Origin of the sequence: Brevibacillus fortis (assembly GCF_046196545.1) — a bacterium.
Lineage (GTDB): Bacteria > Bacillota > Bacilli > Brevibacillales > Brevibacillaceae > Brevibacillus > Brevibacillus fortis_A.
Genome location: NZ_CP176370.1, coordinates 3,359,777 through 3,415,062, shown reverse-complemented (window position 1 = coordinate 3,415,062; position 55,286 = coordinate 3,359,777). Strand labels below are relative to the sequence as shown.

Annotated in this window: 61 protein-coding genes, 2 pseudogenes and 2 riboswitches (1 of these 65 cut by a window edge); of the genes and pseudogenes, 45 read left to right on the top strand and 18 right to left on the bottom strand. The window is 46.8% G+C overall.

Going from position 1 to position 55,286, the window contains the following annotated elements; translation table 11 throughout:
- From ACKKE8_RS16995 to ACKKE8_RS16985, 3 genes are all read right to left on the bottom strand, one after another.
- Nucleotides 1-65, bottom strand: partial view of a YkvA family protein gene (locus ACKKE8_RS16995; RefSeq protein WP_409174120.1) — the 5' portion only. It extends 328 nt beyond the left edge of the window; only the first 65 of its 393 coding nucleotides appear in the window; it begins with the start codon at nt 63-65; its stop codon lies beyond the left edge, outside the window.
- 101 nt (nt 66-166) lie between these two features.
- Complete coding sequence (locus tag ACKKE8_RS16990) at nt 167-1,150, bottom strand: zinc-dependent alcohol dehydrogenase family protein (protein ID WP_409174119.1); 984 nt, start codon at nt 1,148-1,150, stop codon at nt 167-169.
- A gap of 274 nt (nt 1,151-1,424) precedes the next feature.
- Nucleotides 1,425-1,631: a CDGSH iron-sulfur domain-containing protein gene (locus tag ACKKE8_RS16985; protein ID WP_409174118.1), complete on the bottom strand. Its 207-nt coding sequence runs from the start codon at nt 1,629-1,631 to the stop codon at nt 1,425-1,427.
- Nucleotides 1,632-1,764: 133 nt separating this feature from the next.
- Here ACKKE8_RS16985 and ACKKE8_RS16980 point away from each other — a divergent pair, with 133 nt between their 5' ends.
- Nucleotides 1,765-1,878 carry a hypothetical protein gene (locus ACKKE8_RS16980; protein ID WP_409174117.1) on the top strand — a complete coding sequence of 38 codons (114 nt, stop codon included), beginning with the start codon at nt 1,765-1,767 and terminating at the stop codon, nt 1,876-1,878.
- 89 nt (nt 1,879-1,967) lie between these two features.
- On the opposite strand, the gene ACKKE8_RS16975 is transcribed toward ACKKE8_RS16980, so the two are convergent.
- Nucleotides 1,968-2,342, bottom strand: a complete 375-nt coding sequence (locus ACKKE8_RS16975) for a DoxX family protein (RefSeq protein ID WP_409174116.1) — start codon at nt 2,340-2,342, stop codon at nt 1,968-1,970.
- A 264-nt stretch (nt 2,343-2,606) separates the two neighbouring features.
- Between ACKKE8_RS16975 and ACKKE8_RS16970 the strand changes: the two genes are divergently transcribed.
- The 4 genes from ACKKE8_RS16970 to ACKKE8_RS16955 all read left to right on the top strand — a co-directional run bounded on the left by ACKKE8_RS16970 (nt 2,607) and on the right by ACKKE8_RS16955 (nt 7,650).
- On the top strand, nt 2,607-3,293 hold the full coding sequence (locus ACKKE8_RS16970) for a response regulator transcription factor (RefSeq protein ID WP_409174115.1): 687 nt from the start codon (nt 2,607-2,609) through the stop codon (nt 3,291-3,293).
- A complete protein-coding gene (locus ACKKE8_RS16965) occupies nt 3,286-4,287 on the top strand; it encodes a sensor histidine kinase (RefSeq protein ID WP_409174114.1) in 1,002 nt (333 codons plus the stop codon). The genes ACKKE8_RS16970 and ACKKE8_RS16965 overlap by 8 nt, the downstream gene beginning before the upstream one ends.
- Before the next feature lie 85 nt (nt 4,288-4,372).
- On the top strand, nt 4,373-5,056 hold the full coding sequence (locus ACKKE8_RS16960; protein ID WP_106780512.1) for an ABC transporter ATP-binding protein: 684 nt from the start codon (nt 4,373-4,375) through the stop codon (nt 5,054-5,056).
- On the top strand, nt 5,053-7,650 hold the full coding sequence (locus ACKKE8_RS16955) for an ABC transporter permease (RefSeq protein ID WP_409174113.1): 2,598 nt from the start codon (nt 5,053-5,055) through the stop codon (nt 7,648-7,650). Before ACKKE8_RS16960 ends, ACKKE8_RS16955 begins: the two co-directional genes overlap by 4 nt.
- Nucleotides 7,651-7,768: 118 nt before the next feature.
- On the opposite strand, the gene ACKKE8_RS16950 is transcribed toward ACKKE8_RS16955, so the two are convergent.
- Entirely contained in the window at nt 7,769-8,296 is a 528-nt protein-coding gene (locus tag ACKKE8_RS16950) for an isochorismatase family protein (protein WP_409174112.1), read from the bottom strand.
- Between the two features lie 118 nt (nt 8,297-8,414).
- Here ACKKE8_RS16950 and ACKKE8_RS16945 point away from each other — a divergent pair, with 118 nt between their 5' ends.
- From ACKKE8_RS16945 to ACKKE8_RS16885, 13 genes are all read left to right on the top strand, one after another.
- Nucleotides 8,415-9,059, top strand: a complete 645-nt coding sequence (locus ACKKE8_RS16945; RefSeq protein ID WP_409174111.1) for a hypothetical protein — start codon at nt 8,415-8,417, stop codon at nt 9,057-9,059.
- 152 nt (nt 9,060-9,211) lie between these two features.
- Nucleotides 9,212-9,913: a YjjG family noncanonical pyrimidine nucleotidase gene (locus ACKKE8_RS16940; RefSeq protein WP_409174110.1), complete on the top strand. Its 702-nt coding sequence runs from the start codon at nt 9,212-9,214 to the stop codon at nt 9,911-9,913.
- Nucleotides 9,914-9,986: 73 nt separating this feature from the next.
- Nucleotides 9,987-11,816, top strand: a complete 1,830-nt coding sequence (locus ACKKE8_RS16935; protein WP_409174109.1) for a UbiD family decarboxylase — start codon at nt 9,987-9,989, stop codon at nt 11,814-11,816.
- 215 nt (nt 11,817-12,031) lie between these two features.
- Entirely contained in the window at nt 12,032-14,002 is a 1,971-nt protein-coding gene (locus ACKKE8_RS16930) for a BglG family transcription antiterminator (protein WP_409174108.1), read from the top strand.
- Nucleotides 13,962-15,107, top strand: a complete 1,146-nt coding sequence (locus tag ACKKE8_RS16925) for an amidohydrolase/deacetylase family metallohydrolase (protein ID WP_409174107.1) — start codon at nt 13,962-13,964, stop codon at nt 15,105-15,107. The genes ACKKE8_RS16930 and ACKKE8_RS16925 overlap by 41 nt, the downstream gene beginning before the upstream one ends.
- A complete protein-coding gene (locus ACKKE8_RS16920; protein ID WP_409174106.1) occupies nt 15,098-15,469 on the top strand; it encodes a hypothetical protein in 372 nt (123 codons plus the stop codon). The genes ACKKE8_RS16925 and ACKKE8_RS16920 overlap by 10 nt, the downstream gene beginning before the upstream one ends.
- A gap of 33 nt (nt 15,470-15,502) precedes the next feature.
- Nucleotides 15,503-15,865, top strand: coding sequence for a glycine-rich SFCGS family protein (locus ACKKE8_RS16915; protein WP_007727312.1), 363 nt, complete (start codon nt 15,503-15,505; stop codon nt 15,863-15,865).
- A 3-nt stretch (nt 15,866-15,868) separates the two neighbouring features.
- Entirely contained in the window at nt 15,869-16,207 is a 339-nt protein-coding gene (locus ACKKE8_RS16910; protein ID WP_409174105.1) for a DUF4312 family protein, read from the top strand.
- A 21-nt stretch (nt 16,208-16,228) separates the two neighbouring features.
- A complete protein-coding gene (locus tag ACKKE8_RS16905) occupies nt 16,229-17,017 on the top strand; it encodes a DUF4311 domain-containing protein (protein WP_017249035.1) in 789 nt (262 codons plus the stop codon).
- The gene (locus ACKKE8_RS16900; RefSeq protein ID WP_409174104.1) at nt 17,017-17,667 is read left to right on the top strand and encodes a DUF4310 family protein; all 651 of its coding nucleotides are present in this window, start codon (nt 17,017-17,019) and stop codon (nt 17,665-17,667) included. Before ACKKE8_RS16905 ends, ACKKE8_RS16900 begins: the two co-directional genes overlap by 1 nt.
- Nucleotides 17,668-17,707: 40 nt before the next feature.
- Entirely contained in the window at nt 17,708-18,823 is a 1,116-nt protein-coding gene (locus ACKKE8_RS16895; RefSeq protein WP_409174103.1) for a DgaE family pyridoxal phosphate-dependent ammonia lyase, read from the top strand.
- Nucleotides 18,824-18,828: 5 nt separating this feature from the next.
- Entirely contained in the window at nt 18,829-19,551 is a 723-nt protein-coding gene (locus ACKKE8_RS16890; protein WP_409174102.1) for a KDGP aldolase, read from the top strand.
- A gap of 33 nt (nt 19,552-19,584) precedes the next feature.
- Complete coding sequence (locus ACKKE8_RS16885) at nt 19,585-19,842, top strand: HPr family phosphocarrier protein (RefSeq protein ID WP_409174101.1); 258 nt, start codon at nt 19,585-19,587, stop codon at nt 19,840-19,842.
- 68 nt (nt 19,843-19,910) lie between these two features.
- On the opposite strand, the gene ACKKE8_RS16880 is transcribed toward ACKKE8_RS16885, so the two are convergent.
- A complete protein-coding gene (locus tag ACKKE8_RS16880) occupies nt 19,911-20,597 on the bottom strand; it encodes a DUF4386 domain-containing protein (protein WP_409174100.1) in 687 nt (228 codons plus the stop codon).
- A gap of 239 nt (nt 20,598-20,836) precedes the next feature.
- Nucleotides 20,837-21,181 (bottom strand): YkgJ family cysteine cluster protein, encoded by a 345-nt coding sequence (locus ACKKE8_RS16875; protein ID WP_409174099.1) that lies wholly within the window; start codon nt 21,179-21,181, stop codon nt 20,837-20,839.
- A 291-nt stretch (nt 21,182-21,472) separates the two neighbouring features.
- Here ACKKE8_RS16875 and ACKKE8_RS16870 point away from each other — a divergent pair, with 291 nt between their 5' ends.
- Entirely contained in the window at nt 21,473-22,162 is a 690-nt protein-coding gene (locus ACKKE8_RS16870; RefSeq protein WP_409174098.1) for a Crp/Fnr family transcriptional regulator, read from the top strand.
- 121 nt (nt 22,163-22,283) lie between these two features.
- Nucleotides 22,284-23,282: a Gfo/Idh/MocA family protein gene (locus tag ACKKE8_RS16865; RefSeq protein ID WP_409174097.1), complete on the top strand. Its 999-nt coding sequence runs from the start codon at nt 22,284-22,286 to the stop codon at nt 23,280-23,282.
- A gap of 81 nt (nt 23,283-23,363) precedes the next feature.
- Here ACKKE8_RS16865 and ACKKE8_RS16860 read toward each other — a convergent pair whose 3' ends face one another.
- Nucleotides 23,364-23,855, bottom strand: a complete 492-nt coding sequence (locus tag ACKKE8_RS16860) for a GNAT family N-acetyltransferase (RefSeq protein WP_409174096.1) — start codon at nt 23,853-23,855, stop codon at nt 23,364-23,366.
- A gap of 173 nt (nt 23,856-24,028) precedes the next feature.
- Nucleotides 24,029-24,703 (bottom strand): O-methyltransferase, encoded by a 675-nt coding sequence (locus ACKKE8_RS16855; RefSeq protein ID WP_409174095.1) that lies wholly within the window; start codon nt 24,701-24,703, stop codon nt 24,029-24,031.
- A 615-nt stretch (nt 24,704-25,318) separates the two neighbouring features.
- Between ACKKE8_RS16855 and ACKKE8_RS16850 the strand changes: the two genes are divergently transcribed.
- Nucleotides 25,319-25,771, top strand: a complete 453-nt coding sequence (locus ACKKE8_RS16850; protein ID WP_409174094.1) for a sporulation protein — start codon at nt 25,319-25,321, stop codon at nt 25,769-25,771.
- Between the two features lie 136 nt (nt 25,772-25,907).
- Here ACKKE8_RS16850 and ACKKE8_RS16845 read toward each other — a convergent pair whose 3' ends face one another.
- Nucleotides 25,908-26,150 carry a hypothetical protein gene (locus ACKKE8_RS16845; RefSeq protein ID WP_376899630.1) on the bottom strand — a complete coding sequence of 81 codons (243 nt, stop codon included), beginning with the start codon at nt 26,148-26,150 and terminating at the stop codon, nt 25,908-25,910.
- Between the two features lie 178 nt (nt 26,151-26,328).
- Between ACKKE8_RS16845 and ACKKE8_RS16840 the strand changes: the two genes are divergently transcribed.
- Complete coding sequence (locus tag ACKKE8_RS16840) at nt 26,329-27,303, top strand: bile acid:sodium symporter family protein (RefSeq protein ID WP_409174093.1); 975 nt, start codon at nt 26,329-26,331, stop codon at nt 27,301-27,303.
- A gap of 46 nt (nt 27,304-27,349) precedes the next feature.
- Here ACKKE8_RS16840 and ACKKE8_RS16835 read toward each other — a convergent pair.
- Nucleotides 27,350-28,189 (bottom strand): annotated as a pseudogene (locus tag ACKKE8_RS16835) (alpha/beta hydrolase); the annotation flags it as partial.
- A 200-nt stretch (nt 28,190-28,389) separates the two neighbouring features.
- On the opposite strand from ACKKE8_RS16835, the gene ACKKE8_RS16830 reads away from it, so the two are divergent.
- Both ACKKE8_RS16830 and ACKKE8_RS16825 read left to right on the top strand, forming a co-directional pair.
- Nucleotides 28,390-28,938 (top strand): TetR/AcrR family transcriptional regulator, encoded by a 549-nt coding sequence (locus tag ACKKE8_RS16830; RefSeq protein ID WP_409174092.1) that lies wholly within the window; start codon nt 28,390-28,392, stop codon nt 28,936-28,938.
- 88 nt (nt 28,939-29,026) lie between these two features.
- A complete protein-coding gene (locus tag ACKKE8_RS16825) occupies nt 29,027-29,278 on the top strand; it encodes a hypothetical protein (RefSeq protein ID WP_409174091.1) in 252 nt (83 codons plus the stop codon).
- 214 nt (nt 29,279-29,492) lie between these two features.
- Here ACKKE8_RS16825 and ACKKE8_RS16820 read toward each other — a convergent pair whose 3' ends face one another.
- The gene (locus tag ACKKE8_RS16820) at nt 29,493-29,726 is read right to left on the bottom strand and encodes a hypothetical protein (RefSeq protein WP_409174090.1); all 234 of its coding nucleotides are present in this window, start codon (nt 29,724-29,726) and stop codon (nt 29,493-29,495) included.
- Nucleotides 29,727-29,902: 176 nt separating this feature from the next.
- On the opposite strand from ACKKE8_RS16820, the gene ACKKE8_RS16815 reads away from it, so the two are divergent.
- Nucleotides 29,903-30,463: a GNAT family N-acetyltransferase gene (locus ACKKE8_RS16815; protein ID WP_409174089.1), complete on the top strand. Its 561-nt coding sequence runs from the start codon at nt 29,903-29,905 to the stop codon at nt 30,461-30,463.
- A 162-nt stretch (nt 30,464-30,625) separates the two neighbouring features.
- On the opposite strand, the gene ACKKE8_RS16810 is transcribed toward ACKKE8_RS16815, so the two are convergent.
- Both ACKKE8_RS16810 and ACKKE8_RS16805 read right to left on the bottom strand, forming a co-directional pair.
- On the bottom strand, nt 30,626-30,811 hold the full coding sequence (locus ACKKE8_RS16810) for a hypothetical protein (protein WP_409174088.1): 186 nt from the start codon (nt 30,809-30,811) through the stop codon (nt 30,626-30,628).
- Between the two features lie 73 nt (nt 30,812-30,884).
- Complete coding sequence (locus ACKKE8_RS16805) at nt 30,885-31,892, bottom strand: glycerophosphodiester phosphodiesterase family protein (RefSeq protein ID WP_409174087.1); 1,008 nt, start codon at nt 31,890-31,892, stop codon at nt 30,885-30,887.
- Between the two features lie 165 nt (nt 31,893-32,057).
- On the opposite strand from ACKKE8_RS16805, the gene ACKKE8_RS16800 reads away from it, so the two are divergent.
- Complete coding sequence (locus tag ACKKE8_RS16800; protein ID WP_409174086.1) at nt 32,058-32,303, top strand: hypothetical protein; 246 nt, start codon at nt 32,058-32,060, stop codon at nt 32,301-32,303.
- An 18-nt stretch (nt 32,304-32,321) separates the two neighbouring features.
- Nucleotides 32,322-32,672 (top strand): DUF952 domain-containing protein, encoded by a 351-nt coding sequence (locus tag ACKKE8_RS16795; protein ID WP_409174085.1) that lies wholly within the window; start codon nt 32,322-32,324, stop codon nt 32,670-32,672.
- A 4-nt stretch (nt 32,673-32,676) separates the two neighbouring features.
- On the opposite strand, the gene ACKKE8_RS16790 is transcribed toward ACKKE8_RS16795, so the two are convergent.
- Nucleotides 32,677-32,892, bottom strand: a complete 216-nt coding sequence (locus ACKKE8_RS16790; RefSeq protein WP_409174084.1) for a hypothetical protein — start codon at nt 32,890-32,892, stop codon at nt 32,677-32,679.
- Nucleotides 32,893-33,016: 124 nt separating this feature from the next.
- Between ACKKE8_RS16790 and tlp the strand changes: the two genes are divergently transcribed.
- The 4 genes from tlp to ACKKE8_RS16770 all read left to right on the top strand — a co-directional run bounded on the left by tlp (nt 33,017) and on the right by ACKKE8_RS16770 (nt 35,390).
- Nucleotides 33,017-33,235 (top strand): small acid-soluble spore protein Tlp, encoded by a 219-nt coding sequence (gene tlp, locus ACKKE8_RS16785; protein ID WP_409174083.1) that lies wholly within the window; start codon nt 33,017-33,019, stop codon nt 33,233-33,235.
- Between the two features lie 139 nt (nt 33,236-33,374).
- Nucleotides 33,375-34,487, top strand: coding sequence for a tRNA 2-thiouridine(34) synthase MnmA (mnmA, locus tag ACKKE8_RS16780; RefSeq protein ID WP_409174082.1), 1,113 nt, complete (start codon nt 33,375-33,377; stop codon nt 34,485-34,487).
- A gap of 21 nt (nt 34,488-34,508) precedes the next feature.
- Complete coding sequence (locus tag ACKKE8_RS16775; protein WP_409174081.1) at nt 34,509-34,838, top strand: hypothetical protein; 330 nt, start codon at nt 34,509-34,511, stop codon at nt 34,836-34,838.
- A gap of 39 nt (nt 34,839-34,877) precedes the next feature.
- Nucleotides 34,878-35,390 carry an ACT domain-containing protein gene (locus ACKKE8_RS16770; RefSeq protein WP_409174080.1) on the top strand — a complete coding sequence of 171 codons (513 nt, stop codon included), beginning with the start codon at nt 34,878-34,880 and terminating at the stop codon, nt 35,388-35,390.
- A gap of 31 nt (nt 35,391-35,421) precedes the next feature.
- Here the strand turns inward: ACKKE8_RS16770 and ACKKE8_RS16765 are convergent, their stop codons facing one another.
- Nucleotides 35,422-36,243, bottom strand: a complete 822-nt coding sequence (locus tag ACKKE8_RS16765) for an alpha/beta hydrolase (RefSeq protein ID WP_409174079.1) — start codon at nt 36,241-36,243, stop codon at nt 35,422-35,424.
- A gap of 170 nt (nt 36,244-36,413) precedes the next feature.
- Nucleotides 36,414-36,614, top strand: a riboswitch (cobalamin riboswitch).
- 160 nt (nt 36,615-36,774) lie between these two features.
- On the opposite strand from ACKKE8_RS16765, the gene nrdI reads away from it, so the two are divergent.
- The 5 genes from nrdI (at nt 36,775) to ACKKE8_RS16740 (ending at nt 43,433) form a co-directional block, all read left to right on the top strand.
- Nucleotides 36,775-37,134 (top strand): class Ib ribonucleoside-diphosphate reductase assembly flavoprotein NrdI, encoded by a 360-nt coding sequence (gene nrdI / locus ACKKE8_RS16760; RefSeq protein WP_409174078.1) that lies wholly within the window; start codon nt 36,775-36,777, stop codon nt 37,132-37,134.
- The gene (gene nrdE / locus ACKKE8_RS16755) at nt 37,121-39,205 is read left to right on the top strand and encodes a class 1b ribonucleoside-diphosphate reductase subunit alpha (protein ID WP_409174077.1); all 2,085 of its coding nucleotides are present in this window, start codon (nt 37,121-37,123) and stop codon (nt 39,203-39,205) included. Before nrdI ends, nrdE begins: the two co-directional genes overlap by 14 nt.
- 55 nt (nt 39,206-39,260) lie before the next feature.
- Nucleotides 39,261-40,211: a class 1b ribonucleoside-diphosphate reductase subunit beta gene (nrdF, locus tag ACKKE8_RS16750; RefSeq protein ID WP_409174076.1), complete on the top strand. Its 951-nt coding sequence runs from the start codon at nt 39,261-39,263 to the stop codon at nt 40,209-40,211.
- 86 nt (nt 40,212-40,297) lie between these two features.
- Nucleotides 40,298-40,497, top strand: a riboswitch (cobalamin riboswitch).
- Nucleotides 40,498-40,641: 144 nt separating this feature from the next.
- Nucleotides 40,642-42,924 carry a 5-methyltetrahydropteroyltriglutamate--homocysteine S-methyltransferase gene (gene metE, locus ACKKE8_RS16745; RefSeq protein ID WP_409174075.1) on the top strand — a complete coding sequence of 761 codons (2,283 nt, stop codon included), beginning with the start codon at nt 40,642-40,644 and terminating at the stop codon, nt 42,922-42,924.
- A gap of 14 nt (nt 42,925-42,938) precedes the next feature.
- Nucleotides 42,939-43,433: an acyl-CoA thioesterase gene (locus ACKKE8_RS16740; protein WP_409174074.1), complete on the top strand. Its 495-nt coding sequence runs from the start codon at nt 42,939-42,941 to the stop codon at nt 43,431-43,433.
- 59 nt (nt 43,434-43,492) lie between these two features.
- Here the strand turns inward: ACKKE8_RS16740 and ACKKE8_RS16735 are convergent.
- Nucleotides 43,493-43,591 (bottom strand): annotated as a pseudogene (locus ACKKE8_RS16735) (GNAT family N-acetyltransferase); the annotation flags it as partial.
- 184 nt (nt 43,592-43,775) lie between these two features.
- Here ACKKE8_RS16735 and ACKKE8_RS16730 point away from each other — a divergent pair.
- Nucleotides 43,776-45,470 carry a YcdB/YcdC domain-containing protein gene (locus ACKKE8_RS16730; protein WP_409174073.1) on the top strand — a complete coding sequence of 565 codons (1,695 nt, stop codon included), beginning with the start codon at nt 43,776-43,778 and terminating at the stop codon, nt 45,468-45,470.
- A 335-nt stretch (nt 45,471-45,805) separates the two neighbouring features.
- Here the strand turns inward: ACKKE8_RS16730 and ACKKE8_RS16725 are convergent, their stop codons facing one another.
- Nucleotides 45,806-46,174 carry a winged helix-turn-helix transcriptional regulator gene (locus ACKKE8_RS16725; RefSeq protein ID WP_409174072.1) on the bottom strand — a complete coding sequence of 123 codons (369 nt, stop codon included), beginning with the start codon at nt 46,172-46,174 and terminating at the stop codon, nt 45,806-45,808.
- A 261-nt stretch (nt 46,175-46,435) separates the two neighbouring features.
- On the opposite strand from ACKKE8_RS16725, the gene ACKKE8_RS16720 reads away from it, so the two are divergent.
- The 8 genes from ACKKE8_RS16720 (at nt 46,436) to ACKKE8_RS16685 (ending at nt 54,942) form a co-directional block, all read left to right on the top strand.
- Nucleotides 46,436-46,975, top strand: coding sequence for an NAD(P)H-dependent oxidoreductase (locus ACKKE8_RS16720; protein ID WP_409174071.1), 540 nt, complete (start codon nt 46,436-46,438; stop codon nt 46,973-46,975).
- A gap of 134 nt (nt 46,976-47,109) precedes the next feature.
- The gene (locus ACKKE8_RS16715; protein ID WP_409179145.1) at nt 47,110-47,361 is read left to right on the top strand and encodes a hypothetical protein; all 252 of its coding nucleotides are present in this window, start codon (nt 47,110-47,112) and stop codon (nt 47,359-47,361) included.
- A 302-nt stretch (nt 47,362-47,663) separates the two neighbouring features.
- Complete coding sequence (locus ACKKE8_RS16710; protein WP_409174070.1) at nt 47,664-48,662, top strand: thiamine pyrophosphate-dependent dehydrogenase E1 component subunit alpha; 999 nt, start codon at nt 47,664-47,666, stop codon at nt 48,660-48,662.
- A gap of 28 nt (nt 48,663-48,690) precedes the next feature.
- Nucleotides 48,691-49,725, top strand: coding sequence for an alpha-ketoacid dehydrogenase subunit beta (locus ACKKE8_RS16705; RefSeq protein ID WP_409174069.1), 1,035 nt, complete (start codon nt 48,691-48,693; stop codon nt 49,723-49,725).
- Between the two features lie 26 nt (nt 49,726-49,751).
- On the top strand, nt 49,752-50,996 hold the full coding sequence (locus ACKKE8_RS16700) for a dihydrolipoamide acetyltransferase family protein (protein WP_409174068.1): 1,245 nt from the start codon (nt 49,752-49,754) through the stop codon (nt 50,994-50,996).
- A gap of 13 nt (nt 50,997-51,009) precedes the next feature.
- Complete coding sequence (gene lpdA / locus ACKKE8_RS16695) at nt 51,010-52,389, top strand: dihydrolipoyl dehydrogenase (protein WP_409174067.1); 1,380 nt, start codon at nt 51,010-51,012, stop codon at nt 52,387-52,389.
- A gap of 163 nt (nt 52,390-52,552) precedes the next feature.
- A complete protein-coding gene (locus ACKKE8_RS16690; RefSeq protein ID WP_409174066.1) occupies nt 52,553-54,463 on the top strand; it encodes a sigma-54-dependent Fis family transcriptional regulator in 1,911 nt (636 codons plus the stop codon).
- Between the two features lie 80 nt (nt 54,464-54,543).
- Nucleotides 54,544-54,942 (top strand): DUF1877 family protein, encoded by a 399-nt coding sequence (locus tag ACKKE8_RS16685; RefSeq protein ID WP_409174065.1) that lies wholly within the window; start codon nt 54,544-54,546, stop codon nt 54,940-54,942.
- Nucleotides 54,943-55,286 lie beyond the last annotated feature (344 nt).

The following is a 55,286-nucleotide window of genomic DNA, read 5'->3' as shown; positions in this document are numbered from 1 at the left end:
TCGTTCAGATACTCAGAGGCTTTTGATTCATAATTTTTAAGAAACCTCTTTTCATGTTTAGCCATAGACCCCCCTATGTTTCGTCGAAGCCAAAAAGGGCGGGAAAACGCTCATTTTTGGCTTCGGTGTTATTTATACCACTTGTACATAAAAGTCTTCCAAGCAATTACACCAAGATGATTTTCCCCGTACGCTGACGGTTCTCCGCAAATTGCACGGCTTCTTTAACATCATGCAAAGCAAATTTCTCTCCAGGCTCTGCTAGAAGGAGCTTCCCATTCTGAACGAGTTCGATGACTTTCTCAAACGTTTCGTGCCAGGTAGACACGGAAACTCGTTGATTCCAGTGGCGCAATAAAAACAGTTGAGGGAGAACGCCAAGCTCTTTCGAGATGATCGACCAATCCACTTGAACTCCCGATAAAAGACCTAACGACAAGAAAATCCCGCCGGCACGTGTAGACTTCGCCAGCTCTAAACCGTCTGGACCGCCAATGGAATCAATAGACGCATGAGCACCTTGTCCGTTCGTTACACTCATGATGGCATCATAAATAGACACACATGAACTGTCGATGACTTGCCACGCCCCAAGTTGCATCAATTCCTCGGTATACCTTGCGTTTCGGACGATGGCGATCACCCTAAAACCGAAAAGAGTGGATAACTGAATAAACAAGCGCCCAATGGCTGAGTTGGCTGCATTGACTATCAAAACCTGATGAGGAGACAGTTGAAGGGTCTCATTGCAGATGACCCACGCAGTGATGGGGTTGATGTACAACCGACAGGCTATATCATCTTGGATCGAATCGGGAACCGCAATGGCTAGCTCGGCTGTCGTTTTTACGTATTCTTGCAACGTACCTTCACCGCGCAAAGGCAGAACACGTTTACCGATAAGAGAGCGAGGAGCAAAAGGTCCTGTATCCATAACGGTACCAACGCCCTCATACCCAGGAATGGCGGGAAGGTTGATGCGATGCTTGTAAGCACCACGAATCGGAATGACGTCAGAAGGATTAATGGGACGTGCGCTCATTTTCACCAAAATTTCATCTTGCTTCAGAGGTTCAATCAGCCGCTGTTCAACCTTCAATACTTCATGGGGTTCGCCAAATTGATCGTAACGTACTGTTTGTGCATACATGGTTGTGCACTCCTAACTATGTCAGCCATAACCGAACGAAGGATCGTTCTTCGTCATTGCGTATGGATCGGAATGTCATTATTTTAGGTATAAAAAATAAACGCCGTCAATCAAAACGAGAATTTGGCATATGGCTCTTCATACGAAGTACAGCATGTAATCAAAACCTTTCCAACAATACCCTTCAAAATTATACCAATATTTCAAATGGGAAACAATTTTACATAATAAGCGATCGATAAGTAAAAAAAGAGCGCATCTGCGCTCTTTCAAATCATTTTGCCCGTGGTGCACTTTCAAAGCCTACTTTTTTATGCGTGCCATCACAGAACGGTTTCTTCTCGGATTGACCGCATCTACAGAGTGAAAAAGATGAACCGACTTCATACTTGTCACCTGCTCCATCCAGCAATTCAACTGTACCGGTAACACGAATTGATCCATTGTCGTTAATCTTAATGGTTACTTTTTCTTGATCCACATGTCATCCCTCCTTTTTTACTATCTTTACCTACTATGATTTCAAGCAGAAGGGTATGTGGTAAATAATTGCTTATTCGTGTTAAAATCAGGACAAGGTACGGTTATTTTTAGCAGGGAAAGGGTTTTGTCTCATGACGATTTCGATGGATGACTTAGAGCAATCCTGCTGGGAATGCAAAGGCAAGGGAGCGATTCTTACCCCACAAGGTCAGACCCTCTTACACTTCATAAAAAAGCATTTGTAAACGAATGAGCTTGAAGAAAAAGCGGGAGGCCGTCAGATCCTCACCTGGTTACGGGTGGGAACTGGTGGTCTTTTTTTCAAGCCAAAAGGTTAAATCGGCGTAGCATTATTCGGCTGTTTTTTGATTCCACTTTGGCGACCGATCAGCAAGAAAACGAGGAGTATGACAAACGGAATCGCTACAGTAGTCGTGTCACCGTGTAAAAGAAGAGTGATTGTAGCACCAAGCATAATGACTGCGAGCGTATAGGCGGCGTAACGCGTATACTTTTTCATCAGTAAGCCCAATCCGCCGAGCACTTCGCCTAAACCGATCACAACTTGGAACCAATGGGGAAACCCGAATGCTTGGAAAGCGAGTGTTGTCTCTGAATGTCCAATCAGCTTGTAAATACCAGATGAAAGGAACATCAAGCACAACCCTACGATCAATACCCATTTTGCGAAATTACGTAGACTTATCATACTGAAATCCTCCAATCGTTTCGTTGATGGATTCAGTATAAATCGCCCAATATGACATCTTTTGTCATATTGCAAAGACTGAATGATCTGTAAAGGATCGTGTATCTGTTTGACTTATAGTTGTCCACCTTATCCAAACTTGCAAAGTATCTTGCCAATTAAGTAAATTGAACGAATAACAATCTTGTAATTTAAAAATATCGGCAATAATGAACGGATGGGAGAACAAGAGAAAACAATTTATGATAGTGGGGAGGATTAACATTGAAGGTTTTAGTAGTAGAAGATGATAAGACCATTGCAGAGGGTTTGCACTATTCGCTTTCCAGTGAGGGCTATGAAGTAGTTCTTTGCGAAGGAAAACAAACTGCACTCGAAACAATCAAAGAGCAACGTTTTGATATATATTTACTCGATCTGACTTTGCCAGATGGTAATGGCTATGAGATTTGCGAATATGTAAAAGAAAATCAGGATGCACCTGTCATCTTCTTGACGGCGTGTGATGATGAAATTAATGTGGTTCGGGGCTTAGATATGGGAGCAGACGACTATATCACAAAGCCGTTTCGTATCCGGGAGCTGATTAGCCGAATGAAGTCATCCCTTAGGCACTACCAAAAAGAACCTAACCTGACTGACAAAGTGAAGATTGGAAATGTTGTCGTACATACAAAACTGGCTAAAGTGTACAAAGGAACCGAGGAAGTGATGCTGACGGCTTTAGAATACCGTTTACTGTTGGCATTCATAAATAGTAGAGGGCAAGTTCTGTCCAGAAATCAGTTGTTAGAGGGCATTTGGGATTTAGATGGTAACTTTATCAATGACAATACCCTTTCGGTCTACATTAAGCGGCTTCGAGAAAAGGTGGAGGATGATAGCCAGAATCCCAAAGTGATAGAAACCGTACGCGGACTTGGCTATCGAATGAGTGGAAGCCATGCTTAAAAACAAAGAAATCCGGAAGTTATGTATGTATAGCGTGGTTATTTCCATCATTGGGATTACTATTCTTTGGATAATCGATTGGAAAGCCGGGATTGTGGCTGCTGCCATGGTATTTCTGCTCTTTTTATGTTTTTTCCTGTTTACCCGCAAACGTTATCTAGATATCAGCAAGCTCGCTTATTATTTGGCTTCTGTATATTCAGGCCAACCCACGATGGATATCAGGGATAACGTTGAAGGTGAATTGAGCATTCTGAAAAATGATATTTATAAAGTCACATTAACGTTGTCCGAGCAGTCTACTCTTCTGAAAAAGGACAAACAATACTTGGCAGAAACGCTTTCGAACATCTCGCATCAACTAAAAACGCCACTTGCCTCCATGTTTGTCATGGCTGATTTGTTAAACAACCCTAGTCTACCAAAAGAAAAGAGGGAGGAGTTCTTGGGCAAGATTATCAATCAGTTGAAGCGTATTGAATGGCTCGTGACCTCATTGCTCAAGCTGTCCAAAATCGATGTGCAGAGCGTTATTTTCAAGAAGGAATTGGTATCTGTCAAAAAAATGATAAACAAGGCATTAGAACCACTCCTTGTCCCCATGGAATTAAAAAATCAGGAGCTTTCTTTTTCCTGTAAAGAAGACCTTTTCGTGTATGGAGATGAAAACTGGACGGTAGAAGCCATTTTGAACGTAATTAAAAACGGGATAGAGCATACGCCGGTTGGGGGACATATTGCTATTTCGTGTGAGGAAACACCATTGTATACACAAATTGTCATTGCCGACAGTGGCGAGGGGATTAGTCCGGAAGATGCTCCACACATTTTTGAACGATTTTACAAAGGGAAGAATGCGGGAGCGGATAGTATTGGAATAGGGCTAGCCATGTCTAAAACAATCTTGCAAAGTCAAAACGCCGATGTGTTTATGGAAAGTCAGATTGGTGTAGGCACAACATTCAAAATCAAATTTTACAAGCAAATGATGTAGATGACAAAATTGTAAGAATGAATGTCACCGACGAGACATGTTTGGCAGCTATTCTAAACGTAATAACTGATCTAGGAGGCTCATGATGGAGATTTTGCGAGTAGAGAACCTGTCAAAGACGTATGGTGATGGAGAAACAGCTGTTACTGCACTGAACGATATCTCATTTTCCGTACAAAAAGGGGAGTTTGTGGCGATCATTGGACCTTCTGGTTCAGGTAAGTCTACCCTTTTGCATATTCTGGGGGGCGTTGATACGCCCACATCCGGTAAAGTGATCGTTGACCAAACTGATATGTACGCGATGGATGAAACGGCACTGGCCATCTTCAGACGCAGACAGATTGGACTTATCTATCAATTCTACAATCTGATCCCTGTCCTTACTGTAGAGGAAAATATTACCTTGCCATTGCTATTGGACGGTAGAGAAGTAAATCAAGATATCTTCTCCGGTATCGTAGAGACTCTAGGTCTTCAACAGCGATTAAAGCATCTGCCAAACCAGCTTTCTGGAGGACAGCAGCAGCGTGCGTCCATTGGCCGTGCCTTGATTAGCAGTCCCGCCATTGTATTGGCTGACGAGCCTACAGGAAATCTAGACAGCAAAAACAGTGCTGAGATTGTGAAGCTCTTGAAAAAATTACATAAAGAACGGCATCAAACCCTGATTGTTATTACACATGACGAAAACATTGCCTTGCAAGCGGACCGTATTATTGGCATACAGGATGGCAGGATTTCTAGAGATGAGGTGATCCGGCGATGAATATCGTGAATCAGCTCACTTTACGTTATATGAAAAAGAATAAAAGCCGTACCCTTGTTACACTTATAGGAGTTGTCATTTCTGTCGCAATGCTTACAGCAGTATTTTCGATTAGTAGTTCTTTCATGGATATGATGCAGAGAAACACGATTGCCTACTCTGGTAAATGGCAGGCAGCTTTTCTCGATGTTGCAGGAGAAGATGTTGCGGTTATTACAGATACAGAAGCAATTGAAAGATACGACATTGACCAGAAACTCGGATATGCACGACTTTCTACCTCTCCAAACAGCGTGAAGCCTTATTTGTATATTACTGGACACAGTAATCATGATGTAATAGGGGTGAGCTTAGTTGATGGGCGTTTGCCTCAGAATGAAAATGAACTGGCACTTTCATCGCAGTTTCTTCAAACCGCCGGAGTAAGCTGGAAGGTTGGAGATGTAGTCACATTAGATTTTGGTAACCGTAGCTTGAATATAGACGGTAAGAGCGAGACGTTGGGCACCGATTATGTCTATCAATCCAAGGAAGTCTTTACGCCTACAAAGACAAAAACATACACCATTACCGGGATTGTTCAAGCACCAGCTAAAGAGCAGGAAGCAATGGCTGCATACCGTGCATTTAGTGGTCTTTCCGAGGGGGATTTAGAAGAGGGTTTTCCCTACACGGTAAGTGTTGAATATAAGGATTTTAAAGGTTTAGGAAATAACATTTATGAAACGAGTAACACGATTGCTAGTAAGGTGAGCGGAGTAAAGGATCAAGTTAAATCGAACGGAGTAAAAGTCAAGTACAACCGGGATCTTTTGCTTTATTCCGGGATTTCGAATGATTCCCACTTTCTTAACACCATGTATCTGGCAGTCTTATCCGTTGGAAGTATCATTCTGATTGGATCTGTCTCACTAATCTACAACGCGTTTGCGATCTCACTTTCAGAGCGTAGTCGCACTTTAGGAATGTTATCTAGCATAGGGGCAACCAAACAGCAAAAAAGGGCTTCTGTATTTTTTGAAGCTGCTGTGATCGGGGTCATAGCTATTCCAGTTGGGTTGTTTTTTGGGTCCATTGGCATTGGTGTTACTCTCCATTTGCTCAGCCCATTCATTCAAAAAATGTTTGTCGTTAGTGAACCGATGCGATTGGTGATAGAGCCGTTTAGTATGATTGCTGTCATTTTGTTTTCCATTTTGACACTGTTCATTTCTGCTTGGTTTCCAGCAGTGAGGGCATCGGGAATTACACCGATAACTGCGATCCGCCAGACAAAGGATATCGAAGTAAAAGGAAAAGATGTTCGTACATCTAAAATGACCCGGAAGTTGTTTGGATTTGAAGCGGAACTAGGATTAAAAAATCTGAAAAGGAATAAACATCACTATCGCTCAACTGTCTTTTCGCTTGCGATCAGTGTAATCTTGTACCTGGCAGCTTCTTCCTTTTCGTTGTATATGGATAAGTCCTATAATATGGCACAAGCACCGCTACCATACGATCTGTCAGTTTCCGCAAGGGGAGCCGATCTGGAAAGGGTAAGGTCATTAACAAATGAATTGATGTCTGTCCAAAACGCAACAACAAAAGTGAAGACCCAACTTCTTTTTAATGATCTATTCCTCAACGAAAACGAGGTTACCACAGACATCTCCAGTCGCCATACCCTTGATCCAGAAGGGAAATACTTCATGACTGCAAACATTGTTTCTCTTGATGAGGCCTCTTTTGCAGCGTACCTGCAATCCGCGGGGATTGATGCAAAGAAATGGAAAGGTGACGAGATTTCTGCAATACTTGTCAATCGGTTCACCTTGAAAGAACAACATCATTTTACAGATATCTCTCAACTAACCGTCCAAGAGGGATCAGAAATACCTTTCACGAAGGTTGAAGGGGCTAAAATCCGAATTGCTTCTATCACAGATAAACGTCCACCTTTTATGCTACGCTATCAGGAAGATGCTTTTACGGTGACACTTGTTGTTTCTGAACGAGTCTTTAACAAGCTACGAGAACTAGGTAACGATGAGTTGTCTGAGCAAATTTTCAGTGAGGTTCAATTTACAACAGAGCAGTCTGCGGCATTGGAAAATGAAATAAACCCGATTATGAACAAATATCCAGATGTACATGTCTATACGACCAATCTGATTGAGGAGCGTCAGGATGCAATGAATCGCGCCACAGTCACATCTGTATTCCTTTATGGATTTGTGGTTCTCATCGGACTCATTTGTATGGCAAATATTATCAACACGATTTCGACAGGGATGGCCTTGAGAAAACGTGAGTTTGCGATGTTGGCTTCCATTGGCATGACGCCAAAGGGCATGAAGAAAATGCTACGCTTCGAAGGATTTTTTTATGGAATGAAGTCGCTTATTTACGGTTTACCAATTAGTTTATGCGTGATGTTTTTCATCTACAAGAGTCTTAGCCGTAATTTTGCATTTGCTTTTTCGTTGCCTTGGGCGGATCTTTTCATTGCAGGGATAGGTGTGTTTTTTATTGTGGGTACATCCATCCTCTATGCGACTAGAAAACATAAAGAACAGAATATCGTTGAATCGCTGAAGAACGAAAATATCTAATGTAGAGGGTAATTTTTTGGAACGGTCTAGATAAGCAAAGGTATTGAAAAACTCGCCATCCAATCCACAATGGGAAATCGATGGCGAGTCCTCGGATAACAGGTACGACCTGCTCACATCACTTGTATTTTTCAGCGTACTCGGCGTAGTCTACTACTTCAATGACACTCGACCAACGGAGAACGGTTCCTACAAACTGTTTAATGTCTAACCCTTGCATGCCGTATGATTCGGCCGTATTGGTTGTTCCAGTCGCGTCCTTAATAAACGTCACTTTATATCCTCGATCATAGGCAGCGATTGCCGTAAACATACAACAAAATTCCGTCTCAAAACCGATCATAAAAAGATGATCGACCCCCAACTTCTCTAAAGTCTGTGTGAGTTCTGTTTGAAAGAAGGAGCTAGGGGTATGCTTATCGATCGAGTAGTCAGAATAGTCTTTTAATGAAAGGTGTATTTCAGAACCGATAGAACTTCTATTCAGTGGACTTTCTTCTGCATCATCAATATGTCTGATAAAAATGACAGGACGATTGCTCTCTTTAAAATCTTTGATTACCTGTTCTATCAAAAAAAGTTCCTCTTTGTAATCCCCGGAATTCACAATTCCATTTTGCACATCAATGACTAAGAGTGCGTTCATTGCTTCACCTTCCTTTTACCATGTTGTAGAAATGATTCGGAAAGAAGGAGTGTACTTCCTGCTAGGTAAAAACCATGAGATAATGAAGGGAAGGTAATATTAGGAAAGGTTGAGTTTAATGAGAGTTCCTTTTTCTTATGCATTCATACTTGTCGCATTCATTTTCGTTACGGGATGTGGTTCAACCCCTTCAAGTACTTCATCCGTGTTTTCCAATTTAGCCACACAAGGCTCTTCTTCCACTCATGAAGGTAAAGAGGTAGTTGCGGAATCAGAAAATAATAATGTCGCTACGTACCTCTCGATGGCTGTACTCGCCTTACATGAAGTGAATGGCTTTGAAGCTGGAGAAGAATTTCCACCGGAATCCAAAGCGTTTTTGGCAAAGCATGCTCATCTGTTCCCGGCAACTGGGGAGAAAGTGAAGGAAGCCCAGCAATTAGTCGATCAAAATGTGCAACCGAAACATATGAATAAAAATATTTCCAAGTATCATGCCTCGATGATTCAAGATAAAGGAACGGTGATAAGCATCGAAGAGGAAGAAATACCGGAAATTGGAACCATTTCAGTCTTGCATGTCGTCAATGACGAAGAGGATAGCTACCAAATTGTTTACCTCGGTGCATTAGATGTCTATGAGGATGATACGGTTGTATTTGTGGGGGTTCCAACCTTACTCTCAGGTTTCGATAATGTAAGTGGCGGATATACGAATTCGATCATCATTTCAGGGAGCTATGTAGGAAAAAGTGCGAATTAAGCTAGGGTAAAATGAATTCTCGTATAGCGCGATGGCCTCGAATGATACAGTTCGAGGCTTTTTGTATGCAGTTTGGCCTTCTGTTTTTGATATGATAGAAAGGTGTTAGTTTTGTACGAATACTTGATCAGTAAAGATTTCTGGAGGTTGCTATGCGCTATCAAGTCATACTATTCGATGTAGATGATACACTTCTTGACTTCAAAACGACAGAAGAAAATGCTTTGCAAAAGACGTTTTCCCAGTTTGGATTCGCTACGGGATCGTCTGATTATCGAGGGACTTACAAAGAGATCAGTATAGGATTGTGGGAGGATTTAGAAAAGGGGAGGATCACTCTAGCAGAGTTGGGCGTAGAGAGATTTCGAAAACTTTTCAAAGCTGTTCAGCTAGACGTCGATGCAGAGGCGTTCGGCAGCGCCTATCTCGAATCTTTGGGCAAAGAAGTGCATTTGGTCCCGGGAGCGGTTGAATTGTGCAACAGTTTGAAGGATTGCCGCTTGGTGATCATTACCAATGGGTTCGCCTCTGTGCAAACGGCAAGAATTGCCGCTTCACCGCTTTGCAACTCTTTTGAGCACCTGATTATTTCCGAAGAGGTCGGCTATAAGAAGCCGGATCGGGAAATTTTTGACTACGCGTTTTCCAAACTGCAATGGACGGACAAGGCGAACGTATTAATGGTGGGAGATTCGTTGACCTCTGATATACAGGGGGGAGCCCATTACGGGATCGATACGTGCTGGTTCAATCCTTTGGGCAAGGAAAATCAGACGAGCATTCAGCCAACGTACGAAATCAGAGAACTGAGCGAGCTTCAAGAAATTGTGCAGAAGGGTAACGTGAATTTGTAGGATCTTTCCTGTATGATTAGAAGGTATTGATCTACAGGTAAATCTAGAATCTAGTGATTGGAGCCCTATAGATATGTATCAGAATTTAGAGGAGTGCATCCTTGACTTGGAAAGGCACGGACATTTGGTCCGTATTCGCGAAGAAGTAGATCCCTATCTGGAAATGGCCGCGATTCACTTGAAGGTGTACGAAGCTGGCGGGCCAGCCTTGCTGTTTGAAAATGTCAAAGGCTCAAAATTTCGCGCGGTATCCAATCTTTTTGGCACAATCGAGCGCAGCAAATTTATTTTCAGAAGCACCTGGCAAGCCGCTGAAAATATAATCGCTATGCGCAATGATCCGATGAAAGCACTGAAGCAGCCATTTAAAAATATCGAGAACGGCTTTGCTGCTCTAAAAGCTTTGCCTGCCAAAAAATCGACTAGTATGCCAGTAACTGCACAGGAAATCAGCATAACAGACCTGCCACTTATCCAAAGCTGGCCGATGGATGGCGGAGCTTTTGTCACGCTACCCCAAATCTATTCGGAAGATCCGGACAAGCCTGGAATCATGAATTCCAATTTGGGTATGTACCGAGTGCAGTTGACTGGTAATGAGTATGAAGTAAACAAAGAAATTGGCTTGCATTATCAAATCCATCGTGGAATCGGTGTCCACCAAGCCAAAGCGACTCAAATGGGGATGCCGCTGAAAGTAAGTTGTTTCGTTGGCGGGCCGCCTGCACATACTTTATCGGCTGTTATGCCGTTGCCAGAAGGCTTGAGCGAAATTACTTTTGCTGGCTTGCTTTCTGGGCGTCGTTTTCACTACAGCTATATCGATGGTTACTGCATAAGTAATGATGCGGATTTTGTCATCACAGGAGATATTTATCCGGGAGATACGAAACCAGAAGGACCATTTGGTGATCATCTCGGCTATTACAGTCTGATCCATCCATTCCCTGTGATGAAGGTAAAGAAAGTGTACGCCAAGCCGGATGCGATCTGGCCATTCACTGTTGTGGGCCGTCCGCCACAAGAAGATACGTCATTCGGTCAACTGATTCACGAGTTAACGGGCGATGCGATCAAGCAAGAAATCCCAGGTGTAAAAGAAGTCCATGCTGTAGATGCTGCCGGTGTGCATCCGCTGCTGTTTGCCATCGGAAGCGAGCGATATACGCCTTATCAGCAGGTCAAACAGCCGACGGAGATGCTCACCATTGCCAACCGCATTTTAGGGACTGGCCAATTGAGCTTAGCCAAGTATTTATTCATTACCGCAGAAGAAAATCGACCATTGACGACGCATGATGAAGTTGATTTTATGACCTATATTTTGGAGAGAATCGATCTGCATCGCGATGTTCATTTTTATACGAACACGACTATTGATACGCTGGATTATTCGGGAACGGGCTTAAACAGCGGCAGTAAGGTTGTCCTCGCTGCTTACGGCGATCAAAAACGTGAGCTGTGCAAAGAGGTGCCGGATGAACTGAAGGATTTGCGAGAGTTTGAGAATGTACGCTTGATCATGCCAGGTGTGGTGTCGATCCAAGGTCCTGCTTTTACCGATTACACGAGCGCGCAGCAGCAATTACAGAATCTGTGTGACGCGATTCAAGCGAGAGGGCCGATCCCGTCTTGCCCGATGATCATCCTTTGTGATGACAGTACATTCATGAGCGAGTCTCTTCAAAACTTCCTGTGGGCAACCTTCACACGCAGTAATCCATCCCACGACATTTACGGTGTGAACAGCTACTACGAGAACAAGCATTGGGGCTGCGATAATCTGATTATTGATGCACGTACCAAGCCCCATCAAGCACCGCCATTGGTACCAGATCCAACTGTCGAGAAAAATATCGAACGACTGTTTGTCAAAGGTGCGAGCTTGGGAGGAATCCTTTAAGTAAGCTCTTTCTAAAAGTAGAGGTCCGTAACCTTTCGTTGCGGGCTTTTTTTCCTGTTTTCATCAGGGTCATCTTTTTCATTCATGTCGAATCGAACTGAGAATTGCAAAAATTGCACGATCGATGGGGAAAGGAATCGTTCTTTACCATCAAGAAAGCGTTTTCTATAATGAATCTCAAGCAAGGACACAGCTTTTTTGGAAAGGAGAAAGGAATGGTCTTTTTAACCACACGTTCCCATGCATTACTGAAGGTGATACTCGACAGCTACTATCCATTGAAGATCAAGGATGTCGCGCGCGATTTTCAGGTAAGCGAACGCACCGTCAAGTACGATCTGGATAGCGTCAGGCAATGGCTAAAGGAACGAAATGTCATCCTCCATTCTCAACCGAATAAAGGGCTGTGGATCACGGAAGAACAAGAGCATCGAAATGCTTTGAAAGAAAATTTGCAAAGTGATGACAGCAAGACACTCATTCTGCCGCAAAAGGATCGGGTCAAGCATTTTTTGTTCATTCTTCTGCTGTCGGAAGGGTATCAGCGGATGAACGATTTGGCTGACCATATGGGAGTCAGTCGCAATACCGTTGTTGCAGATGTGAAGGACGCGGAAAAGCTGCTCGATGGCTGGCGTCTCGAGCTCGTCACGAAGCAAAGGTACGGTGTACGTGTGGACGGGAGTGAGCGGCACAAACGGTATGCTCTCGAAAACTTGATTCACGATTTGTTGGATGGAATCGACATGTATCGGATGGTACAGGGGATGTTTTTAGAAAATGGACAAGAAGCGAGAACGGGTCCGCTATTGGAGAAGTGGCTGATCAGCCGGACTGAGTTAGGGGAGATCATTCACAGCATCAAAGCATGGATGAATGCTGCTGCCGAGACGCTGGCAGACCGAGCGCTGATTAGTTTACTGATTCGCTTATGCATTGTCGTCCATCGTGTACAACGGGGCCAATTGGTCACTGCGGATGATGCCGAGATGGGAGAAGCGAGGCATTGGAGCGGGTACGAGCTGTTTTCACACGAGGTTCGAGCATTATGTCAGCGGTTGAACGTCGATATTCCCGAACACGAGATTGCGTATGCATGCCTTCCGCTGTTAGGGACCGAACAGGTGCCACGAGAAGCACGTGCTGGTAGGATCGTTTTGGACGTTTTCCAGGCAACCAAGGAGCTGACGGAAGCGGTTAGCAGCCGGATGCTGGCACCGTTGTACGAGGATCAGGAGCTGGTCAGGCTGCTTTTTGCTCACTTGGATGACAGTTTGAACCGTTATCGTCAGGGAGTTCTTTTTGCGAATCCACTGACTGAGGAGATTCGCCGTTCATACGCACGTATGTTTGATGCAGTTAAACGCTCTTGCGAAGAAGTGTTTTGGCATCGCGGGGTCTATTGGCTCGATGCAGACATTGCTTACTTCGTACTCCATTTCCAAGCAGGTTATGATCGCTGGCTGGAGCAGAAAAAGGCAGATGCGCTCGTCGTTTGCGGAACAGGCAGAGGGACTTCGCGGTTTTTGAAAACGTATCTGGAAAGCGAATTGCGTTCACTGCGGGTTGTAGGCCTGTGTTCCAGCACAGAGGTAGAGAAGTATTTGGCGAGTCGTCGCGTGGATGTCATCATCAGTGTCCTGCCGATCAAAGCCGAGGTCCCTGTTGTGATTGTCAGTCCTCTTCCAACACGCCAAGATATCAATCAGATCCAGAACTGTCTGGAAGCTTTGCAAGTGGAGGGGGGGAATCGACAGCAGGCGGTGAATGCTCGCAAGGAAGCTTGGTTCCCCACACTGACTGCTGATCTTAATCCGTCAGATTTGCCGGTGGTGGAGAGACTGTCTCAGGATGTCATCTGCAAAGGGTATGAGATCAGTCAAAAAATCTTGACTGCTTTTCAGGAGTACGTAACGGAACAAACGGCAAGCGGACTGACGCTGCACCTGCTTTTGATGGTGAATCGACTGGCTTTTGGCTCACCCTATCAGGAGGAGTGGAAATCGTCGGCTGAGGCAGAATCGAGAGAATGGAAGGCATGGCGTGAAAAGCTGAACCAATTGATGGCTGAGGCAAACCTTCAAGTTCCGCCTAGCGAAGTGACGGCCATTATGCGCTATTTTTCAGGAAAGGGGACGGTAGAGAGTGAAAGTGGATCTACTCATACGCAACGGACGGGTCATTGATCCTTCCCAGAACCTGAACGGGGACTATGATCTTGCCATTCGGGAAGGGCGGATCGTTGGGTTGTATGAAAAAGGGAAGACAACCGATGATCAAGGGATGAATCTGGAAAGCAAGGAGATGATCGATGCAGATGGATATGTGGTGACACCCGGTCTGATCGATCTGCACGCTCACGTTTTTCCGACAAAGACGAGTTTGGGCGTAGCCGCGGATCGGGTCGGGGTCGAGCAAGGAGTGACAACCGTAGTAGATGCTGGCAGTGTCGGGCTTTGGTCGTTTGATGCTTTTCTTGAAGAAGCAGTGTATCCTGCTGTTACTCGTGTTCTGGCATTTCTGAACATTTCGGGGGATGGCTTGTGCACAGGCGGCGGGGAGCTCGCGGACATGTCGCGGTTAACCCCGAAAGAAGCGGCAGCCCTCATTAGTAAACAACCGATATTACGAGGGATAAAAGCCCGCATGAGCGGTTCTGTCGTCAAGCAGAACGGGATCCATCCCTTGCTCGTAGCCAAGGAAGCGGCGAGGGAAGCAGGCGTACCCATGATGGTGCACATCGGAAACGCTCCGCCAAAACTCACGGAAATTTTGCCTTTACTAGACCGAGGAGACGTGGTGACACATGCGTTTCACGGAAAAAAAGGAGGGATGTTCGACGAACGAGGCGAGTTGATTCCAGAGGCGCAAGACGCGTTGGAGCGGGGAGTCTTACTCGACATCGGGCACGGTGAAGCGAGCTTCAGTTTTCAAACACTGCGTCATGCGAAGGCCCAAGGTATTATGCCACATGTCATAAGCACGGATGTTCACCGGCGAAACATCGATGGTCCTGTGCACAGCTTGACGCACACACTCACGAAGTTTCTCGCCATGGGCTACTCGCTCGACGATGTGATTGCGGCGAGTACGCTTGTGCCCGCACGAATTCTCGGGTTGGAAAACGAGATTGGAACGCTGAAAGTAGGGGCATGCGCGGACGTATCCATTTTGCAGATGAAAAAAGAGCCGACAATTTTGACGGACAGTGAACAAGAAACGTTGGAGACAAAGGAAAGAGTAGTGGCTTATCAAGCGATTACTTCGGGAAAGGTACTGACATGCAAATGATTGATGACATTCTCAAGGAACTGGCTGAGACAAAACCGGATTATTTATCTGAAATTTCTGAATGCAAACAGATTCTCCGAAAAATTGAGGGGGAGTTTCGCCTCATGGAGATTCATATACCGCGAGATCGCTGGCTGGCCATCGGAGCTCATGTACTGGCATTTGTACGACGGATGGCAAACGGTGAAAAGCTGCCCGTGATTGAAGCCGAGTTATTCGCGGAAATTCATCCCGATATGGTTACGCTCTCGCACAAAGTCCTCTCGGAAGAAAAGAGTGCGTGGCAGGCAGATGATACAGAAGCGTTTCTATTAGCTGTTCATTTTGAAGCCATCCGTGCCATGCAGATGGGGCCTTCGTAAAACAATCGCTGTGAATAAAAGGAGGGTATGTATATGTCTAAGGTAAAAATCGTGATTGGTGATCGTCTCGGAAAAGGACAGAACATCGCAAAAGGAATCGAAGCTGCTGGCGGGACCGCGATCGTCATTCCAGGTGTTGGCGCTGATATGAAGGTAGGAGATGTCATGGTTAGTGAGAGTGCAGATCTCGGTCTGTCTTTTTGCGGAAGTGGTGGGGCTGGGGCACTGACCGCCAAGACCAAGTATGGTTTTCCGGTGGAGTACGGCCTGCGCTCAGTAGATGCTGGGATTACTGCCTTGCGTAGCGGCAAAAAAGTGATTGGCTTTGGCTTCATGGATACAGAAGAGCTGGGTAGACGCATGGTGGAAGAATACATCAAGCTGGGAGGGAAGTAATCCATGTACATGGAGGCGACGCAGACCTTGCGATTATCTGGCAGTGGTGATACGAAAGAAGCAGCCTTCAACAAGATTTTTTCCCAAATCAAGCATGTAGTGGCGAGACAGACGAGTGATTTGGTCGTGCGAATCGAACCTGTAGGAGTTTCCATTGTGTCTGCGACAGAATCAGTGAAGCATGAGCGATTTTTTGGATTATTTTTCCCTCGCAAACGGACGCGGTATGACATCACCGTAGATATTCAAGTGAGGCTGGGACTGGTCCAGGTAGAAAACATAACATTTCAGCAGCAGACCGAGCAGACTGCGGGTATAGGGCAGTTGGTTCGTCAGCGATAGAAGCAGACAGGGGGTAGGTTCATGGTTACGTTGATGATTGTGTTGAAGTCGATCGTCATCGGGGCATTGGTCGGCTTCGGTGTTGGTGCAGGGGCGGCGAGGATGTTCCATGCACCCAATGTCCAAGGGATGGGAGCATTCCGGACTTTTGGAGAGCTGAACGCGTGTGCGGGCGATCCGATTTCCCACTTTTCATTTGGACTTGGCTTTTTGTTTAACTCATGGGCGTCCGTTGTCGGTGCCGGTGCGTTGACGCAAGATGTGGATCATCGAGTCATCCCGAACTGGGCGGCGGCCGTGTTGCTCTGGCGCAACAAGAATGTCGCAGAGACGTTGCACAATCCAAAGCAAATGGCGATTGCCGGAGCAGCGGTTGGTGTTGTTGTGGTCACACTGTTGAATTCTACAGCAACGGCGATTCCCGAATCGATGCAGCTAGTCGCGACGAAGGTACTGGTTCCTGCTGCGAACTGGTTAATCAACCCGATCATGCCGATTGTGTTCTGGATGGCGGCGATGGATGCAGGCAAACGGACAGGGATTTGGGGAACGGTCTTGGGCGGTTTGTCGCACTTGGTCATGGGGAATGCGGTGCCTGGAATCGTCTTGGGTATTTTGATCGGTAAAGGCCTGGATGACAGTGGCTGGAACAAAATTACGAAATCCATGTTTATTGCAGTCATTCTTTTGTTTGTATTCAGTGGCTTCTTCCGTGGCTTTGATGTCGCGCTCTTGAAGAGTATGTACGTGGAAATTCCACAGTGGTTGATAGAGCTTCACGAAACATTCGGATCGGTGGTGAAAAAGTAATGGGTGAATTGCAGGCAAAAGGATTTTGGTATTCAGAATGGGCATTTCCCCTCTTTGTGGCGTGCTTGTCTTCAGGAATATTTGCGGGTACTCATCTGTACTATGTGTATCATGTCGGGGCCTTTAACGATATCGCCATCGTTGCGATGCTGGAGGCAGGGATCAAGGGTGGCGGATACGGTGCGGCGGCTGCGTTTGGTGCGAGCTTTTTGTTCGCCCGCGTTTTGGAAGGACCGCTGGTTGGGATTCTCGACATTGGCGGCTCGTTGCAAACAGGTATCGGGATTGGTGTTCCAGCGTTGATGTTGGGAGCAGGCTTTACAGCTCCGTTGACTTCTTTTCCTTTGGCGCTGGCGACAGGTGCATTCTTGGGCTTCGTCATTGGTACCGTGATTATTTTGATTCGGAAGTACACGATCAACGCATCGAACTCTACCTTTGGTGCGGATGTCATGATGGGAGCCGGAAACGCAGCAGGTCGATACTTAGGTCCATTGATTGTCATTTCTGCGATTATGGCATCGATTCCAGTTGGACTCGGCGCAACAGCAGGAGCAGCGATTTTCTACTATTACAACAAACCGATTGCGGGCGGTGCGATTATCGGAGCCATGATCCTCGGAGCCATTTTCCCGATCCCGACACAATGAGGATAGAGAGAAGAGTTTTCACAGGAAGGATGGGCAAACCATGGGAATCTATCAGCAGCTAGGGTTGAAGCAAGTCATTAACGCAAGCGGTAAGATGACGGCACTGGGTGCAAGTGCCGTCCATCCTTCTATCGCACAGGCTATGGGAGAAGCCGCCATGGATTATGTAGAAATCAGCGAGCTGATGATTGTGGCAGGTCGTCATATCGCAGAGGCGACCGGAGCAGAAGACGGTTGTCCTACCTCGGGAGCAGCTGCAGGCATTGCCATTAGTGTAGCGGCAGTCATAGCTGGTTGCCATCTGAGTTTGATCGAGCGGCTTCCTTTTTCCGAAGGGTTGAATAACAAGATCATCATCCAAAAAGGACACGCGGTGCACTTCGGCGCTTCCGTTCAACAGATGATTGCACTGGGCGGTGGGAAAGTCGTAGAAGTAGGGCAGGCCAATCACGTAGAAGAAGACCATTTGCGTGAAGCCATTGATGATCAGACCGCAGCGCTACTCTATGTCAAATCTCACCATGCGATTCAAAAAGGGATGCAGTCGCTAGACACGATGCTTCAACTTGGTAGGGAGTTTGGAATTCCTGTCATTGTAGACGCAGCTGCGGAGGAGGATCTGCGGCGCTATGTAGCGATGGGTGCCGATCTGGTCATCTACAGTGGCGGAAAAGCAATTGGCGGACCAACGTCTGGGTTTATCACAGGCCGTGCCGATCTGGTGGCTGCATGTCGCGCGCAATATAAAGGCGTCGGTCGTGCCATGAAGATTGGAAAGGAAGCAATTGCGGGTTTACTTGTAGCGCTTGGACAGTACGACCCCGAAAAGCAAAATGTTCCCGAGCAGCGTAGGCGAGTGGAGTGGCTGGCAGGAGAACTGAACAGCTTGCCGGGTGTGAAAGCAGTGATCGCACAGGATGAGGCAGGTCGGGCGATCTATCGTGTGCAAGTTCAACTTGACGAACGAGTGACCAAAATGACGGCTCGGGAGCTAACACGCCAACTGGAGCAAGGCAATCCAGCTATTTTTACCCGCAACCATTATGTGAATACGGGTATGATTGCCTTTGATCCACGACCGTTTCACGAAGGGCAAGAGCACATCATCGCAGCGCGAATGAAGGAACTGCTGCAAAAACAGGGAGAAGGAGAATAACAAAAGTGGGCACACCGAAAATTCGTTTAAACGTTTTGGCAAGGGATGTAGAAAACGCAAAACAAATATGTTCCGTGGCAGATGGCCGCGCTCTCATCGGGATCTTGGTCAAAGGATTTGCGTCTGTAGAAGCAGCAATAACCGCTGTTGAACAATATCAGCAAGCAGGAGTACCAGTGTCTGTAGGGCTGGGCGCAGGTGATCCTACTCAATGGAAAAAGGTCGCAGAAGTCGCGGTGCAGACACAACCAGAACACGTCAATCAGGTATTTCCGGCAGCAGGCTATACGCTCGGGGGACTACAGGCAGTCGGCAACACACATACCATCGTGAATGCATTGATTGCCCCCGGCGGACAACCAGGAAAGGTTCAAGTCACCACGGGACCCATGAGCAACAAAGTGTCTGAATTGCTCTCTTGCGATGCAGCCGCCGCGATGCTGGCGGAGATTGGCGTACATTCGGTCAAATTTTATCCAGTAGACGGGCTGGAAAGGCTGAATGAAATCAAGGCAATGGCAGAAGCAGCCGTACGTTACGGGATTCCCGTTTTTGAACCGACTGGGGGGATTGACGCAGCTTCGATTCGTCCGATTGTGGAGGTATGCCTCGAAGCAGGTGCAAAGCAGATCATTCCGCACATTTATACATCCATCGTCGACAAGGAAACGGGATTGACTCGCTTGGATCAGGTAGAAGAACTGCTGACGGCTATAGAAGGCCTGTAGCTATTTTACGAGAAATGGTTAGGAGTGAATTAGATGAGAGAGAGACAGGTCATCGTCGGGTTGGCACAGGGATTACATGCGCGTCCGGCTACTTTGTTTGTAAAAGTGGCAGCTTCCTTTTCTAGTGAAATAGGGTTGAACAAGGATGAGAAGAAGGTGAATGCCAAGAGTATTATCGGAGTCATGTCCCTTGCTATTTCAAAAGGACAATCGGTCGTCTTGACTGCGGATGGTGCAGACGCGGAGCAGGCGTTGGATGCGTTGGAGAACGTTTTGGTAAGTGTGGAGTAAAGGGATACGTGAATGCGTGTAAAAGAAAAAGGGATGTCTCCAGTGAAAAGTCGGGAGACATCCCTTTCTCAATCCTGTTCCGTTGGGTTGAATCCTTTCATAATTAGCCATATTGCCAAAACCAATTGTTGAAAGGCTATTGGAATATTCAACATCATGTAAATTGCATCCAGGCCGATGAAGCGAATCATAAAGAATAAGCTTGCCAATATGGAAAATGTAGAACCAATAAGACCCCAAACTGACAACCAACGTGGAACTAATTTTGTTTGGTAAAAAATGCAGGTAAACAAGAACATAGCCAAAACAAACGCTAGTGTCGTTGCCACATGGTTTACCAAGTCACGTCCATCCCGTAACAATCCACCCAGGGTCTGAAAATACGATACATGCAAAGTTCCAACTTTTGCAAATTCGTGGCTTGCTGTCAATAGCAACAGAAGAATGATTACACCAAGAATAATGAACACACCCGCAATGATGCCAAAAGCAACAGATCCAAGAGCTAAACCTTTATTATGCTTACTTAAAATCGGGTACATCAAAATAGGAATCCCAACATAGGCAACAATCATTAACAACTGAAAAAACGCTCCAAGTAGTACCTGGTTCTCATTTGTAGAAGCCTCGACAAGGTAGTTTGCTCCATCTATAACAGGAACAACACTAAATATACCTGTAACCAACCCGACTAAGAATAATACTCCAGTCATTACTGCTGACCTTCTCCCTGCATTTGTACTCTTCCTCAGCATAATTAGCCTCCTTCTAATACACTACCCTTGGCGGATGAAGTGTTGCTGCCTTCCTCGGCATTTTTTATCCCGAATCAAGTGTAGAGGGTGAAGATGAGTATACTGCTCAATAACAGGTACGTTTCTGAACGAACGGGAACGATCGCTCTTTGAGGCAGTCTATAACATTATTATTCAGTCGAGATCCATGATTTGCTTTATTCTGAAAGCAAAACCGCATATCTCCGAACTCCGTTTCTTTAAAAATGCTTCCAAGTAAAATCAATACTCAAATACCCAATCTGTTTCTCCTTGAAGGTCAGCGTTTCCTTTGTCGCCAATTCCGGTTTGCGAAAACAGACAAGCTCTTTGTGATACCCAAAAGCGCGACACACTTCCGGTCGAACGCTATGGATGCCACATTGATCTTTTTGCATGTCGTAGAAGATACAAGTTCCAAACATTCTCGGTTGATTTTTCAGATCGTCACGGAGCTTTTTTGGAAGCGCTTTCAATTTCTTGTGTATCATTTTATATTCCTTCTCTGTTATGGGAACAGGACCACAACACAATCCTTTACAGCCTTGGCAAGGCAATGCTTCCATATCATCTACAACCTTTCGTCATGTGATGTTTGCTAGAAAGAACAAAAAAGATGATCCTCGTTGATTCAGGAGGTCATCTTAAGAATTACCGCATTCAATTGTGGTGGTTATTCAAAAATTCGGTAAGAAGAGAATACTGTACCTTTATTATAACACATGTAGGAAGATTTTGACGAATGCTTTCGAAAGAATGGCGTGTTGATCGTTGGAAAACTGCTTATGGTATAATCTACCTGCCAATGAAGTCTTTGACGATTCAACACAATTAGAATGGAAAGAGAGGGAGTCCATATGCAGCTCTCCCAATTGACAGAAAAGTACGAGAAGCTGGGCAGCATGTTGACGGAGATCCCCTCTGAGATCCGTGACCGGTTTATCGTCAGGAAATTTTCCAGGGATACTGTCATTTGCAAAAAAGACGAAGTCATCAGTCATGTATATATCATCTGCGCAGGGACGATGCGGATCGTAAATGAGTTTGACAATGGCAATATCTATGCATTTACCGATACAGAACCGTATACATGGATTGGAGATACGGAATTATTGGCGGGGGTTCACCGCTACGATTGTACAGTCGAATCGGTTACAAACTGCACGACGCTCCAGATGAGTCGTGAAGACTTTCTCACTTGTTTTGAAAGCAGTCACGTCTTTGCGAAGGAACTCGCCAGAACGATTGCCAACAAGGTCCATCACCGCTCTTCCAAGATCGGGGAAAACATTTTTTATCCAATTCTCTATAATATCGCGTCTCTTCTGATTCAGCTTGCCAAGGATTATGCGGATGACAACAAGGCAGCGATTATACCCTTGAAGCGTCAACATATGGCGGAACGTTTGGGCGTTAGCATCAGATCGGTCAACAGGGCAATCAAACGGTTGAGAGAGAATTACTATTTGTCCATCGCGAAGGGGAAAATTGTGATCGAACCGGAGCAGCTCCTGAGACTGATGCAAGCGGTTGATCAATTTAAATAAATGTGACCACCATGAGGGACTCTTTCTTTTAAAAAGGGACAGGTGTCCTTTTTTCGTTTTATCAGCAGGGATATGATCGATAAATGTCTGAGACCATCCTGAATGAATGGGAGAGAAAACAGTGAGGAATTCAAAACTTTGTTTTATCGGAGCCGGCTTTCATGCGACAACCAATATCATTCCATCGGCAGTGGAAGCGGGGGCTGTAATCCAGGCAATTGCTACTCGCAGTATGGAACGATCAGCATCTGCCCTCCAGCGATTCGGAAGTAGGGGGGCAGCGTACGACGACTATAAAAACATGCTCAAACAGGAGCATTGCGATGGAGTGGTAATCGTAGCCCAGCCACATGATCAATTTTCTTTGGCGCTGGATTGCGTTCGTGCAGGCAAAAATGTGTACGTGGACAAGCCGTTGGGATGGAATGCGAAAGAAGCCGCTCAGATCGCCGATGCAGCCGATCAAGCCGGAGTAGTGCTGATGGTGGGGTTTATGAAGCGCTATGCGCCTTGCTACATGAAAGTAAAAGAATTGATTTCTGCGGGGGCACTGGGAGAGGCACGTTCCTTTCAATTGACATTCGCTGTTGACAGCACGCAGTTTTGCACAAATGAGGAAGAGTTCATGAAGCTTGTCGCCATTCACATGGTTGATCTGATGCGATACTTGTTCGGTGAAGTATTACAAGTCTCCGGGTTTAGCAATAACGACAACCGAAGAATTGCAAATACTCTCTCCTTGCAATTTGAAAATGGGGTTGTCGGGAGTGTTTATTTTGCGGGAATGAGCGCATGGTCAAGTGAAAGCGAAAGTTTGCTCGTTACGTTTGACCACGGATATGTGCGGGCAAATGATATCGAAACGGTTACGATTCATCAGTCGTTGCCATCAGATGCTGCATCGTCAAAATCATTGATGGAGCAGGTTACCGTTTTCAGTCCTTCCATCTCTACCATGTCAGGAGGGGTGAAAGATCTGTATTTGCGGGGCTTTGTGGGGGAAATGGCGCATTTTATGAAGTGCTGTAAAGAGGGCGTGACTCCGCAGTCGAGCGGACGGGACAATGTAGCTACCATGTCGCTCTGTGACCGAATCTTACCTGTTCAAAAAGGGGAGTGAAGGGGCTGCCATTCAGCAGGCCCCTTTTTGTATGCTTTTGCGTACAATCGATCCAATATGTAAAAGGCTTGTCAAAAGAGATCATGTGTGTTTGATCAGAATAACTTCTTCCACTTCTTCGCCTCGTGCTTCCGAAAATGCCCGATCGACACCGAAAGGCTGAAAACCGTTTTTTTCTAACACGCGAATGGATGCGATGTTGTCATGGGCGACACGCGCATATACAGGACGTGTTCGGAGTTCCTCTAAAAAGAGAGTAAGTGCATTTGTCGCGATTCCTTTGCCCCAAAAGCTTTTGTCAATCCAGTACCCAATCGTAGGCAAGCCAAACAGCTCAAAGCACAAAACATTGCCGACAATCTGCCCATTCATGACAATCGCTCTTTTCACAATCGAATTATTGTTCAAAATCCTTGTCCAATGAGCGGTGAATCCGTCTCTATCTTCAGGGTCCTTGACAGTAAAGGCAGCCATCTCATGAGCAGATTTGTCCAATTGCTGAGTGAAAAATATAGGGAGATCTGCCTCTGTTACTTCTCGTAAATCAAGGGACCGATCACGCAATGGCTCCAAGAAAAAGCACCTCCAAAAAACATCAGCTATTCTCTCTTCACTAACACTTTGATAATCAACGATAGCACCGCGAGAACCAAAATGACATTAGCGATGAGCATAAAGCTAGGTAAACCAAGCCTAAACAAGATGTACACACTCCTACTCGTTACAACCTTTGAAAGTGAAAAAGACTAGTTCTCCCCGGTGACAAGCATGATCGCAAAGCCATCATAGCCCTTGCTGCCAACTGTCTGTACAACGGTTCCACTGACACGTTGCTCTTCCGCTACCATATCGGTGAATTGACGTACACCGACAATATTGGGATCCGTGCTTGTTTCGTCCACGACTTGACCACTTCGTACAACATTATCCGTGATAATCACAGTACCTTTGCGAGAGAGCTTCAATGCCCATTGGAAATAGTCGGGGTTTCCTTTTTTATCTGCATCTATAAAAATAAAATCAAAAGGACCCCGATTTTCTTTGTGAAGTTGGATAAGAGAATCAAGGGCAAGTCCGACCTTCACTTCTACGATCTGATTCAGTCCTGCACGAGTAATGTTCGATTGTGCAACTTCTGCATGCTTCGGATCATATTCGAGAGTAATGAGACGACCGTCAGCAGGGAGTGCACGGGCTAGCCAGATGGTACTGTATCCACCAAGAGTGCCAATTTCCAAGATCGAACGAGCGCCTTGGATCCGTGCTAACAGATGAAGGAATTTCCCTTGATTGGGTGCTACATCAATAGCTGGAAGGCCTGCAGCTGCGTTCTCTTGAAGAACTGTGTCTAGAACGGAATCGGCTTCCAGTAATTTATCCGTAAAATAGTGATCGACCGCTGTCCATTGCTCTCTATTCATGTTCTCAACTCCTCAAGATTTTACAGGGATATCATAACACGATTAGCAACTTCTGGCTGGCTTTTTTGTAGCGAATCACACATTTCAGCGGAGGGTTTCTAAAGTAGATCAAGCTTTATAGGTAAGATTTTCACCTGTTACCATTATTTACGCATAGCGTGAACGATTAGTTTTCACGATAATAGAAAAGTAATCCAAGCTAGCTAGTATAATCCAACCTTGGGGATTCTATTCAACGCGTTCGACTAAATGATGCAGTCAAAGTCGGCGCAATTTTTTTATTCCATCTATAGGTAAATGTACCTATTATTGTTCGTTGTCAACAGAAACGAAGTCCTATATGCTTATATCATTCACGTATGACATATGCGTACTACCCCGTACGCCCCAACCACATTTTTGGTGGTTGGGATTTTTTTTGTTCCATTATATATCCAGTTATCTCCTATCGCGTTTCGATGCGATTTTTTATATCCTTGTACATAGGACTCGTAATGTTCTTGGGGTCTGCGGTGACTCAAATTATGCAGAGGAGTCACCGCTTTTTTTTTTTACATACTTCCTCCGTTCCAGGTCAAGCTAGTAACAGGTGATTTTGGTCAGGAGGTGTTTTGTGTGCGCGCAACCTTCGTGGTGCTGACGCTGGCTTTTGCTTTGACCGTAACGGGGTGTACGAAGCAATCTGGCACAGAAACGAAGCAAAAAACGGAAACGGAGCCGTTGTGCATGCCTGTTCCCGTTAGACATTATCAGTGGGAAGAGCGAGCGAGATCGATTACAGCCAGTGTGAAGGGTATAGACAAAATAGTGGCTATGCAAATCGATAAAGAGCTCGATGTGGCTATTCAAGTAACGAATTTTAATCGGTTCAAGCTGGAATCGATTCAAAAAGAAGTCGGAAAGAAATTAAAAGAGGCCTTTCCAGATGCCAATATTCATGTGACAGCTGATAAGCGATTGATAAAAGATTTACAAAGGCTAAGTGAAGAACCGTGGTCAACCGATGTAAAAACGGCATGCCAGAAGAAGAAATCCTTAAAAGAAATTGAAAAGAAAATGAAGGGCTAGCCTATTTCAAAAACCTCACACACTACATGGGTAGAGTGAGGTTCTTGCTGTCTATTTTGACAGAATGATCAAGGTGAAATGAATATTCTGTGATTACCTAACGAAGAAGAACTCCCTGACTGGGAGTCTATATAGGCTAATGGTGATCATGATCGTAATGATGCGCGCGCTCTCGATCTCTATCTCGATGAAGGTCGATGCCGCGTAACTCACCCTTGGCTTTTTCCACAAGTACTTGATAATCTCTTACCACTTCCGTCAAGGTCGTAACGGATTCCTTATAGTCGGGATCATTACAGATTCCATCTATCGCTCGATGGAGGTGATACATCTTATCTTCGGTTTTTCGGATAAATTCTACCCAATCCATTCCGTTCATAAAATACCTCCTTTCCGTCATAGGCTTTACTCCCACGCGCGAAAGTATACAAGGTGAAATTGCGAATAAATGACTTGTATGCAATCTACTAATGAACTTTGGTCTTGTAACAATAATCTGTTCATGATAACATACCTCACATCAATAGCATCAAAGGACGAGACTTGAGGTGTATCAAATGAACGGGTTAGCCAAACTGAATCGATCGCTTGAGAAAATCATGCCCATACTAACGCCGAGTAGTGTTGCCATTGGCGTAATAGCCGGGACACATTTGCAACCGTTTGCTTTTTTGTCTCCTTGGGTGTTTGCCTTCATGACATTTGCCGGCAGTTTGGGTTCAGGATTTAAGGAATTTGCAAAGGTACTGACCAGACCGCTCCCTTTAATTATCAACTTGTTGATTCTTCATGCACTTATGCCGCTTGTTGCTTGGTCAATGGCTCGGTTGTTTTATCCAGATGATATCCATGTCATCACGGGCTTTTTGTTGGCTGCTTTAATTCCCACAGGGATCACGAGCTTTTTGTGGTCATCGATTTATTTCGGAAACATCGCACTGACGCTATCCATTATTTTGTTGGATACGATGCTTTCCCCGTTGATTGTTCCGTTGGGGATGTCCTTGTTTTTAGGGGCAACAGTCGAGATGGATTTGGCTGAACTGATGAAGGGTTTGTTTTATATGATCGTGTTGCCGTCGCTTGTCGGTATGCTGCTCAATCATTTATCAAAAGGGAACGTCAAAAAAACGCTGGCACCAAAATTAGCGCCATTTTCTAAGATGGGAATGGGTGTTGTCGTCGCGATCAACAGCTCGATGGTCTCGTCTTACTTTCATTTGATGGACGCTAAGCTGGTGGGAATGGCCGTCCTTGTACTGGTAGTAGCCATTTTTGGTTATTTGATGGGGTGGGGGATCGCAAGGCTGTTCGGATGGGAGCGTGATGTAATTGTCACGTTAACCTTCAACAGTGGAATGCGAAACATTAGTGCAGGGGCAGTTATGGCGATCACGTACTTTCCTGCGCCTGTTGCACTTCCCGTTGTTCTCGGTATGCTGTTTCAGCAAATACTCGCTTCTACCTTCGGAAAGTTTTTGGAGCTGGTCGAGAAAAGACCGCAGCATCAACCACAGGAACTATCAAGCTAAAAGCAAGAGCCGTTTTCCAATTGATTTTTGGAAAACGGCTTTTTTCTTACAGATTTTCACCAAAGAACGTTGTTAATTTGGATACGGCTTGATCTACATATTCGGGAATATCATACATGTCGATATGAGTGGCACCTTCCACCCAAAACAATTCCTTTGGTCCATTTGACAAGGCGTAAAATTGTTCGCTGTAGCTACGTGTGTCAGCCTCGGTTCCCACGATCAATAGGAGAGGTTGAGTCAAATAGGTGCTGATGTGGGTGGTTGCCTGGAATGCCATGATTTTGTCTAGACTTTTAAACAGGAATTGATTCGTAGAGTGTGGGTGCTGTGCGCGAGGAGTTCTATAGTAGTCATAGGCTTCACGCATGAGGACAGAAGTATTTTCATTTATTTCTTCAAGTGAATGAGGTGCCCAATTCAAAAACATGGATTCTTTTCCTATTGCTTCTGCTGTACGCTGCTTCGCAACCGCTTCAAGTGTTTGCAGCGTTGCAGCAGGATCTTCTCCTCGGAACATGGCACCAATATCTACTGCACTGACAGTCGCTACCGCTTTGATGCGACGCTCGGTTTGAGTAGCAGCTACAGCATAACCGCCACCGGCACAAATACCTAGTGCGCCAATTCTTTCCTCATCGACAAACGGGAGTGTAGTCAAATAATCCACCGCAGCACGTACATCTTCCACTCTGGCAGCAGGGTCTTCAAGCAAACGTGGCTCACCCTCGCTTTCTCCTTGATGGGACGCGTCAAAGGCTAGTGCAACAAAGCCTTGGTTGGCAAGATTTTGTGCATACAAACCTGCCGTTTGTTCCTTTACTCCTCCACCTGGGTGTATGGTCACAATAGCAGGATAGTTATTGCTTTCGTCAAATCCGACTGGTAAATTTCACGTCTCATTCTCCTTTTTATCATAATGATGTTGGTCACGAGAGATAATGAACATTGATACATTAATGAACATGTGTTTATTATATGGACAGGCATAGAAATACTACAATGGTTAGATCTGCGCCTTTTGTTTAGTAGTGAACAGAACGCTCTTATCTGTACATTATCTATAGAAAGAATGGTGACATTCCCATGTCTAAAGTGGATAGAAGAATACTCAAAACACAAGAAGCCGTAAGAAAGGCTGTAATTGAACTCATGTCGGAAAAGAATTTTGACGATATGACCATCCAAGACATTGCGGACAAGGCAAATGTAAGCCGGGGTACGATCTATCTTCATTACGTGGATAAATACGACTTGTTGGATAAACTGATTGAATCGCATATCAATCAACTTCGCGTACTGTGCGAAGCGGGAGCTGAATTGGAGTTTATCGAGGCAACCCAGATTTGGACGGAATACTTTGCTGAGAATCACACCTTCTTTTCGTTGATGTTAACAAGTAAGGGAGCCCCGTATTTTCGCACTCGATTTACGGATTACCTCATTGAAGAGGTTAGAAAAGAAGTGAACGTAACCAAAGGGAAAAACGAAGGGTTTGATCATGAGGTAATTGTTCAGTTTATCGCATCGGCTCTAGTAGGGGTGGTGGAGTGGTGGTTTTCGAATGAAAGTCCTATCCCACATCAAGCCTTGGCTGAACAAATGGGGAGGCTTTTAGAGAGGAACCTCTCATGAGGAATTGAAAAAAGGGTTGCGAACTTATGTTCGTAATCACTATAATGGAAATACAATTTCTCACACATGATGAGGCGGGTGGAAAAGCGTGGCTAACGGCGATCTTGAAGTAACGGACAAAGAAAGAGAGGCATTTATGTACATGCTGCGAGATTCGGGAAGAGAAAATTATCCATTGAATGTGAGCTGGTGTGTGTCCTTTGAGGGGGAGCGGGGGAATACGTGCAGCATGTGGGGTGTGGTCAAATGGGTAGACCCGAAGGCGAGGCGTGTTCAATTAGCAAACCAATCAAGTAGTCAATGGATCGAGATGGAGAAAATTATCAATGTACATGCATAGCTGTGCATGTAGAAACCTTACATGAAATTCAAATCATGCAGGGTTTCTTTCTTTTCTGCACAAAAATTTAAGTATATGTAATGAAACCTAACATAAAAACACAGAAAATTCGAAAGTTAAGTTGACGACGGTTATTTTCGTGTTAGAATATATAACATAGCATGCATTCTCTCCACTTCCTATTTTGACCCAATCATTGGGTCCTTTTTTTTGCCTATGTTTCATTGTTCGTATATGGCTTCCCATCCGCTTGAAATAATTTGCTCACCATTCCATAAAGACGACCTGACATGTTGGGAAAGACGAAGGAGTATTCATTCGCTCCTTGATTCAGCAAGGCGATCGGTGCTTCCACGATGTAGGGGATTTTCATTAGATCGAGCATCTTTTTATATTCCTCTACCTTGGAATGGTCGACCGTATAATAAAATGATTTGGAAAAATTCATGCGAGCACGCTCCTTTCCCTTATTGTAGCATATCCTCAGTCAGGCGTATAAGTGAACATAATAAATATTATGTAAACGATGTGATTTCCTCTTTCTAGTATGAAGAGTGAAGATTCACAAAGACTTCTAGCTATGATAAAATAAAAGACCAAAATTTTGCCAATAGGAGAAAAATGATGATCATCAGCCAACAACTACTTTCTGTGAACGGGTTATCCTACACGATTCGCTCTGCAATGGAAACAGATGCACAACAGTTGTCGGATCTGCGACTGCAAATCGATGGAGAGACTGAAAATTTGGACAGAGAAAGAGGAGAGGCTTTCATCGATGTGCAAGGATTCGAACACATCATCAATACAGATGCAGAAAGTCCAAGAAACTTGTTTTTAGTTGCTGTTGTACAGGATCGGATTGTCGGGTTCTCCAGATGTGCAGGTGTTTACTTAAACAGATTTGCCCACAAAGTAGAGTTTGGTGTATGCGTCTCACAAGAGTTCTGGGGTTACGGCATTGGGAAGAATCTCTTGCAAGAATCGGTTGCCTGGGCAGACGCCAACCACATTACCAAAATGACGTTGAATGTGATGGAAACGAATGAGAAGGCAATTGATTTGTACACACGGTTTGGCTTTGAAATCGAAGGGGTACTCAAAAACGACAAGGTTCTTTCCGATGGCAATTACTACAACACAGTTATTATGGGAAGATTCAAAAATGACAGGAGAGTAACATGACGAGAAAACGAGCGAGAGAATGTGGCGTAATTAATGAGACAGGTATCCCGGGTACGTTTCATTATCACTGGATCGTTTCGTAGAAATCATGTCTTGTTAAAAGAAATAACTCCGCTAGCGATTAGCGGAGTTTTGCTGTCTGATCATTTGTTAAACAGTCGTTTAACTGCTGAAGAAGCTACGGCTGGAGCGCTTTCTTTTATAATGAGAGCTGCCGTAATGGGAATGGCCGTACCGATTGCTAGAGCTGTATTTTCTGCGATGTTTGTAATCGCTGCTGCTGTATTTCCGGTACTTTTGTGAAGATGAGTGATTACCGAGTAAATTTTTCAAAAGCTTCTTGAGCATATCAATCACTCCTAGTTAGGTTGGAAAATCTATTCCGTATAAGTATATACGAATATGTCTCGGAATCGTTTCATTATTTTTCTACGTTTTCGTGAAAGGCTGGACCGATCAGATCTATCCGATTCGTCCATATGCCCCCAGTAAAGCTTGCAGGCACTCGTTTTAAATCAGTCGGAACATCAAAGCCTTGCGATACATCTCCACTGCCTGCGACTAGGATCACGCGGGTGTCTTTTGCTTCCATTCTTGCCATGAAACGATTCGGCCAACCCCAGAGCCATGGGGCAATCTGATCGGGGATATGTAGTTGAGTCTGTAAACAGGCATCGGGCACATATCCGGACCACCCTACTGCCATGTACGGAATGAGGCAGCTTTTTAGTGATGCTTTGGACATGACACGCAGCTCTGGCACTTGTTGTTTCAATATCTCGATTGGCTTGTCACCGCCATAAACAGAGAGCTGTGCCAGTCGTTCGGCAGGCAATGCTGCCAAAACATCCGCCAACGCTTTCCCCTCGAGTGGGTCATTGCTTTTGATATGGATAAGCAGCGATCGATTAGGGAATGTTTGTAGCACATCATCGAGAGAGGGCATCATGCCAATCCCTTTTCCACGGAAAGGAAAGGTTTTCCCTTCATCTGCGGTGTAATTGTAACCAATGTCGAGCTGTTGTAATTCGGCCAAGGTATAATCTCTCGTGACACCGGTACCATTTGTCCGACAGTCGAGTGTCCAGTCATGAAACACGGCGAATCGATTGTCTTTGGTCCATTGTACATCGAGCTCGACAACGTCCGCACCTGCATCAAAAGCCGCTTGCATGGAAGGAATCGTATTTTCCAGGTACGGATGCTCCGGTGGATAAATCCGTTCCGCCGTACACGTTTCATTGGTGATGTTCTCCATATGAAAGGTTTGTGCCATCCCGCGGTGAGCGAGTAAAAAAGGCTCGCCTTCTGACTCTTTTGCGAGATACGAGCTGTTGTTGAAAAATAAGAAAGCGATGAAAAGAAGGGGAATCCAGATGCGTTTTCGCTGGAACCATTTCTTTCGTGGTTGATCTCGTTGTTTTGACATGATGGGATACCGCCCCTTCCTTAAAATACTCTGTTCATTGTAGCAAAACGCAAGGGAGGAAGGTACATCCTTTGGGAGTAGTGCTTGGGGCTTGGCATCATTCGAAAAGACTGGCACAATAGACGGAAGATAAGATGTAACCCATGAAGAGCAAGGGGAGGTTCCATGAAAATCGCATTACACCAAATCGCTTATCAGATCGGCATGCACCCAACCGAGATGGCGAAGCTTGTCTACGATGGTGAAATAACAGGAGACATACCTGACCGCAATCCGCAAGCGAAGGATGCCTGGGTGGATTTGCACTCACTGCGCAACTTCATTCAATGGCGATATGATCAGGGACGTATGGACCAGATGTTCTATGATAAAGCTATGCGTCACGTGAACAAAGCAATGCCAAAAAAATAATCATTCTGGAGGAGAAACATGCAAGACTCTATCATTTACTGCATGGTACCAAAAACATACTGGGAAAAGTGGATGGACAAGGATCACTACTTACCGCGCGATTACGAGCAGGAAGGCTTTATTCACGCGACAAAAGGGGACGAGCTGCTTGAAAAGGTAGCAAACCGCGTCTACGCACAGTTTGACGAGGAGTTGTATGTACTCGTTGTCGATGAAACGAAAACGACTTCGGAAGTTAAATACGAAGCTGCGAAGGATGGGTTGCTGTATCCGCACATCTATGGACCGTTGAATCAAGATGCGATTGTGGATATGAAGCAAATGAATCGGATAGACGGCCAGTGGCGTCTGGGAACGTCCATCCGCTAATCTTCTACCAGCTAAACCATTTGAGTAGCGCAAGCACTTCTTGACGCTTGGCCTCAGGTAGCTTGTCGAGTCTGCGCAAGAGAAGATCGATTCGCATGCGCTGTTCCACTTCGGATTCAGGTTCCTTTTGCCCCTTCACCCATTGTCGTTTCAGGCGGACGGGATCTGTATCAGAGATGATTCGAAGCAGCTTTCTTTCCAGCAAATCTAAGGAAGCCATAGGTGAAACCCTCTTTTTCGTTTAATCCGTTTCTTCTATTATAGCACGGGTACATAAAGAAACCAGGATTGGCGCACAATGGTAAAGGTGTTGAACATAACCCTTTGTAGGAGGCGTATCGATTATGGCGAAGCCGGATGACCGTTCTGACAACGCAGAAAAGCTGCAAAACATGATTTCTAATACAGAAGAGAACATTCGTGAGTCCGAAGCTTACCTGTCGGCTAATGCTGGCGAAATTTCCGAGGAGGAAAGAACAAACCTCGAAGCAAAAAATCAACGTCGTGAAGAAAGCATCGAGGGATATCGCGCGGAAATCAAGGATGAATCTTCGCAGGCATAACCTTGCTACCAAACGTCTGGCGCCAACTAAGCGTCAGGCGTTTTTTTATTCTATCGGGCAAAAGTGCAACAAAACATGATTTGTTTTGCGAAACATGGTAATCTGTAATGGTACAAATTGAATAAGAGGAGAAAGACTTATGAAGCGACCAGAAGATACACGCGTCGTTGTCGGCATGTCCGGCGGAGTCGACTCCTCCGTGACGGCTTACCTGCTTAAGCAGCAGGGATATGACGTCATCGGCATCTTCATGAAAAACTGGGATGATACCGATGAATTCGGCCACTGCACGGCGGAAGAAGACTTCCAGGATGTCCGGCGCGTCTGTGAACAGATCGGCATTCCATACTACACGGTAAACTTTGAAAAAGAATACATGGACAAGGTATTCCAGTATTTTTTGGATGAATATAAACGGGGACGTACACCGAATCCGGATGTCATGTGCAACCGTGAAATCAAGTTCGGTGAGCTTCTCTCCAAGGTCATGGATCTGGGGGCGGATTATATTGCTACCGGCCATTACGCGCAGGTCAAGTACATTGATGGCGAGTACAAACTCATTCGTGGCGCTGACAACAACAAGGACCAGACTTACTTCTTGAATGTATTGGGCCAAGAACAGCTTTCCAAAACGATGTTCCCGATTGGTCATCTCCCAAAACCTCAAGTAAGGGAGATCGCAGAGAAAGCAGGACTCTATACAGCGAAAAAGAAGGACAGTACAGGGATCTGCTTTATTGGAGAGCGCAACTTCCGCGAGTTCCTGCAAAACTATTTGCCTGCCAAACCAGGAAATATCGAGACCGTAGATGGAGCAGTCATCGGTACGCACGACGGACTGATGTACTATACATTGGGTCAACGCCAAGGCTTGGGAATAGGCGGAGGTCATGGCACGAGCGGACAGCCTTGGTTTGTTGTAGACAAAGATCTGGAGCGCAATGTCCTGATTGTCGGTGAAGGATCTGATCATATCCGTCTGTACTCGAAGAGTCTCTTGGCGACCAACGTTAGCTGGGTGAGTGATAAGAAGCCTTCCGAAACGTTTACTTGTACAGCGAAATTCCGTTATCGCCAGCCAGATCAGGGAGTAACTGTTCACCTGCTGGAGGATGGCACCGTAGAAGTTGTATTTGATCAGCCGCAAAAAGCAGTGACACCTGGTCAGGCTGTCGTCTTCTACGATGGGGAAGTGTGCTTGGGTGGCGGTACGATTGACAAGGTACGCTTAGTCGATAAAGAGAACTAAGATAGACGGGGGAAGCACTCGGTGGATGCTACGAAAAAATCAAAAGTGATTATCGTTTCGTTTTTGGCGGGAGCGGTTCTCTTGGCGATCATCTCTTATTTCGGGATGGCCACAATGGGTAAAGAGCATATGGCGACGATCCAAAATGTCATCAAGGAGAACGGCGGGGTTGTAACTGCGGGTGGAGTGACAGCGGTTCCGAAGGAGGAAAGCCCTTTTACCAACAGTGGAAAAGGTAATACCATCTACCGCATCTACTATACGAAAGATGGGCAAACGTTGACGGCTTGGTATCGTGCTGATAACGAATCCTCCATCAAGAAAGAACCGGAAGCATGGATTCTACCGTAATAACAAGGATAAACCTGACTGGGAGAGTGAAGGCATCACATGACCCAACATGCTGGACTACGTGAGCTGGCTGAACTGATTCGAAGACTCGAGCCAGAGTTAGCGGGTGCACAATTAAGTATTCTTGCTCATGAAAATAAAGAGGAAATCGCAACACTGCTAGTGGAAGGACTCGGGACGAAGGTTCCTGTCCAACACAGCTCCGGCGAGTATGCGAATCATTTGGCCGTTTTGCGTGTAGGAGCGAACAAGTACACCTTCGCCCAAGATTGGAGAGAAGTGTACATCAGTGAAATCAATTACTGCGCGTGTCGCATACCTCCAGGGGCCCATGGATTGTTGGTTCATCATATCGATTATCCAGGCGTGATTTATGATGTCTCACGAAAACTGGCCGAACATCAAATCAATGTATCCAAGTTGAATGTATCGCGCGAGCAAAAAGGGAAGAATGCCCTGCTTATCTCTGTGACTGATGAAGAGATTACACCGACGATTGTCTCTGCCATCGAAGAGCTGCCCCAAATCACCAAAGTGTTATCTCTACAGTAAGCGAATCATGATAAATAAAAACTGCCCGTTTTTAGCGGGCAGTTTTTTTCGTAGCGAATTTGATTCCTTGGCTAATTAAGACTGGCAGGACGGACGAATGATTTTCGTCAGCAAATTCTTTAAAGGAAGCCTTGATCTGACCTTTGCCCATAGAAGACAATCGTTCGATCATCGCCAGAGATTTTTCTTTGACCAAGAAACGCCCATCGTTCTCCAACTCCCCGATGGTGAGGAGCGCATGGACGTCGAGGTCATCTGTCAGCAGGGTCGGCAATTGACTCTCACTCGCAAGCAGCACGCTCTCATTCCAGTGGATCGAGGGACTGCCAGCTATATAACGCTGAAAAGCATGCGGTCTCGACAAAAGTACATGCAAGACAAATAAGCCACCTAGCGAATGTCCAAAAATCGCTTGTTGCGTCCGATCGATGGGGAAGTCGTTTTCGATGCTAGGCTTGAGCTCCTCCTCCAAAAAGGTGAGGAACTGATCTGCTCCCCCCATCTGGGGCCAGTCAGATCCTTTTGGGTTGCCAGGAAGCTCCGTGACGGGAACCTCATACGTATAATCAAAGAAACGGGCAGGATGGTACGGACCGTCTGTTGGATACCCGGTCCCGACGACGATTGCAGGATACACGCCAGTTCGTTCAGGGCCACGTGATTGTATCCGTATCGCTTCGGTCATGGTTGCAAAAACGGAGTTGCCATCTAGCAAATATATGACGGGAAAGCCTGATTCCGGAGGGGGATCGGCAGGTATACTTACGAAAATGTCATAGTCGCGCTCTTGATACGTCATGATTTTACGGTAAGAACGAGGAATGACTACAGGTTGATAGTCGGTGCTTTTCATGAGGGCTACTCTCCAATCTCTCCAAGGCTAACCAACGCGCACAAAATCTATTATATGAACGAGAACCAGAGATTGGCAATAGCCGAAAAAGGAGAATAGTTAGTTTTCGAAAAGAGCGCATACTGAGCTTGACTCCTACGATATATTGAGGTAAAGTAAGTTTTACCAACTACATATTGATGCGGTGAGGTGTTTACCAGCCAGATCTGGTAGACTTAATAGGGAAGTCGGTGAGAATCCGACGCGGTCCCGCCACTGTAATGAGAGAGTTCCATTTTCGAATGAATGCCACTGATCAAAGAGGATCGGGAAGGTGAAAATGGAGCGATGATCCTAAAGCCAGGAGACCTGCCTAACCGCTTGCACTGTTTACCCTACGGGAGATAGGGAAGTGTTCGAGCGCTCAATTCGCATTGGCGAATTGCTAGATGGAAGTCATCACGCGCATTCGGCATGTAAACGTCGGATGCGCTTTTACTTTGGCTAAATAACATACATACAGAGTAAAAATAGCAGAATAGGATGAGGGACATGCTAATCGCTTATGATTCAAAAACAGGAAACGTCCGAAGATTCGTCAACAAAATTAATTTGCCACATGTGGAAATTGATCAAGATATGGTGCTGGACGAGCCATTCATTTTGATAACATACACGACGGGATTCGGACAAGTGCCGGAGAGGGTGGCGACGTTCCTGAAGCGAAATCATGTCCATCTGCGCGGAGTATCCGCCAGCGGCAACCGCAACTGGGGAACCAGTTTTGCCAAAAGCGCGGATACGATCGCGAGCCAATATGGCGTTCCGGTGATTTCTAAATTTGAACTGTCCGGTACCGGCCGTGACGTGGAACAATTTACGAGTGGGGTGGCAGCAATTGCGGCATATTGAATTGAACAACGAACTGATGCAGCGTGGCAACGACGGATTTTATCAACTGGAAAAGGATCGGGAAGCGGTTGCGGTCTTCATGGAAGAAGTGCAGTCCAATACGATGACTTTTGGCAGTGTCAAAGAACGCATGGACTATTTGATCGAGAATGACTTCTATGAAAACGTCTATGAAACATACACGGTTGAGCAGGTCGATGAAGTTTTCCGTTTGGCCTATGACGCTGATTTTCAATTTGCTTCGTACATGGCTATCTCCAAATTTTATAAAGATTACGCTTTGAAAACGAATGATAAATCGATGTACTTGGAGCAGTATCCAGACCGGGTGGCCGTTGTGGCACTGTCCCTTGGACAAGGTGACTTTGAGCTCGCCAAGCGTTTAACAGTATCCATGATGGATCAACGCTTGCAACCAGCGACACCTACCTTCCTGAACGCAGGCAAAAGCCGCCGTGGAGAAATGGTTTCCTGCTTCTTGCTCGAAATGGATGATTCACTGAACTCCATCAACTTTATTTTGGGAACTTGTATGCAGCTATCTAAAATTGGCGGCGGTGTGGCCGTGAACTTGTCCAAGCTTCGCGGACGAGGAGAGCCGATCAAAGGCGTCGAGGGCGCAGCAAAAGGTGTTATGCCAGTTCTCAAGCTGTTGGAAGATGCGTTTTCCTACGCAGATCAAATGGGGCAACGCAAAGGCTCAGGTGCAGCGTACTACAACATCTTCGGCTGGGATATCAACGAGTTTCTCGATTGCAAAAAGATCAATGCGGATGAAAAAGCACGCATCAAAACGTTGTCCATCGGCTTGATTGTACCAAACGTGTTCTACAAGCTGGCTGAGGAAAACAAGCCATTGACTGTGTTTGCTCCGTTCTCCGTGTACAAAGAATACGGCGTGCATCTGGATGATATGGACCTCGATGACATGTACGAGGAGCTCTTGGCAAACGATCGCGTCAAGAAGAAGACCGTGATGAGCGCACGCGAGATGTTGACCAAAATCGCGATGATCCAAATGGAATCGGGCTATCCGTACATCATGAACAAAACGAATGCGAACAACAACCATGCACTGAAAGATCTCGGTTCGGTGAAAATGTCCAACCTGTGCACGGAAATCTTCCAGCTGCAGGAGACTTCAACCATTACCAATTACGGCGAAATGGATATCATCCGTCGCGATATTAGCTGCAATCTGGCATCGCTCAATATCGTCAACGTGATGGAACGCAAAATGATCCGTGAATCCGTCCACGAAGGAATCGAAGCCATTACAGCCGTGAGTGACATGACGCGTGTAGAAAACGCTCCAGGCGTTCAAAAGGCAAACCGTGAGCTGCACTCCGTAGGGCTCGGTGCGATGAACCTGAACGGTTATCTGGCAAAGAACAGAATCGCTTACGAAAGTGAAGAAGCCAAGGATTTCGCTCGTACGTTTTTCATGATGATGAACTTCTACTCCTTGGAAAAAAGCATGGAAATTGCCAAGGAAACAGGCATGACCTTCTTGGGCTTTGAACAATCGGAATATGCAAAAGGCACTTATTTTAACAAGTACTTGACGAACGATTACAGCCCGCGTACGGAAAAAGCAAAGCTTCTCTTCGAAGGAATGCACATTCCAACGCCAGAGGATTGGGCGGAACTACAGCAAAAGGTGCAAAAGCATGGTGTTTACCATGCGTACCGTTTGGCGATTGCGCCGACACAGAGCATTTCCTACATTCAGAATGCGACTTCTAGCGTGATGCCAATCGTTGAGCATATCGAAACGAGAACGTATGCCAACTCTACGACGTATTACCCGATGCCGTACTTGTCGCAGGAAAACTATTTTTATTACAAATCGGCGTATGTGATCGATCAATTCAAAGTGATTGATCTGATTGCCGAAATTCAAGAGCACATCGACCAAGGAATTTCAACTGTGCTGCACGTGAACAGCAATATTTCAACCAGAGAACTGGCTCGCTATTACATTTACGCAGCGAAAAAAGGTCTGAAGTCACTCTACTATACACGTACGAAGCATCTGACTGTGGAAGAGTGCATTAGCTGCGCTGTTTAGTGAACTCGATTTATAAAAGGAAAAGCATCAAGCAAAAAGAGAAGAGGAACGCCATATGAAAGCAGTCAATTGGAACAGGCCGGACGACGATTTTACGATGACGTTTTGGAATCAAAACATCATGCAGTTCTGGACGGATGATGAGATTCCGCTGTCAGATGACAAGATGGCCTGGATGGAGCTCAGTGCGACTGAACGGGATACGTATAAAAAAGTATTGGGCGGTCTCACCTTGCTGGATACGGTTCAGGGTGGAGTAGGGATGCCGAAGATCATGGAGCATGTCGATGGGCTGCAAAGAAAAGCGGTTCTCGCCTTCATGGGCATGATGGAGCAAATCCATGCCAAATCGTACAGCAGTATCTTTACAACGCTGGCATCGACAGAAGAGATTGACGGTATTTTTTCGTGGGTAGAGAACAATCCACACCTGCAAAAGAAAGCGGCCCTCATCTCGAAACGCTATCAAGAAATTGAGAAACCAAAAGACTTGTACATGGCGATGGTAGCGTCCGTCTTCCTGGAAAGCTATCTGTTTTACAGCGGCTTCTTCTATCCGCTCTATTTGGCGGGGCAAGGAAAGATGACAAGCAGCGGGGAAATTATCGACCTGATTGTCCGCGACGAGAGCATCCACGGACTCTATGTCGGCGTTCTCGCGCAAGAAGTATATCAAGGTCTGAGTGTGGTCGAGCAGACCGCAGCAAAAGAGGAGCTGTATGCCCTTTTGCATGAGCTGCAAGAAAATGAAGAGGCCTATACGACTTCGTTGTATACGGAAATCGGATTGGCTGACGAAGTTCATGCTTACGTGCGCTACAACGCGAACAAAGCATTGATGAATCTGGGGCTGGACCCGCTTTTCCCGGAGGAAGAAGTGAATCCGATCGTGCTGAACGGCATTCGCACGCAGACGAAGCAGCATGACTTCTTCTCGAAAAAAGGAAATGGTTATGTCCGCACGCTAAACGTAGAGCCGTTGACCGATGATGATTTTACATTTTAGTATGACAAAAAATGGATTCTGTGTTACTGTATGAACAGTATGCTGCCCTGCTCGTTTATTGGGGCACTTCACAGAACCATGACAATTTTATAGGTGTGGAAACAGGTTCTTTGGTCATCAAGATCGGCCAAGGATGAAAAGGGAAGTCGGTGAGAATCCGACACGGTCCCGCCACTGTATGAGGGGAGTCGGCACATTGATCAGCCACTGATCCAAACGGATTGGGAAGGCATGTGCAGATGATGATCCCAAAGTCAGGAGACCTGCCTGTTTCGACGACACTGCTTAACCTACGGGAGATAGGGAGGTGTTAGGATGCTGTGATCTCAGTGCTTATTTGGCATTTCTAACGTTCTTTTTGATCGTTGGAGATGCCTTTTTTATTGGGCGGATTCAAGTCAAGATCGAATAAAGAATGGAGAGGAAGCTCATGAAAAGCAGCAATTTGGGATATCCACGGATCGGGAAGAACCGCGAGTGGAAAAAGGCATTGGAAGCATTTTGGGCAGGCACTATCGATGAGGCAAGCCTGGTACAGCAAATGGAGCAAATCCGTCACCAAAACCTGTTGCGTCAGCAGGAAAAAGGGGTCGAGCTGATCCCTGTGGGTGACTTTACCTACTACGATCACATGCTGGATATGGCTGTGATGTTTGGAATGGTCCCCAAGCGGTATGAATACGAGGGAGGCCCGGTTTCATTAGCCACATACTTCGCCATGGCTCGCGGTTCGAAGGAAGCTGTCGCCAGCGAAATGACGAAATGGTTTAACACGAACTACCATTATATCGTCCCGGAGTTCGGTGAACGACAACCAGCCATAACCGAGAACAAGCCTCTCCAGGCATATTTGGAGGCGAAAGAAAAGTTTGGCATCATCGGAAAGCCTGTCATTGTAGGCCCGTATACGTTTGTCAAATTGTCCAAAGGATATGAGAAAAACGAATTTGAGAACATCGTGGATCAACTCGTTCCGCTCTACATAGACGTTCTCCGGGAGTTGGAGCTGCACGGCGTGGAATGGGTGCAAATCGAGGAGCCTGCATTTGTACTGGATGTCTCGGTGCATGATCGCGCTATCATCAAACGTATCTATGCGCAAATCGGTCAAGCGCTACCGCATCTACAGTGCATGCTGCAAACCTATTTTGAAGCGGTGGATTGGTATGAGGAGCTGGTTTCCTTACCGGTAAAAGGAATCGGTCTTGATTTTGTACACGGAGCGAAGCGCAATCTGGCCAATCTGAAAAGACACGGGTTTTCAGCAGATAAGATTCTCGCAGCGGGAATCATCGACGGTCGAAACATCTGGCGTGCGTCTATTGAGGAGAAATGGGAGCTGGTCAAAGAAATTTCCGAGATCATTCCACTCGAAAGGCTGTGGTTGCAGCCGTGCAGTAGTTTGTTGCATGTACCTGTAACGGTTGAAGCAGAGAGCGACTTGCCAGAGGAAGTCATGCCTGCATTGGCGTTTTCCGACGAAAAGCTGGGGGAAGTACAGCTCTTAGTCCAAGGATTCCGATATGGTAAGTATGTCATTTCGAAAGAGATCGCCCAAAATGAAGCGGACTTGCTCAAGCTGGCATTATCTCCAGCGAGGAATCGTCGAGAAGTGAAGAATGCTTTACGTCAAATAGCTGCTGCAAAACTTGAAAGAAGCGTTCCTTATCTCGAACGTCGAGAGATTCAACAAAATACGTGGAAGTTGCCACTGCTGCCAACTACCACAATCGGAAGCTTCCCGCAGACGGCGGAGGTTCGCCAAGCTCGACAGCAGTTTAAAAAAGGGAACTGGACCGTGGAGCAATACGATGCTTTCATTCAGGCGCAAATCAAGGAATGGATCGAAATACAAGAAGAGCTCGGTCTGGATGTCCTCGTCCATGGTGAGTTCGAACGAACCGATATGGTAGAATATTTTGGCGAAAAGCTCGATGGCTTTTTGTTTACGAAAAACGGCTGGGTACAGTCATATGGCTCGCGTTGCGTGAAGCCACCTATTATTTACGGAGATGTGGAGTTTGTGGCACCTATGACGGTCAAAGAAAGTGTGTATGCAAAATCATTGACTGCCAAACCAATGAAGGGCATGTTAACGGGTCCAGCAACCATTCTGAATTGGTCGTTTGCTCGAGTCGATATTTCCAGACAAGAAGTGTGCGAACAAATCGCGTTGGCATTACGAAAAGAAGTAGAAGCCTTGGAAGAAGCGGGGATTCTCATGATTCAAGTCGATGAACCAGCACTGCGCGAAGGATTGCCGCTCAAAAAAGAAGAGCAGGCAGCTTATCTGGAATGGGCTGTCAGAGCATTTCGTCTAGCGACCTCCACGGTTGCTTCGAGCACCCAGATTCATACACATATGTGCTATTGCGAATTCCATGATTTTATGGATGTCATCAGCGAACTCGATGCCGATGTGATTTCGATTGAAACTTCCCGCAGCCATGGAGAGCTCGTATCTGTGTTCGAAACAGGTACGTATGACAAAGGCATCGGGCTTGGCGTATACGATATCCATAGCCCTCGAATTCCAGCTGTCTCAGAAATGGAAAATATGGTAGCGCGGGGTGTACAAGTACTTCCACCAGATCAATTTTGGATTAATCCGGATTGCGGGCTGAAGACAAGAGGGAGAGAAGAAACTGTTCTGTCATTACGAAACATGGTTACGGCAACGAAGGCGATTCGGAGTCGTTTGACAGCCCAGTAGGGAAGGTGCACACGATGAGAGGAGCCACACAAATGATGACAGAAGCACGACTGATCCAACAATCGAGAACCTTTTTGACAGATCTCGTCTTGCCACCGGATACCAATCACCACCATACCATTTTCGGAGGGAAAGTCATGGCATATGTAGACAAGATCGCCTGCATCGCTGCCATGCGACATTGCCGTAAGCCTGTTGTCACTGCGTCCAGCGATTCCTTCGATTTTCTCGCACCAATCAAAACAGGGGAAGCGATCAATCTGGAGGCATATGTCACCTGGACCCATAAGACATCGATGGAAGTATTCGTGAGGGTGGAAGCGGAAAACTTGTTGACAGGGGAAAAGCGCATGACAGCACGCGCGTATCTGACGATGATTGCCCTCGATGATCAAGGGAAGCCGACTCTGGTGCCAGGTGTCATTCCTGATACAGAAGAAGAGCGCATACAGTATGAAAAAGCGAAGGAACGCCATGTATTGAGAAGGAAGCGGAAGGTAGAGATGTAAGGAGGAAGACCCTGCTACAGAGAAGCCTCTGGTAAACTTGCTTGCGACAGGTTACCGGAGGCTTCCATATCGTAAAACGCATACTCATCGTCATAGTGCCAATGATAGGCGATTTCTTCTGCTTGCTCTTGAGTCATGGTGGTAAACTCATACTGCATGATGTGTAAGTCCCTACCAACATGTCCTCGTCGACTAACACGAGGGCGTGTTTTTCAATAGAGGTATGCGATTATCAGGAAAAATTGGAATAATATGTGACACAAATAATTGCCCCTCCGTCTTATCATTGGTAAGGTCAAACCGAACTTATCCGCAAATCTGAACACTATTTGGAGGTGCCCAATGAAACTAAATCCATCCATGATGACGGTTATAGCGGCGTGCTTACTTGCCTCTGCACCTGCATGGACTACCCATCAACCAACGGTACAAGCAGCAAGCGATGTGAAAAAGGAAGAGTCTCAAAAAAATGATTATTCCCAAGATGTTCAGAATTCTCTGGACAAGCTTTTTGAGGCGATTCCAGAGTTGAAAGGGTATCGACTAATTGATAAAGATCATGAGGAAGACAGCTTTCGCGGTTATCCGTCACCGATCTGGAGCTTGCACTTCACCAACATGCCAAAAACAGATGAAAAAGAAGAGTATGACGCATACTCATCCGTTAGCCTTGAGCTGGATGCGCATACGGGCCGACTACTTTTCATGGATATCCGAAATCCAGCATGGGCTTCAGCCGATTATCCGGAAGAAAAGCTTGCTAGAGACAAGGCTTCAACTTTTATCGAGGACTTATTCGGTACGGAAGCAAAACAATTGAAAGCCGGACAAAACCTAGGCAGAGGAAAAGCAGGAGCAGGTGACGGGAAAGGCAACAAGCTGGAATGGGCTCGCTCCACCGTGAAATACCACTCTCTCATCAATGACCTCCCTCTGTCCAACAACTCTATTTCCGTATCCGTTGATCATGCTGGCCATATTATTCGCTATGAAGCGTATGATTTCATCGATTCTAGCAAAGTGAACTGGCCTGATCCGAAAAAAGCGATAACACTTGAGGAAGCTAGCAAAATCTATAAGGACAAGCTTAAGATGGACCTGGTATACGTATCGGAGCAGCCGATTTCCTATGCTCAAAATGGAAAACCGGCAGAAAAGAAACCAATGCTTATTTATCAACTGAATACCATTGATTGGATCGATGCTCTAACCGGCAAAGTCATAGGGGAAGAAGCCGAACTGGCAGGGGAGAGTGTTCGTGTAAAAGGAGAAGGGAAAAGCATCAAAATAGCTTCCCGCGAACAAGGAGAGAAATGGCTTGAAACACAGTTTGGTATTGATGTTTCAGGTGCGACCTTTGAATACGATGATCACAAGGACAATCTTTTAGAAGGACTTCAGACAATCGAATCCTATCGTTGGATGAACGATTCAAATAAAGGTACGCCTGCATTTGAACTGGTTAGCCTCACGACAGATGAACAGAGTGATCGGCTCATCGACTTCGATCTGAATTTGCCAGACCAACGAAAAACAGAGCAGAAAATTAGTGTAGAGGAAGCGAAGAAAAAAGCGATTGCAGCACTCGTACCTTATCTTGACCCGGCGTTAACGGAGCTATCGCTTATCGTAGAGACTCCTGAAGAAGATATTCCGGAGTGGGTAGACAAGAACAAGCTGGATAAGGAAGAGGATAAAGCGTATTCATTCACTCTCCTCGGAAAACGCAACGGGATCGAAGTATCTGACGAGTCTTATATGGTGGGTGTAGACAAGGCAACGGGTACGATTACAGAGTTAAACCTCCACCCTCTCAACCCGGGCATTACCCTTCCAGATTCCAAGAAGATTGTAAGTGCAGCAGAAGCAAAAGAAACGATCCAACAAGAAATTGACCTGGAACTGGTCTACGTGTGGGAGCGGTATGATGGTCAAAGAGCTCCCGAACCGCAGTTGGTCTATCAGCGCAAATGGAAGAATGGCTATAGCTTTATCGATGCTTCGACAGGGGAGCTCGTTAAGGTGTCCCGCAATTAAATGACGTAACAGCCGATTTGCTCTCGCAGCAATATCGGCTTTTTTTAGTGCGCCCAGCATGGTTGTCCATCGTGAGGTAGGTAGCCTTTGCTCACCTAATGGACAGGCTGGACGATATCTGCAAGCATTCGTGTCCTTGAAATAAAAAAACGCTGTCCGCAAAGGGGCGAGCGCTCATGGTTCCATTTGGGGATGGGAGTAAAGCAGTGAAGTTCATATTGAATAGTGTATCTGTTTATTCTAACAAATTAATGCTGAAATGATGAATCGGGCCTGCAATCAACGAAGCTTATCGAATTGGAGTACCTGAACAGCCCCCGATATCAAGATATGTGTTACGGTTTTGATAATTGATCATGTTCCTCCATTTTCTTTGTGTGCTCAATGTGCTGAAAGCCCCATCCACACATTTCACCGAGAACGTCATTGAGTGTTCGTCCGTGCTCAGAGACGTAATATTCAACTTTTGGTGGAATCTCCTGATACACCCGTCGAATGATCATTCCATCTCGTTCCAACTCACGAAGTTGGTTGGTCAGCATGCCTTGGGTGATTGTTGGAATCATTCGTCTTAGTTCTCCGAAACGCTTGGTGCCTTCATTCAGCAGGATGTATAAAATGATTGGCTTCCATTTTCCACCAAGCACTTGAAGGGTAGCCATAATTCCTTCTGATCGGAAGGAATTGCTTAAATCTTCGGACATTCTCCTACTCCTTATTTGTTGACATTTTTCTTCGATGTCGTAATTGTATCAAATGTTACGGGTTTGCCCAATACAACGTTTAACCGTACTTAGTACTGTTTAGCATACTTCAGAGAACCCAGGCGTGATCTAAGGTACTTACAGCCCGACATAGTACGGAAAAACAGCGTACTTTACAGTGCTTGAATACACACAAATAATGAGGGTGTCAGGTACAAGAGCCCTGTCAAAATCTATTAAGAGAAAAGAGGAAGATTCTTTATGAAAATTTTGGTAATTGTTGCGCATCCGTCTATGGAGCAATCGCGAGCCAACCGTGCTCTTATTCAGGAGCTTAATCTGCATGAAAACATTGATGTTCACAGCCTTTACGGGGAGTATTCAGATTGGAACATTGACATAGAGAGAGAGCAACAGTTGGTGACCAAGTATGACCGAATCGTGCTTCAATTTCCTTTGTTTTGGTACAGTACGCCGCCGTTGCTCAAAAAATGGTTTGACGATGTGTTGACTTATGGATGGGCGTATGGTTCCGAAGGAGATCATCTGAAGGGTAAAGAGTTCATCGTGGCAACAACAGTGGGCGGAAGCGAGCAGGATTACCGTTCGAGCGGCAACTTCGAGTTCACGGTCAGCGAGTTTCTAAGGCCAATACAGATGACCGTCCAATATACTGGCGCTATCTATCTGCCTGCGTTCATTGTGCACGATGCATCGGAAGCTACAGATGAGCAGTTGAAATTGGAGGCACACAGGTATGTGGAGCATATCCGTGCTTCCACAGAAGTACTCGTTAGTTAATCAAAACCAAAAGGATTATGAACAGAGTAAATCAAAAACCTTCTGTAGCCTTAGTTATACTCCAATTTATCATATAGAAATAGATATGGTTCGGGAATAGAGCCGGTTGCAAGTGATAGAAAGTTACCCCTAGTATTAATTCATATAAAAGAATGCAACCGGGAACATGGGCTCCTGCTCATGTTTGCTATGGATCTGGTAACCGTTCCGTATTAGTTAGGATTCCAGAGATAAGAAGAGCCAGCCGATTTGAATTTCGTGGCGCGTCTTGGATTCCTAGAGATCTTAATGAAGCAATCAATTATTTAGCTCAAGATACGATTTTAGCGAAATACGTCATTACGCTAACGGATATCGTTAGTTTAATAAAACTGCGGCCAGTCTAAGACTTTATTTTCTGGTCTTAGGGTTTCGCTGTTTTATATACTGGGGTCAGTCCCGCCTTCCTGGCATAACGCCGGGAGGGCTTTTTTTCGTTGCCGCACTCCGATCCGTCAAATGCACGCGATGAGCCAGTGTACAAAAGGAGACAAAACGAGACAGGTGTCCACTTTTGTTCCCCGCAAAAAGTAAAGCGGTTACAAAAAACCGCAATGGGACCTGCTTCGGAGGTTGGCATACTTTTTGCGATGTCCCTTGTGTCAAAGGCTGTACCTCAATAAAACATGTTCGAGGAGGAGACACGTAAATGACGAAAGTGGATCAGCAAGTCAAAGGGATTCCGTTGTCCCGCGAAAAGGCCGCTTGGATGTACCAAAAAATGCTGGAGATCCGGAAGTTCGAGGAAAAGGTGCACGACCTGTTCGGTCAAGGGAAAATCCCCGGTTTCGTCCATTTATACGCGGGGGAGGAGGCCATCGCGGTCGGGCTTTGCGCGCACCTGGACGACAGCGACACCATTACCAGCACGCATCGAGGGCACGGACATTGTATCGCCAAGGGGTGCGATCTGAATGGAATGATGGCGGAGATTTACGGCAGAGCCACCGGACTTTGCAAAGGGAAAGGGGGCTCCATGCACATTGCGGATTTGGACAAAGGCATGCTCGGGGCAAACGGCATTGTCGGGGGAGGCTATCCGCTGGCGTGCGGAGCTGCTTTGACAGCCAAGTACAAGCAGACTGGCGCTGTGAGCGTATGTTTCTTTGGAGACGGAGCGAACAACCAGGGCACGTTCCATGAGGGGATCAACCTGGCTGCCATTTGGAAACTGCCAGCCGTCTTTGTAGCGGAGAACAACGGATATGGGGAAGCCACGCCGTTTTCGTACGCCTCCAGCTGCAAAACCATCGCGGACCGTGCGATCGCCTACAACATTCCCGGCGTCAGAGTGGATGGCAAGGATGTGATGGCCGTTTATCAGGCTGCACAGGAAGCGATCAAGCGTGCCCGCCGGGGAGAGGGGCCTACTCTGATCGAGTGCGTGACATACCGAAACTACGGCCACTTTGAAGGCGACGCCCAAAAATACAAAAAAGAAGAAGACAAGAAGGCGCATCAGTCGGAAAAAGACGCGATCAGCAAATTCCGGAAGGATCTGCTCGACGGAAATCTGTTTACTGAAAACGAGCTGGATGAAATCGAAGCTGCGGTTGACAAGGCGGTCGAGGAAGCTGTCGCGTTTTCGGAAAACAGTCCATATCCAGAGCCGTCCGAGCTACTGACAGACGTATACGTATCGTACTGAAAAAACGAAAGCAAAGGGGGAAGGGAACATGACCAAGAAAATGAGCATGTCGCAGGCAATCAACGAGGCGATGAAACTTGCGATGCGCAGAGACGAAAACGTGATTTTAATGGGCGAGGACGTAGCTGGTGGAGCACAGGTTGACCATTTGCAGGATGAAGAGGCATGGGGAGGCGTTCTCGGGGTAACGAAAGGCCTTGTCCAGGAGTTCGGCCGGGAGCGGGTGCTGGATACCCCGATTACCGAAGCGGGCTATATCGGGGCGGCGATGGCTGCTGCGGCCACTGGTCTTCGCCCAATAGCGGAATTGATGTTCAACGATTTCATCGGGAGCTGCCTGGACCAGGTGTTGAACCAGGGGGCCAAGTTCCGGTACATGTTTGGGGGCAAGGCTGAGGTGCCGGTTACGATCCGCACGACGCACGGCGCCGGATTCCGGGCGGCTGCGCAACATTCGCAAAGCCTGTATGCACTGTTCACGGCCATTCCGGGCATCAAAGTGGTCGTTCCGTCCACACCTGCCGACGCGAAAGGGCTGCTACTAGCATCCATCGAGGACAACGACCCCGTAATCTTCTTCGAGGACAAGACGCTCTACAACTTGACAGGAGAGGTGCCGGACGGTTATTACACCATTCCGATCGGCAAGGCGGACATCAAGCGTGCCGGTTCGGATTTGACGATCGTTGCGGTCGGGAAACAGGTGCATATTGCCTTGGAGGCGGCGGAGCAGCTCGCCAGGAAAGGAATTGAAGCGGAGGTCGTCGATCCACGCAGCCTGTCGCCGCTCGATGAGGATGCGATCTTGGGCTCCGTTCAAAAGACGAATCGGCTGATCGTCATCGACGAGGCGAATCCACGTTGCAGCATCGCAACCGACATCGCTGCCTTGGTCGCGGATAAAGGCTTCGACAGTCTAGATGCACCTATCAAGCGAATCACGGCACCGCATACCCCGGTTCCGTTCTCGCCTGTGTTGGAGGACCTGTATTTGCCGACGCCGCAAAAGGTCATTCAGGTAGTATCCGAACTGCTTGGGGACAAATCGCTTTTGAGCGTCTGATCCAGAAAGAAACGGAGGGAAAACCGATGGCAGTCGAAGTGCTCATGCCAAAGATGGGAATGGCGATGAAAGAGGGAACGGTTTCCCATTGGAATAAACAAGTCGGCGATCTGGTATCCAAAGGAGAAGTAATCGCAAGCATCAGCTCGGAAAAGATCGAGGCGGATCTGGAAGCCCCGGCGGACGGCGTTTTGTTGAAAATAGCTGTTTCGGAATGGGAGGGTGTGCCGCCTGGAACGGTCATTGGATATATCGGTCATCCAAGCGAGCAAATTGTAGAGGAAACGGCCGCAACAGCTGCGCTCCAGACGGCTTCTCCCGTGAAAAAGTCGGCGGAGCCCGTAGCTTCGGTGGAGGCGGCCACGATAGCGGTGAGTCCGGCGAGTGCGAAAGAAGTGAAAATTTCCCCGGTCGCGCGTAAATTAGCTGAAGCGGCAAGACTTCCCCTGCAATCTCTTAGCGGGACGGGACCTGCAGGAAGGATCACCAAGGAAGACGTCGAAAAGGCGATCGCTGATAGGGAGGCAAACCAGGCTGTGGCAGCGGAAGACAATCGGCCAGCTGCCGTTGCCGTGGAGGAAACGGTGGAGAAACTGCCGATCGCGGGCATGCGGAAAGTGATCGCTTCCCGGATGATGGCAAGTTTGCGAGAAAGCGCCCAGCTTACGATCACCGCCCGGGCTGATGTAACGGACTTGATCGCTTGGCAAAAGAAAATGAACGAGGTTACGCAAAAAGAGCACGACATCAAGCTGACCGTGACCGATCTCATCGGGAGAGCGACGGTTCTCGCACTGCAAAAACACAAGCAGGTTAACAGCGCCTATATCGATGACCGGATTCATCGTTACGGGCACGTCCACCTGGGGATTGCCGTCGCGCTCGAACAAGGGCTGGTCGTACCGGTCGTTCGGCACGCGGAATCAGCGTCGTTGCTGGACCTATCCCGCAGGATCAAAGACCTGGCTGCACAGGCCCGGGAAGGGACGCTCGGCATGGAAGAGATGCAAGGTTCTACTTTCTCTATCACGAACCTTGGGGCATACGGCATCGATTTCTTTACGCCGGTGCTGAATCCGCCGGAGGCAGGCATACTCGGCGTAGGGGCTGTGCAGGAAACACCAGTCTTCATCGGTGAGGAAGTGCAGCGACGGAGCATTCTCCCGCTCAGTCTGACGTTCGACCATTGCGTACTGGACGGAACACCGGCAGCCGAATTTTTGTACACACTGAGAAAATATCTGGAAGAGCCGTACCGCATGCTCTTGTGAAGGACGTGATGGGATGAGTGCGATAGCAGTGATCGGAGGGGGACCTGCTGGCTACGTTGCGGCGATCGCCGCCGCCCAGAAGGGCAAACAGGTCACCCTGATCGAGCAGCGAGTGTTGGGCGGGACCTGTCTGAATGAAGGATGTATTCCGACCAAATCGCTCCTGGAGTCTGCCGAGATGGCTGAGAAAGTAAGACACGCCGGCCGTTTCGGTATCCGGGTGCGCGAACAGGAAGTCTCCATTGACTGGCCGGGAGTGCAGAGCTATAAAAATGATATTGTTCAGCAGCTCGTCATGGGAATCGGATTTCTCTTGAGAAAAAACAAAATCAAAATGCTCACAGGCAAGGCGCGTTTTGTCAGCCAACGTCAAATAGCGGTAGAGAAGGAAAAGGGAGAAGAAATCGTAGAAGCCGAAAAAATCATCATCGCTTCCGGATCGGAGCCGATCGAGCTGCCGTTTGCGCCGTTTGACGGTCGCTGGATCATCCACAGCGGACACGCGATGTCGCTTTCGGCGATTCCCAAGACATTGCTGATCATCGGCGGAGGCGTCATCGGATGCGAGTTCGCCAGCATATACAGTCGCATGGGGTGCGACGTGACGGTGATTGAAATGGCGGATCAGCTTCTCCCCGGCGAAGATGCGGATATCGCGGGCGTTCTGCAAGTTCAGCTGGAACGAAACGGGGTGAAGATCCTGACCTCCACGTCGTTGACATCGGTCGACGCGCAGACGAAAACGGTTCGTTTCGAGAGCCCCGATGGTAGCGGGGAAGCCGCAGCAGAGATCGTGCTGGTCGCCGTCGGAAGGAAGCCACGGACGGCTGAACTGCAACTTGATCGGGCGGGTGTAGCATTTGGCAAACAAGGCATTTCCGTAAACATGCATATGCAAACGAATGTGCCGCACATTTACGCATGCGGGGATGTTGTCGGGGGCATCCAGCTCGCCCATGTCGCTTTTCATGAGGGAACGGTAGCTGCCTTGCATGCGTGCGGTCTGGACGCCAAAGCCAATTATCGGGCCGTACCGAGGTGCATCTACACATCGCCGGAAATCGCCGGTGTCGGTCTCACCGAGAAGCAAGCCAGGTCACAATACGGCGCCGTGCGCATCGGAGAATTCCCGTTTTCCGTCAACGGCAAGGCCATGATTCTCGGTGAAGCGATCGGAAAGGTGAAGGTCATCACGGAACCGGAATACAACGAAATACTTGGTGTGTCCATCGTAGGTCCGCGTGCGACGGAGTTGATCGGGCAAGGAACGGTCATGATCCACGGGGAAATGACGGCGGATATGATGGAAACGTTCATTTCTGCCCACCCGACGTTGTCAGAAGCCGTTCACGAAGCTCTGCTGTCTGCCATCGGTCATGCCGTGCACGCCTGAAGCATCGGCCCAACCAAAAGCCCCCTGTAACCTAGGGGGAATTTTGCTTTGCGGCCATTGTAAACGCTGCTATTATTGATTAGAATTTAGACAAAGAGTGAGCGACCCTGCATACATTCTGGTACGAGTTACTTCAGGCGAGTTACTGAGGGGGGAATGTATCTTGTTTGAATCGGCATTAAGTTCGCAGACGTGGAAGCGGTTTGTTCAGGAAGGCGTACTGGATTCTTCAAGGATTCACCAATCCATCATTGAATCTTGGCATCGCTCTCGGAGCGCCCAAGTCAGCCCGTACTTGGATCGGGGAAGGCACATTCTGAGTGGCGAATCCCTCAGACACCAACAGCAAAAGAACGCTTTGCTTACGGACGTTTCGGCCCCTTTTCTCGAAAAAATGGATCGAATCGCGAGCGAGATGGGAATGATCGTGCTTTTGATCGATCCGGAAGGCTACGTGCTGTCGATGAAGGGAAGCAAAAATGTCCGGGAGGTAGCCGAAAAAATACGATTCGTAGAAGGCGTGCGCTGGACGGAAACCGAAATGGGGACAAATGCCATCGGGACGGCGCTGTCTCTGGGGCAGCCGATTATGGTTACTGGCTCGGAGCACTATTCCATCGCTTCCCATGGCTGGAGCTGTGCTGCCGCTCCAATACGTAGCGAAGACGGGGAGGTCCTGGGCATCCTCGACGTTTCGTGTCCGGTCGACCGGGCGCATCCTTACATGCTGGGGATTGTCACCCAGGCCGCCTTTACGCTGGAGAAAGAAGTGAAGATTCGCTCGCATCGCGACGAGATGGAATTGATTCAGCGTTCGATGGAAGTGCTGGAAAAGGAACAGCCACTCATCATTTGCACCCCACGTCAAAACGTCGTCGCGGCAAGTAAAATGATTCGTCAGAACATTCCGAACTGGTGTGGGATGCGTGACGAAGAAATATACCTACGCGGGTACCGCAATCGGATGGAAGTGCCGATTTGCTCTGCTGAACACGGTGGTTTCATCGGCAAATGTATCTATCTGCTGACAGCAGAGGAGCAACAGGCAAGGCCGGCCATCTATTCGGACAAGAGGTCGGCCAAGCCGTTTCGGTTCCTCGGAGAGGCAGGCACAAGCCGTATATTCCGACAGACGCTGGAAGAGCTCGGGCGGGTAGCTTCCACAGATATCAATGTCTTCATCTTGGGTGAGACAGGCACTGGCAAAGAGGTGATCGCTCGGTCGATTCATGAGAACAGCCTGCGGGCAAGCGGGCCGTTTGTTGCGGTAAACTGCGGCGCGATCCCGAGAGAGCTGCTGGAAAGCGAACTGTTCGGTTATGTGGAAGGGGCATTCAGCGGGGCGAAGCGAGCCGGAGTGAAGGGGAAATTCCAACAGGCCCACCAAGGCACCATTTTCTTGGACGAAATCGGAGAAATCCCGCACTCCATGCAGGTAGCGCTGCTCCGTGTCTTGCAAGAACGGAAAATCACTCCGCTTGGCGGCAGCCAAGAGATTCCCGTCGATTTTCGGGTGATTGCGGCCACGCATTGCAATATCCATCAACTGGTCAAAGAAGGCAAGTTCCGAGAAGACCTCTTTTATCGCTTGTACGTCTATCCCGTGCATGTTCCGGTACTCAGGCAGAGGGTAGAAGACATCCCGCACCTCGTTCACTATTACTGCGAAAAGCATGACTGGGACGCTGTTTTCCCTCCGGAATTTTTTGCCGCGCTGATGGATTACACCTGGCCAGGAAACATTCGCGAGCTTATAAATGTGCTGGATAAATTGCGGATTCTTTTCATGAACAGATGCGACGACCTCTTGCATCATCTGCATTCGTTGCTATTTCAAAACGCAGAGTTGAGCAAAAGCGTCTCTTCCAGCCTTAGCTATCCTCAACAAAGGACGGAAGAGCACCGAGCTTCTCTTACGTTTCGCGATAAGATATTACAGCAGCAAATGGTAGAGGCGCTACAAAAGACGAACGGGAATGTGTCGAAAGCGGCAAAGCTCCTGGGAATCCCCAGAAGTACGTTCTACAAACGAATGCACCGGTTTGAAGAAGCGGCAAAACCCCCTCGCAGTTGAGGGGGTCTGACAGGAGCTACAGGATAAGGCTTTGATAGGGCTGTATAGTCACTACTAAAAATGGAAAGAAGGATGACAACATGGCAATGCGTGGATATTACTTTGCTATGGATGACAACCTGGTGCAGCAAATCGCAGCAGGCGACCTTTCCGATGGAGAGCCCCCTCTTGGCTATATTGTTCCGCTGACGTCAGACAAAGGCATCGATTTTGGCTCATTCGGGGCGTTTTTCTTACGCGCCGAGCAAGTTGCAGAAGCGCTTCAGGCTATGTCTGAGCTGGATGAAGCGCAGCTCCGCTTGCGGTATGATTTCCCGGCCATGGTCAAGGACGAGGTATATCCTCTTGAGCCTGACACTGTTTCAGACGAGGATGAGGACGAGTTCTTTGCCTACATGCTTCAGAATTTTAACGAAATCCGGCGTTTCTATAACCAAACTGTAGCCGAGGGCAAAGGTCTCATTTTCTATATTTTCTGATTCCAATAAATTGAATCATCGCAAGCGGCTGCGGGGTTTATGAATACGAACTTACATAACGAGCATTAGGATCAGCAGTTAGAAGCATTTGAATCAATCAGTGGACCAATATAACAAAAAGTGGCTAAACTAACGGGTACGTTAGTTGAATGACTACAGCGGCAGTCTAAGACTTTATTTTCACCGAACATTTGCAGAGCTCGTTACGATTTGGATGGATGCGCTAGATGAGTATAGACAACAACGTAAGAACGGATAGCATTAAAGAAGACATAGCCACACAAAGCCGCTTGTTTAGTTAAGCGGCTTTTTCATTGATTGCTGTTGAACTAAAGGGGTTTACT

What these genes read in the sequence shown, in the direction of transcription:
- ACKKE8_RS16990 (WP_409174119.1), bottom strand. Translation starts at nt 1,150, where the DNA reads ATGTATGCACAAACAGTACGTTACGATCAATTTGGCGAACCCCATGAA.
- ACKKE8_RS16980 (WP_409174117.1), top strand. Translation starts at nt 1,765, where the DNA reads ATGACGATTTCGATGGATGACTTAGAGCAATCCTGCTGGGAATGCAAA.
- ACKKE8_RS16975 (WP_409174116.1), bottom strand. Translation starts at nt 2,342, where the DNA reads ATGATAAGTCTACGTAATTTCGCAAAATGGGTATTGATCGTAGGGTTG.
- ACKKE8_RS16965 (WP_409174114.1), top strand. Translation starts at nt 3,286, where the DNA reads ATGCTTAAAAACAAAGAAATCCGGAAGTTATGTATGTATAGCGTGGTT.
- ACKKE8_RS16960 (WP_106780512.1), top strand. Translation starts at nt 4,373, where the DNA reads ATGGAGATTTTGCGAGTAGAGAACCTGTCAAAGACGTATGGTGATGGA.
- ACKKE8_RS16955 (WP_409174113.1), top strand. Translation starts at nt 5,053, where the DNA reads ATGAATATCGTGAATCAGCTCACTTTACGTTATATGAAAAAGAATAAA.
- ACKKE8_RS16950 (WP_409174112.1), bottom strand. Translation starts at nt 8,296, where the DNA reads ATGAACGCACTCTTAGTCATTGATGTGCAAAATGGAATTGTGAATTCC.
- ACKKE8_RS16945 (WP_409174111.1), top strand. Translation starts at nt 8,415, where the DNA reads ATGAGAGTTCCTTTTTCTTATGCATTCATACTTGTCGCATTCATTTTC.
- ACKKE8_RS16940 (WP_409174110.1), top strand. Translation starts at nt 9,212, where the DNA reads ATGCGCTATCAAGTCATACTATTCGATGTAGATGATACACTTCTTGAC.
- ACKKE8_RS16935 (WP_409174109.1), top strand. Translation starts at nt 9,987, where the DNA reads ATGTATCAGAATTTAGAGGAGTGCATCCTTGACTTGGAAAGGCACGGA.
- ACKKE8_RS16930 (WP_409174108.1), top strand. Translation starts at nt 12,032, where the DNA reads ATGGTCTTTTTAACCACACGTTCCCATGCATTACTGAAGGTGATACTC.
- ACKKE8_RS16920 (WP_409174106.1), top strand. Translation starts at nt 15,098, where the DNA reads ATGCAAATGATTGATGACATTCTCAAGGAACTGGCTGAGACAAAACCG.
- ACKKE8_RS16915 (WP_007727312.1), top strand. Translation starts at nt 15,503, where the DNA reads ATGTCTAAGGTAAAAATCGTGATTGGTGATCGTCTCGGAAAAGGACAG.
- ACKKE8_RS16910 (WP_409174105.1), top strand. Translation starts at nt 15,869, where the DNA reads ATGTACATGGAGGCGACGCAGACCTTGCGATTATCTGGCAGTGGTGAT.
- ACKKE8_RS16905 (WP_017249035.1), top strand. Translation starts at nt 16,229, where the DNA reads ATGGTTACGTTGATGATTGTGTTGAAGTCGATCGTCATCGGGGCATTG.
- ACKKE8_RS16900 (WP_409174104.1), top strand. Translation starts at nt 17,017, where the DNA reads ATGGGTGAATTGCAGGCAAAAGGATTTTGGTATTCAGAATGGGCATTT.
- ACKKE8_RS16895 (WP_409174103.1), top strand. Translation starts at nt 17,708, where the DNA reads ATGGGAATCTATCAGCAGCTAGGGTTGAAGCAAGTCATTAACGCAAGC.
- ACKKE8_RS16885 (WP_409174101.1), top strand. Translation starts at nt 19,585, where the DNA reads ATGAGAGAGAGACAGGTCATCGTCGGGTTGGCACAGGGATTACATGCG.
- ACKKE8_RS16880 (WP_409174100.1), bottom strand. Translation starts at nt 20,597, where the DNA reads ATGCTGAGGAAGAGTACAAATGCAGGGAGAAGGTCAGCAGTAATGACT.
- ACKKE8_RS16875 (WP_409174099.1), bottom strand. Translation starts at nt 21,181, where the DNA reads ATGGAAGCATTGCCTTGCCAAGGCTGTAAAGGATTGTGTTGTGGTCCT.
- ACKKE8_RS16870 (WP_409174098.1), top strand. Translation starts at nt 21,473, where the DNA reads ATGCAGCTCTCCCAATTGACAGAAAAGTACGAGAAGCTGGGCAGCATG.
- ACKKE8_RS16855 (WP_409174095.1), bottom strand. Translation starts at nt 24,703, where the DNA reads ATGAATAGAGAGCAATGGACAGCGGTCGATCACTATTTTACGGATAAA.
- ACKKE8_RS16845 (WP_376899630.1), bottom strand. Translation starts at nt 26,150, where the DNA reads ATGAACGGAATGGATTGGGTAGAATTTATCCGAAAAACCGAAGATAAG.
- ACKKE8_RS16840 (WP_409174093.1), top strand. Translation starts at nt 26,329, where the DNA reads ATGAACGGGTTAGCCAAACTGAATCGATCGCTTGAGAAAATCATGCCC.
- ACKKE8_RS16830 (WP_409174092.1), top strand. Translation starts at nt 28,390, where the DNA reads ATGTCTAAAGTGGATAGAAGAATACTCAAAACACAAGAAGCCGTAAGA.
- ACKKE8_RS16820 (WP_409174090.1), bottom strand. Translation starts at nt 29,726, where the DNA reads ATGAATTTTTCCAAATCATTTTATTATACGGTCGACCATTCCAAGGTA.
- ACKKE8_RS16815 (WP_409174089.1), top strand. Translation starts at nt 29,903, where the DNA reads ATGATCATCAGCCAACAACTACTTTCTGTGAACGGGTTATCCTACACG.
- ACKKE8_RS16810 (WP_409174088.1), bottom strand. Translation starts at nt 30,811, where the DNA reads ATGCTCAAGAAGCTTTTGAAAAATTTACTCGGTAATCACTCATCTTCA.
- ACKKE8_RS16805 (WP_409174087.1), bottom strand. Translation starts at nt 31,892, where the DNA reads ATGTCAAAACAACGAGATCAACCACGAAAGAAATGGTTCCAGCGAAAA.
- ACKKE8_RS16800 (WP_409174086.1), top strand. Translation starts at nt 32,058, where the DNA reads ATGAAAATCGCATTACACCAAATCGCTTATCAGATCGGCATGCACCCA.
- ACKKE8_RS16795 (WP_409174085.1), top strand. Translation starts at nt 32,322, where the DNA reads ATGCAAGACTCTATCATTTACTGCATGGTACCAAAAACATACTGGGAA.
- ACKKE8_RS16790 (WP_409174084.1), bottom strand. Translation starts at nt 32,892, where the DNA reads ATGGCTTCCTTAGATTTGCTGGAAAGAAAGCTGCTTCGAATCATCTCT.
- tlp (WP_409174083.1), top strand. Translation starts at nt 33,017, where the DNA reads ATGGCGAAGCCGGATGACCGTTCTGACAACGCAGAAAAGCTGCAAAAC.
- mnmA (WP_409174082.1), top strand. Translation starts at nt 33,375, where the DNA reads ATGAAGCGACCAGAAGATACACGCGTCGTTGTCGGCATGTCCGGCGGA.
- ACKKE8_RS16770 (WP_409174080.1), top strand. Translation starts at nt 34,878, where the DNA reads ATGACCCAACATGCTGGACTACGTGAGCTGGCTGAACTGATTCGAAGA.
- ACKKE8_RS16765 (WP_409174079.1), bottom strand. Translation starts at nt 36,243, where the DNA reads ATGAAAAGCACCGACTATCAACCTGTAGTCATTCCTCGTTCTTACCGT.
- nrdI (WP_409174078.1), top strand. Translation starts at nt 36,775, where the DNA reads ATGCTAATCGCTTATGATTCAAAAACAGGAAACGTCCGAAGATTCGTC.
- nrdF (WP_409174076.1), top strand. Translation starts at nt 39,261, where the DNA reads ATGAAAGCAGTCAATTGGAACAGGCCGGACGACGATTTTACGATGACG.
- metE (WP_409174075.1), top strand. Translation starts at nt 40,642, where the DNA reads ATGAAAAGCAGCAATTTGGGATATCCACGGATCGGGAAGAACCGCGAG.
- ACKKE8_RS16740 (WP_409174074.1), top strand. Translation starts at nt 42,939, where the DNA reads ATGAGAGGAGCCACACAAATGATGACAGAAGCACGACTGATCCAACAA.
- ACKKE8_RS16730 (WP_409174073.1), top strand. Translation starts at nt 43,776, where the DNA reads ATGAAACTAAATCCATCCATGATGACGGTTATAGCGGCGTGCTTACTT.
- ACKKE8_RS16725 (WP_409174072.1), bottom strand. Translation starts at nt 46,174, where the DNA reads ATGTCCGAAGATTTAAGCAATTCCTTCCGATCAGAAGGAATTATGGCT.
- ACKKE8_RS16720 (WP_409174071.1), top strand. Translation starts at nt 46,436, where the DNA reads ATGAAAATTTTGGTAATTGTTGCGCATCCGTCTATGGAGCAATCGCGA.
- ACKKE8_RS16710 (WP_409174070.1), top strand. Translation starts at nt 47,664, where the DNA reads ATGACGAAAGTGGATCAGCAAGTCAAAGGGATTCCGTTGTCCCGCGAA.
- ACKKE8_RS16705 (WP_409174069.1), top strand. Translation starts at nt 48,691, where the DNA reads ATGACCAAGAAAATGAGCATGTCGCAGGCAATCAACGAGGCGATGAAA.
- ACKKE8_RS16700 (WP_409174068.1), top strand. Translation starts at nt 49,752, where the DNA reads ATGGCAGTCGAAGTGCTCATGCCAAAGATGGGAATGGCGATGAAAGAG.
- lpdA (WP_409174067.1), top strand. Translation starts at nt 51,010, where the DNA reads ATGAGTGCGATAGCAGTGATCGGAGGGGGACCTGCTGGCTACGTTGCG.
- ACKKE8_RS16685 (WP_409174065.1), top strand. Translation starts at nt 54,544, where the DNA reads ATGGCAATGCGTGGATATTACTTTGCTATGGATGACAACCTGGTGCAG.